Raw genomic sequence first — 57,054 nt, forward strand, 5'->3', positions numbered from 1 at the left:
CTGAAGCCGCGTCACAGAACGCCGCCTGATCGGCCCGTCACCCAATCTCCAACATAGCTCGAGGGTTAGGGTGAGGGGGATGCCCGTGTCGGACCGTCCGGCAAAAGCGCAACCCCCTCACCGGCTCTCAGCGGATGCCATAGGCATCCGCCTGCCGCCGTCAGCGCTGGCCTTCGGCCAGTGCGAGAGGCCCTTCGGGCCACCCTCTCCCCGGAGGGGAGAGGGTTAAATTGGCCAAATGCGACAACCCTGCCTTTGGGTCAAACCCCAACCCGTGCGGCGTCCTTCAGCCGGTGCAGGAAGCGCTCGGCGCGGGCGAGTTCGCTCAGCTCCACATACTCGTCCGGCTTGTGGGCCTGCTCGATGTCGCCGGGGCCGCAGACCACGGCGGGAATGTTGGCGATGCTGGTGAACAGCGCCCCCTCCGTGCCGAAGGCCACCTTGCCGTGCCCGTTCTGCTCCGCGAGGTTCTTGACCAGCGTCACCTCTTCCGACTCCGGCGGGGTGTCGAGCGCCGGGCTGTCCGACAGGGTTTCCCAGGAGAAGCCGGCGTCATGACGGACGGCGCGCATCTCCGGCTCCAGGGTCTTCGCGAAGTCCCGCAATTCCTTCAGCATCGGCGCCACGGGATGGTCGGCCAGATGCCGGATCTCGAACTCGAAGGAGGCGTCGGACGGGACGATGTTGCGGGCGGTGCCGCCCTCCATCACCCCGGTGTGCACTGTGGTGTAGGGCACGTCGTAGTCGTGATCGAACGGCCCCTGCTCGGCGAAGCGGCGGCCCATGCCGCGCAGGAAGGACACCAGCTCCGCCGCGTATTCCACCGCGTTCACCCCCTGCGGGGCGAGCGAGGAATGGCAGGCGTGGCCGTGGACGCGGCAGCGCAGCGCCACCTTGCCCTTGTGGCCGACGATCACCCGCATCCGCGTCGGCTCCCCGACGATGCACAGGCGCGGCTTGACCGCCATCCCGGCGAGCTGGGTCAGCAGGCCGGGCACGCCCAGGCAGCCCAGCTCCTCGTCGTAGGAGAAGGCGTAATGGATCGGCGTCGTCAGGTTGGCGGCCAGGAAGTCCGGCGCCATGGCCAGCGCCGCCGCGATGAAGCCCTTCATGTCCGCCGTGCCGCGCCCGAACAGCTTGCCGTCGCGCTCGGTCAGGGTGAAGGGATCGCTCGACCAGTCCTGGTCGTCCACCGGCACCACGTCGGTGTGGCCCGACAGGCAGACGCCGCCGCGGTCCATCGGGCCGATGGTGGCGTAGAGGTTGGCCTTGGTCCGCTCCTCGTTGAACACCAGCGTGCTGGACACCCCCAGCGCCGCGAGATGGTCGCGGATGTAGTGGATCAGGTCGAGGTTGGAGTTGCGGCTGGTCGTGTCGAAGGCGATCAGGTCGCGCAGCAGCTCCAGCGTGCGCGGGCTGCACGCGGAAGGGCCGGCGGGATCGGGTGCGGGCATCATGGACCTGTGGTTTCGTTCAGATGGCAGGCGGACCAGCGCCGGGGCGCGATCTCGCGCAGGGCCGGGCGTTCCGCCGAACAACGTGGCATCGCGTGCGGGCAGCGCGGGTGAAAGGCGCAGCCCGACGGCGGGTCGAGGGGCGATGGAATCTCTCCGCGGATCGGCGCGAACCGCCGCTTCTCCACGGACACGCGCGGCGCCTCGTCCAACAGCGCCTTGGCATAGGGATGATTGGGTTTGTCGAACAGCTCCGGTGTCGGGGCCAACTCCACGATCCGTCCAAGATACATGATCGCGGTGCGGTCGGAAATGTGTTCCACGACGCCCAGGTCGTGGCTGATGAAGAGATAGGTCAGCGACAGCTCTTCGCGCAGGCGCATGAACAGGTTGATGATCTGCGCCTGAATCGAAACGTCCAGCGCCGCGACGGACTCGTCGCAGACCAGGACGTCCGGCTTCACCGCCAGCGCGCGGGCGATGCCGATGCGCTGCCTCTGCCCGCCGGAGAACTGGTGCGGGTAGCGCCGCAGATAGGCGGGGTCCAGCCCGACCTGCCGCAGGAGTGCTGCCACATACGCCTCGGCCTCCCGCCGCGGGACCAGCCCATGGACCACCGGCGCCTCCCCGACGATGTCGGCCACGCGCAGGCGCGGGTTGAGCGAGGCCATGGGGTCCTGGAAGACCATCTGGATCTTCAGGTTGGCGTGGTGGCGGTCGGCCGGGGGCAGCTCCCGCAGGTCGCGGCCGCGCCAGCGCAGGGTGCCGGCGCTGGGCGGCAGGATGCCGGCGACCATGCGGCCCAGCGTGCTCTTGCCGCAGCCGGATTCACCGACCAGCCCGACCACCTCGCCCTCGGCGATGGACAAGTCGACGCCGCTGACCGCCTGCACCGCCCGGTCGTCGATGGCCGCCCCCAGCCGCCGGGCGAAACGCTCCACCACGTCCAGTTTGCGCGAGAAGCGCTTGGTCAGCCCATCCAACTCGACAATGGGAGCAGCGGTCATGCGGCGTCTCCCCGCGCTTCCGCCCCGACGGGATTCCAGCAGCGCCAGGCACGGTCCTCCCGCTCGCCGCTCAACTCCGGCATCACGGTGCAGGCCCCTGTGGTCCGGTCGCAGCGCGGGCGGAAGGCGCAGCCCTCCGGCAGGTCGAGGACGGAGGGCGTCATGCCGGGGATGGAGCGCAGCGGCACGCCGCGCCGGTTGCGGCTGGGCACCGACTCCAGCAGGCCGTGGGTGTAGGGGTGGCGCGGGTTGCCAATGATCTCGGCCACCGTCCCGGTTTCCACCACCCGGCCGGCGTACATCACCGCCACCCGGTCGGCCAGCGCCGAGACGACGGCGAGGTCGTGGGTCACCCAGATCAACGCGGTCCCCGTCTCGCGGCAGAGTTTCTGCACCTCGAAGAGGATCTGCGCCTGGATGGTGACGTCGAGCGCGGTGGTCGGCTCGTCGGCGATAATCAGGTCCGGGGAGTGCAGCAGCGCGATGGCGATGGCCACGCGCTGGCGCATCCCGCCGGAGAACTGGTGCGGGTAGGACGCCAGCCGCTCGTCGGGCGAGGCGATGCCGACGCGGGCCAGCGCCCGGCGGGAGCGCTCCCACGCCTCGGCCCGGCTGACCTTTTCATGCGCGCGCACGGCCTCGACCATCTGGGTGCCGATGCTCAGCACCGGGTTCAGGGTCATCATCGGGTCCTGGAAGATCATGGCGATGCGCCGCCCGCGGATGGCACGCAGCCGCTTCTCCCCGGCGCCCACCAGATCCTCGCCCTGGAACAGCACCCGGCCGCCGACCACCCGGCCCGGCGGATCGACGAGGCCGAGGATGGATTGCCCGGTCACCGACTTGCCGGAGCCGGACTCACCGACCAGACCGAGGATCTCACCGCGGTCGAGCCGCAGGCTGACCCCGTCCACCGCCTTCACGGTGCCGGCGCGGGTGAGGAAATGGGTCTTCAGCCCGTCCACGCGCAGCAGGGGTTCGGTCATCGCGTGCCCCTCCTCAATGGCTCAGCCGTGGGTTGAGGACGTCGCGCAGCCGGTCCCCGACCAGATTGATCGCCACGATGGTGACCAGCAATGCCAGACCGGGGAACAGGCTGACCCAGTAATCGCCCGACAGCATGTACTGGTAGCCCGACGCGATCAGCATCCCCAGCGACGGCTGGGTCACCGGCACACCGACGCCGAGGAAGCTCAGCGTCGCCTCCAGCGCGATGGCGTGGGCGACCTGCACCGTCGCCACCACGATCAGCGGCGGCAGGCAGTTGGGCAGCAGGTGGCGCATCATGATCCGCAGGTGGGGCAATGCCAGGCACTGCGCGGCCTCGATGTACTCCTTGCGCCGCTCCACCAGGGCGGAGCCGCGGATGGTGCGCGCGTAGTAGGCCCACTGCACGGCGGCCAGCGCGACGATCACCTTGTCCACCCCCTTGCCCAGCAGGGCCAGCAGGATCAGCGCGATCAGGATCGCCGGGAAGGACAGCTGGATGTCGACCAGCCGCATGACCAGCCCGTCCACCCGGTCCCCCGCATAGGCGGCGAGCAGCCCGACCGCCACCCCGACGGCGAGCGCGATCAGCGTGGCGACCACCCCGACCAGCAGGCTGGTGCGCAGGCCGAAGACGATGGCCGACAGCATGTCGCGCCCCTGGTCGTCGGTGCCCAGCCAATAGGTCCAGCCGCCGCCGCCCAGCGCCCCCGGCGCCATCATGCCGTCGAGGATGTCCAGTTGCGCGAGGTCGTAGGGGTCCTGCGGCACCACCCAGCGGGCGAGCAGGGCGGCGAGCACGATCAGGACCAGCACCGCCAGCCCGGCCAGCGCCGTGCGCGACCGCGCGTACTCCCGCGCCAGCCGCAGGAAGGGCGTCTCGACCGCCGGGGCCTTGGCCGCGACGCTGCTCATGCCCGCCCCCCGCCCAGCCGGATTCGCGGGTCGAGCAGCGAATAGACCAGATCGACGATCAGGTTGATGACGACGAACAGCAGCACCGTCACCAGCAGGTAGGCGATCACCACCGGCCGGTCGAGCTGGAGGATGCTGTCGATCAGCAGCTTGCCCATGCCCGGCCAGGCGAAGACCGTTTCGGTGACCACGGAAAAGGCGATGACGCTGCCCAACTCCAGCCCCAGGATGGTGACCACCGGGATCATGATGTTCTTCAGGATGTGCACCCCCACCACCCGCGAGGGCGCCAGCCCCTTGGCGCGGGCGAACTTCACATAGTCCTGCAAGGCGACCTCCCGCGTGCCGGCGCGGGCCAGACGGATGACCAGCGACAGCTTGAACAGGGCCAGATTGACGGCAGGCAGGATCAGATGGGCCAGCCCGTCGGCGGTCAGGAAGCTCCACGGCACGCCAAACAGGCTCGCCGTCTCGCCGCGCCCGCCGGCCGGCAGCCAGCCCAGAGTCACCGCGAAGGCCATGATGAGCATCATCCCCACCCAGAAGGTGGGCAGCGAGAAGCCGAGGATCGAGCCGGTCATGATGATCCGCCCGGCCAGGGAGTCCGGTTTCAGCCCGGCCCACAGCCCCAGCGGGATGCCCAGCACCACCGCCACCAGCATGGCGCAGAGCGCCAGTTCCAGCGTCGCCGGGAAGCGCTGGAGCACGAGGCCGAGCGCCGGCACCCCATGGACGAAGCTGGTGCCGAGGTCGCCGCCGAGCGCGCTGTCCACGAAGCGCAGGAACTGCTCGTGCATGGGCTTGTCGAGGCCCAGCCGGGCGATGGCGGCAGCGCGTTCGAACTCGTCGGCCTCGGGGCTGATGAGCACGTCGATGGGATTGCCGATGGCGAAGATGCCGGCGAAGACCAGCACCGACATCGCCACCACGACGACCGCGCTCTGCGCCAGCCGCCGGAGGATGAAGACAAGCATGGCGCTCCGCTAATATTTAACTCTCTCCCCTCTGAGGAGAGGGTAGCCCGGAGGGCCTCTCGCACTGGCCGAAGGCCAGCGCTGACGGCGGCAGGCGGATGCCTATGGCATCCGCTGAGAGCCGGTGAGGGGGATGCGCTTTTGCCGAACGCATCAATACGCGCAACCCCCTCACCCTAACCCTCTCCCCGGAGGGGAGAAGGGATGAACGCTCACTTCGCGGGGGTCACCTTCTGCGCCAGCGTGTACTGGTCGGCGCGCGGTTCGTAGCTCAGCCCCTTCTTCATCGCCCAGACCGTCACCTCGTAATGCAGCGGGATGATGATGTCGGCGTCCACCGCCCGCTTCACCGCGGCCTGGAGCAGCTTTTCCCGCTTCGCGTCGTCCACGGTCGCCAGAGCGGTGTCCAGCATGCCGTCCAGCTCCGGGTCGGAGTAGCTGGTGTAGTTGGTGGTGCCGTAGCCCTTCTCCTTGATCGGCGTGGCGATCAGCGCCTTCAGCGGCGACGACATCTCGCCCGAATCCGCACCCCAGCCGGCCAGGAAGACGCTGTATTCCTGCTTGTTGCGCTTGGAGAAGAAGACATTGGCGGTGGTCGCGTCGACCTGGGTCTGCACGCCGATGCGGGTGAACATCTGGGCGACCGCCTGGGCCACCTTGTCGTCGTTGATGTAACGATCGTTCGGCGTGCCAAGGGTGAGCTGGAAGCCCTTGGGATAGCCGGCCTCGGCCAGGAGCTGCTTGGCCTTGTTGGCGTCGGTGGCGACCGTGACCTCCGGGTTGTTACCGTAGAAGCCGGCGGGGAGGTACTGGTTCGCCGGCTCCGCCACCCCCATCATGATGCGCTTCACGATGGCATCGCGGTCCACCGCCAGCGACAGCGCCTTGCGAACCTTCAGGTCCTTCAGCGGATTCTTGCCGTCGGTGCCGGTGATGGTCGGCGGGGTGTCCTGGACGCCCAGCGCCAGATAGATCACGCGGTTCGACTGGGCCTGGGCCAGCGACACGTTGGGGGCGGACTTCAGCCGTTCGATGTCCTGAACCGGGGGCGATTCGATCATGTCCACGTCGCCCGCCAGCAGGGCGGCGACGCGCGGCCCGTCGCTGGTGATCGGGCGGAAGACCACCGTGTCCCACGCGGCCTGCGGCCCCCAGTAATCGGGGTTGCGCTCCAGCACCTGCCGGTCGCCCTTGGTGTAGGATTTGTGCTTGAACGGCCCGGTGCCGATCATCAGCGAACCGTCGTTGAAGGCCTGCGTGGTCGGCCAGGAATCGGCCTTGCAGCCCGCCTTGTCGAAGGTCACCGCCTCGCCGCCCGCCGCCTTGGCGGAGATGATGCCGAAGGTCGACAGCTCCATCGGCAGCAGCGGATAGGGCTTGCCGGTCCTGATGACGAGGGTGTGCGGGTCCGGCGTCTCGATGGCCGCGATGCCCTTGGTGTAGACGGTGAAGGAGGACGGGCTGTTGGCGACGTTCGGGATGCGGCAGACCGTGTAGACGAAATCCTGCGCGGTGAACTCCGTGCCGTCGTGGAACTTCACGCCCTTGCGCAGCGTGAATTCCCATGTGGTTTCATCGACGGCGCGCCAGCTTTCCGCCAGTTCGGGCTGGAGCCGCATCTTGGCGTCCATGCTGACCAGCGATTCGAACACATGCTTGCGGGCGCGCGTGTTGGGGCCGAGGTTGTGGTAGTGCGGATCGAGGGCGCTCGGCTCCGCCGAGGTCCCGACCGTCAGGGTGGCGGCCTGCGACGGCGTTGGAGCCGCGGCCAGCAGGGCCAGGCAGGCCGCCGCCGGCAGGAGTGGTTTGACGATTCCGGAACGCAGCACATCCGCAAGGCGCCGATCACGCCAATGCCGATCACGTAAGGCCATCCCTCGTCCCCCTGATTGTACGTTTGAAGTGTACCCGTAAAGCAGGCTCCCAGCCCTTGGGCCACGGTTCTTGCGGCCCGATTCTTGTCGTTCGGCTCACCGCGAATGGGGCGGCGGCACGTATGTGTTCAACGATCAGACCGTGAAACCATTGAACTGTCAACAGGGTCCGGTCTTCTGACCTATCCGGATTTTCCCAATGGAAAGCTTTGGCAAAAGGCGCCTGACGGGGCAGGATCGTTTCACCCGAAAATGCCAACGAAGAGAGCAAGGGGATTAGAGATGAAGACCTGCCAATCCTTCTACATCGGCGGCGCCTGGACCGAACCCGCTGCGGGCGCCACCGTGATGGAGGTGTTGAACCCGGCGACGGAGCAGGTGTCGGGCACCGTGGCGCTCGGCGGGCCGGAGGACGCGCAGCGCGCGGTGGCCGCGGCCCACGCCGCCTTCGACGGCTTTTCCCGCACCCCCCTGAACGAGCGGCTGGAGCTTCTGGCCGCCGTCTGCGCGCTCTTCGAGAAGCGAATGGACGAGGTGGCCGACGCTATCACCGAGGAGATGGGCGCCCCGCTGGCGGCGCTGTCCAAGCCGGCGCAGGCCTTCATGGGTCTGGCCCATTTCAAGACGGCCCTGGAGGCCGCCCGCGAGTATCCGTTCGAGCGGACCCGCGGCACCACCCACATCCTGCGCGAGCCGGTCGGCGTGTGCGCCATGATCACGCCGTGGAACTGGCCGATCAACCAGATCGCCTGCAAGGTCGCCCCGGCGCTCGCCACCGGCTGCACGATGGTGCTGAAGCCCAGCGAGTTCGCCCCCTATTCGGCCTGGATCTTCGCCGAGATCCTGCACGAGGCCGGGGTTCCGGCGGGCGTCTTCAACATGTTCTACGGCGACGGCGCGGTGGTCGGCCCGGTGTTGGCCTCGCACCCGCTGGTCGACATGGTGTCGCTGACCGGCTCCACCCGCGCCGGCGCGTCGGTCTCCCACAACGCCGCCGACAGCATCAAGCGCGTGTCGCTGGAGCTGGGCGGCAAGTCCGCCAACATCATCTGCGAGAGCGCCGACCTGACCAAGGCGGTGACCCACGGCGTGCGGTCGATGATGTCCAACACCGGGCAGAGCTGCAACGCGCCGTCGCGCATGTACGTCCCGGCCTCCCGCCTGGACGATGCGGAGACGATCGCCGCCCAGGTCTGCGCCCGTCTGGTGGTGGGCGACCCGCGCGGCGACCGCACCGGCGTCGGCCCCATCGCCAACCAGCGCCAGTACGAGCGGGTGCAGCGCCTGATCCAGGCCGGCATCGCGGAGGGCGCCACCCTGCTGTGCGGCGGTCCGGGCCGTCCGGACGGGCTGGAGCGCGGCTTCTACGCCAAGCCCACCGTCTTCAGCCGCGCCACCGACGGCATGACCATCATGCGCGAGGAGATCTTCGGCCCGGTCCTCACCATCCGCCCCTACGAGGATATCGAGGAGGCGATCCGCAGCGCCAACGACTCGCTCTATGGTCTGTCCGGCTATGTCTACGCCGGCACGGTGGACGAGGCGCGGGCGGTGGCGAAGCGTCTGCGCACCGGGATGGTGCATCTGAACGGCGCCTCCATCGACCTCGCGGCCCCCTTCGGCGGCTACAAGCAGTCCGGCATCGGGCGCGAGTGGGGTGAGGTCGGTTTCGAGGAGTTCCTGGAGACCAAGTCGGTCTACGGCAGCGAACCGGCGGCCTAAGGGGCCGACTGGCGCTCGATGCTCCCTCTCCCGGTTTTCGGGGGAGGGTTTCGGGAAGGGGCAAACAGGTTGGAATGAGCGGCAAAAGGCTAAAATCAGCGCTCCGGCTCCTGTGCGGCGCAGGCCGAAGCCTTTTGATCCTCGGCGCGCTGGGCGCCGGGGCGGCCTGGGCCAAGGGGCCGCTCGACCGGACGGAGCCGGGGCACATGCCGCCGGTACCCCCCGGCGGCTACGACCTGCCGCTCTCGCCTCCGGTGGTCCAGTTCCCGCTGCCGCCGCAATGGGTGATGATCCGCTCCACCCAGGACTGGCGGCACGCCGGGACCTTCGAGAAGGAGCTGAGCAAGGCCTGTGCCTCCCGCCAGTTTCGCGAGCAGATGCCCCTGCGCTACCGCGCCATCTTCAAGGGCGAGGTGCTGGGCGTCGCCTTCGGCCACGGCCTGAACCTGCACGATCCGAAAAAGCAGGCGAACCGCCGGCTGATCTATCTGTTCCGCAACGGCGACAGCACCGGCTGCACCATCGTGTCGATCACCAACGAGGACGTGCGCGTCCTGAACGACGCGCAGCCCGCCGGAGCGACGAAGCGGTAGGGCTCATTCCCCTTCCGGCCCGCCGCCGAAGACCTCCGCGAAGCTGGCGATCATGGCGGCGTCCACATCCTCCATGGTGACGAGATGGCCGAGCGCGACGATGGAGGTCACCCCATGCTCGCTGATGCCGCAGGGGACGATGCCGGCGAAGTGCGACAGGTCCGGCTCCACGTTCAGGGCGACGCCGTGGAAACTGACCCAGCGGCGCACGCGCACGCCGATCGCGGCGATCTTGTCCTCCTGGCCGGGCGCGCCGCCGTAGGGCTGCTTGTCCACCCAGATGCCGACGCGGCCCTCCCGCCGTTCGCCGCGGATGTTGAAGGCGGCCAGCGTGCGGATCAGCCATTCCTCAAGGTCGTGGACGAAGGCGCGGATGTCGGCGCCGCGGGTCTTCAGGTCCAGCATGACATAGGCCACGCGCTGTCCCGGCCCGTGATAGGTGAACTGCCCGCCGCGCCCGGCCTGATAGACGGGGAAGCGGCCCGGCTCCAGCAGGTCCTCCTCCCGCGCGCTGGTGCCGGCGGTGTAGAGGGGGGGATGTTCGAGCAGCCAGACCAGCTCCGGCGCGGTGCCGGCGCGGATGGCCTCCACGCGCGCTTCCATCTCGGCCAGAGCGTCGGGGTAGGGGACGGGCGTGTCGCTGATGCGCCACTCCACCGCCCGCGCCGGGACGGCATCGGCGGCGAAAACGGGATCGGCGGAGGGCGGAACGGGGGCGGTGAGGTCGGTCATGCCGACGTTATGAACTTTCTTTGGCAAAAACGCGAGACGCCGCTTGATCGGGCGTTGGGGATCTGCTATTCCCCCGCTCCACCCGATGAGGGGAGCACTTCCCTCCTCGGTTCTACCAGCCTTGTGCGGTCGTGGCGGAATTGGTAGACGCGCAGCGTTGAGGTCGCTGTGGCAGAAATGTCGTGGAAGTTCGAGTCTTCTCGACCGCACCATCCCCCTTGAAGCGGGGGATCAGGCAACAAACGAAAAGCCCGCCGGTCCATCGGACCACAGCGGGCTTTTTCGTTTTCAGACTTTGGCTTTCCGACTTTGGATTTCGGGCTGCCCCGATCCGGACAGCGCTTTCAGGGTCTGCCCTCTTCAGCGGAATTCCACATACTGGTCGAGCGCCACGCGGCGCATGGTCTGAACAATGTAGGGTTGCGCATTGTGCACCGTCACCAGCCCCTTCGCATCGCGGCAGCGGTTGGCCAGGACGAACAGCATGCCGATCGCCGCAGAATCCAGGAACGTCATGTAACGCAGGTCCAGCCGCACCTCGGGCCGCGCGCCGATGTCCCAGTCCGCCAGCAGATCGTGGAACTTCCGGCTGTCGTCATAGGTGAAACGCCCCGACAGCATGATCCCTTCCTGACCGTCGATGTCGGTGTAGGCGTACTCCATCGTCACATCCGTTGGCCGGTGGTGTCTGTTTTTCGCTGTCCGCGCGGGCCGAAAAGCCCCGTTGGCATTATGGGTGCACGAATTGCGCAGCCCACGCAAGCATTGCGCGAAAGGCCGGAGGCCCGGGAACGGCCCGCCGGGCTGGACAAAGCGGTGTCGCACCTATATTCGGTGGGCGCCCCGGCGTGAACCCGCAGGGGCTCTCCACCAACCCGCAAACGCCGGTGCGCCATGGTCGGCCGATCGCAGGACCATGCCGTCACGCCGCATTGCCATCGTACAGGGAGGGTGCCGCCATGCACACCGACCGCCAGGAACCGGAACGTATCCAGGACGATGTGCCGCACCCGGCCGAACGCCCCGACCCGCCCCGCGAGGACGGCGAGGAGGAGCGCGCCTATGGTGTTGAGCCGGAGTTCGTGGAGGAGATCGTCGAACGTCTGCACGCCGGACGGCGCGACGATCTGCGCGCGGAACTGGACAAGCTTCATCCCGCCGACATCGCCGACCTGATCGAGCAGCTCGGCCACGACGACCGGGAGGCGCTGGTCGGCGTCCTGCGTCCCGACTTCGACGGCGAGGTGCTGAGCTATCTCAACCCCGATCTCCGCGAAGAGATCGTCGAGCTGTTCGAGCCGAAGGAACTGGCCGCCGCCGTCGCGGAGCTGGACACCGACGACGCCGTCGACGTCATCGAGGACCTGGACGAGGACACCCGGCGCGAGGTGCTGGAGAATCTGCCGGCGGCCGACCGCGCGCTGGTCCAGGAGAACCTGACCTACGACGAATACACCGCCGGCCGCCTGATGCAGCGCGATCTGGTGGCGGTGCCCCAGTTCTGGACGGTGGGCAAGACCATCGACTATGTCCGCGCCGCCACCGACGAGTTGCCGGAGGACTTCTACGACATCTTCGTTGTCGATCCGATGCACCGGGTGGTCGGCGCGGTGCCGCTGTCGCGCCTGCTGCGCCAGAAGCGGTCGGTCCGCATCGCCGATCTGGTGACGGAGGAGGTGGACACCATCCCCGCCACCATGGACCAGGAGGAGGTGGCGAACCTGTTCCGCCAATACGCCCTGGTCTCCGCTCCCGTGGTGGACGCCGGCGGGCGGCTGATCGGCGTCATCACCGTCGACGATGTGGTCCACATCATCGACGAGGAGGCCGAGGACGACATCGGCAAGCTGGGCGGCGTCGGCGACACCTCCATCTACCGCTCGGTGCTGGAAACCTCGCGCTCGCGCATTTCCTGGCTGGGGCTGAACCTGTTCACCGCCTTCGCGGCGGCGGGCGTCATTTCGCTGTTCGAGGCGACCATCGAACAGATCGTGGCGCTGGCCGTGCTGATGCCGATCACTGCCTCGATGGGTGGCAACGCCGGGACCCAGACGCTGACCGTGGCGGTGCGCGCCCTGGCGACGCGCGAGCTGTCGTCCTCCAACGCCCCCCGCGTGGTGGGTAAGGAGGTTCTGGTCGGGCTGCTCAACGGCGCCGTCTTCGCCACGCTGGTGGGGGCCATCGCCGCGACGTGGTTCGAGCCGATGATCGGTCTGGTCATCGGCTGCGCCATGGTCATCAACCTGTTCGTCGCCGGGCTGTGCGGGGTCCTGATTCCCATCGGGCTGGACCGGCTGGGCGTCGATCCGGCGGTGGCGAGTTCGGTCTTCCTGACCACCATGACCGACGTCATCGGATTTCTGTCCTTCCTGGGGCTGGCGTCGCTTTTGTTGTTGTGACCAACGAAAAGGGGCTTGCCAAAGGCGGCCCTCTTCCGGATGATCCGGGCATTGGCTGGGGTGCCGTGCGGGATGCGCTCGCGCGGCTGAGATCACACCCATCGAACCTGTCTGGATAATGCCAGCGAAGGGAGCCGCCGCATGGTATCCGCGCCCTTATTTCATTCCGATTCCGCAAAACCCACCGTCGCCGTGATCGGCGCCGGGGTGATCGGCCTGTCCATCGCCTGGAGGCTGGCCGCCGCCGGCTGCCGGGTCGAGGTCTTCGACCGTGGTGCCGCCGGCCGGGGCGCCAGCCACGCCGCGGGCGGCATGCTCGCCGCCTGTGTGGAGACCGAACCCGGCGAAGAGAGCCTTCTTCCGCTGACCCGCGCATCGCAGGACCTGTGGCCCGCCTTCGCGGCGGAACTGGAGGCCGCCTCCGGCATGGCGGTGGACCTGCGCGGCGAAGGCACGATGGTCATCGCGCTGAACGCCGACGACGCGGCCAAGGTGCGCTTCCTGCACGAGTTCCAGACCAGGCTCGGCCTGCCGGTGGAATGGCTGAGCGGGGCGGAGGTGCGGCGGCGCGAGCCCTATCTCCAGCCGGGCGTGGCCGGCGCGCTGTTCTGCGCCGGCGACCATCAGGTGGACAACCGCAAGGTTGCCGCCGCCCTGCACACCGCCGCTTTGCGGGCCGGTGCCGCGATCCATGAATATGCCGAGGTCAGCCGCATCGAGGTCCGCGGCGGCCGCGCCGTCGGCGTCCAGGTCGGCGACCGTCTGGTCGAGGCGGACCGGGTGATTCTGGCCGCCGGGGCGTGGTCGGGCTGGATCGACGGGCTGTCTCCGGCGGTGCGTCCGCCTGTGCGCCCGGTGAAGGGCCAGATGCTTTGCCTGCGCATGGACGCCCGACTGCCGCTGCTGCGCCATGTGGTGTGGACTCCCGGCACCTATCTGATCCCGCGGCTGGACGGGCGGCTGCTGGTCGGCGCCACGACGGAGGAGCGCGGCTTCGACGACCGGCTGACCGCCGGGGCCCAGTTCGCTCTGCTGGAAGGGGCGTGGCGCGCCCTGCCGGGCATCGCCGAACTGCCCATCGAGGAAGCATGGGCCGGCTTCCGCCCCGGCACCCGCGACGACGCCCCGATCCTCGGTCTCTCGGAGGTGGAGGGATTGGTCTATGCCACCGGACATCACCGCAACGGCATCCTGCTGACCCCTATCACCGCGAATTCGGTGGCGCGGCTGGTGCTGACCGGGGAGACCGATCCGGTGATCCGTCCCTTCGCGCTCGACCGCTTCCCGCAGCCAAAGGGAGCCGCGGCATGAGCGCTTGCATCCGCGTGAACGGGCGGGAGGAGGATCTCGCCGCCCCCACTGTCGCCGCCCTGCTGGCCGGGCGGGGAATCGTCGCGGGGACGCGCGGGGTCGCCGTCGCCCTGAACGGCGCCGTCCTGCCGTCCCGCCGCTGGGACGAGACGCCCCTGTCCGCGGGCGACGCCCTGGAGATCATCCGCCCCGTGCAGGGCGGCTGACCTCACGCCCGCCGGAGAGCGGGCCGCACCATCGAGGAAAAGCCCATGAACGACACGCTCACCATAGCGGGCCGTGAGTTCCGCTCGCGCCTGTTTCTCGGCACCGCCGGCTACCCGAACCAGCAGGTGATGCTGGATGCGCTGGAGGCCAGCGACAGCGACTTGGTCACGCTGGCCATCCGGCGCATCAGCCTGGACGGCTATTCGGAAAGCCTCGTCGACGTCATCGGCGACCGCGCCGGGCTGCTGCCCAACACCGCCGGCTGCCTGACCGCCAAGGAGGCGGTGCTGACCGCGCAGCTCGCCCGCGAGGCGCTGGGCGTGGACTGGATCAAGCTGGAGGTCATCGGCGACCGCGAACTGCTCTACCCCGACGTCGAGGAACTGCTGCGCGCGACCGTGGAGCTGGTGGCCGACGGTTTCACAGTTCTGCCCTATTGCAACGACGATCCGGTGACCTGCCGCAAGCTCGCCGATCTGGGCGCGGCGGCGGTGATGCCGCTGGGGGCCTTCATCGGCTCGGGGTTGGGCATCCGCAACCCGCATGCCATCGAGACGATCTGCGCGCGCAGCCCGGTGCCGGTGGTCCTGGACGCCGGAATCGGCACGGCGTCGGACGCCGCCCTGGCGATGGAGCTGGGCTGCGCCGCCGTCCTGCTGAACACCGCCGTGTCGAAGGCGCGCGATCCGGTGCGCATGGCGGCGGCGATGCGCGATGCGGTCGCGGCGGGGCGGGCGGCCCGTCTGGCCGGGCGCATGCCGAAACGCGGCTTCGCGGAGGCGTCGAGCCCGCAGCTCGGCTTGATCGGAACGTAAGGCTGGCGCAGGGTAAGGGCCGTCCGAAAACGATCAGAGAGACCCGAGACGTGCCCAAGACCTTCGAACCGCGCGATCCGGACTGGGAGGCGCGCTGCCGCGCCGGCTTCGAACGCCAGCCGATCTGCAAGACGCTGGGGATCGAGCTGACGCGGCTGGAGCCCGGCTTCTGCGAGATGCGCCTGCCGTTCCGCGCCGATCTGACGCAGCAGCACGGCTTCTTCCACGCGGGCATGGTCAGCACGCTGGCCGACAATGCCGGCGGCTACGCCGGCTACACGCTGATGCCGGCGGGCAGCGAGGTCCTGGCGGTGGAGTTCAAGGTCAACCTGATGTCGCCGGCCAAGGGCGAGGTGATGATTGCCCGCGCCCGCGTGTTGAAGCCGGGCCGCACCCTGACCGTCACCAGCGTCGAGATTTCGATGCTCGACGGCGGGGTGGAGAAGGACTGCGCCATCATGCAGCAGACCCTGTTCTGCCAGGCCCCCGCCTGACCCGCCCCAACCCCTTCCATCCGATCCAGGAGGTTCGCATGCCGCTGTCGCGTCTTTTCGGTGCCGCATTGGTCGCGGGCGCCGTCACCCTCATCCTGGCCCAGCCGGCCTTCGCCCAGAAGAAGGAGCCGCCGGCCTGCGCCGCCGTGTCCTTCCGCGCCATCGCCCCCGGCGCACCGGACGGGGAAACCGACGCCGGCCTCTACAAGTCCCGATTCGGCAAGATCGAGGTGAAGGCCGAGGTGAAGGGCGGGCAGGCCACCAACTACTACATGGTGCTGAACGGCAAGCGCATCGACGCGTCGGCCACCCCGCCCAAGGCCGCGGATTCCTGCCTGACGTCGAAGAGCGTCAAGCTGCCCTACCAGAAGCAGGCGGCGGGGGCCTGCACCGGCAACCGCTTCCGTGTGGTGATCGACCGCTCCGGCAAGCAGCCGGTGGCCCTGTTCTTCGGTCTGCACAGCGACGATTGGGCCTACTGCAGCGGCACCACGCTGGAAAAGGGCGCCTGACGAGGGCTGTAGGAAGCGAGGCAGCGCATGACCGGCACCATCGCCCATCTGTCCGCCGCGGGGCTGTTCCTGCTGCTGACGCATTTCGGCATTTCCAGCACGCCGTTGCGCGCGGCGCTGGTCGGACGACTGGGCGAGAAGCCCTATCTCGGCCTCTATTCGCTGATCGCGGCGCTGGCCTTCTGGTGGCTGGTGGCGGCCTACAACGGGGCGCCCTATGTGCCGGTGTGGCCGCCCGCCGGCGGGCTGGCCTGGGTGCCGGTCCTGCTGGTGCCGGTGGCGCTGTTCCTGCTCGTCGCCGGCCTTTCCACCCCGAATCCGACCTCGGTCGGGCAGGAGACGCTGCTGACCGGTGACCGGGAGCCGGTCCGCGGCATCCTGCGGGTGACGCGCAACCCGTTCCTGTGGGGCGTCGGGTTGTGGGCGGTCGCCCATATGGTGCCGAACGGGGATCTCGGCTCGCTGATCCTGTTCGGCACGCTCGCCCTGCTGGCGCTGGGCGGAAGCGTCCTGATCGACGCGAAGCTGGCGCGGCGGCTGGGGGCGGATTGGGACCGCTACGCCGCGCGCACCTCCAACCTGCCTTTCGCGGCGATCCTGGCCGGGCGCCAAAGCCTCGTCTGGAAGGAGATCGGCTGGTGGCGCCCGGCGGTGGCTCTGCTGCTCTATGGCGGTCTGCTGCACCTGCACCGGATGCTGTTCGGCGTGTCGCCGCTGCCCTGGTGACGGTGCCTCTTCACCGTCAGAAGGTCATGCCGCGCACCTGATCGCGCAGCGTGTTGCGGGCGGTGTCGGCCTCCTTGCGGGCGGTGGCCAGCTCGCGGGACAGCCCGTCCAGGCGGGTTTCCTGCTCGCCCATCTTGGCGATGGTCCGCTTGAACAGGTCGCTGTCGCGCGGCAGCGTGGCGAGATTCTGGCGCAGCCGCTCCTGCTCCTTGCCGATCTCCGCCTGCTCGCGCTCCAGGTCGGCGACGCGGCGCTCCTTGTCGGCGACGGCGCCGCGCAGGGTCGCGACCTTCGCCAGGGCCTCGCGCGCCGCGGCCGGCAGCTCCGTGGAGGAGGCGTAGGCCCGCACCTGCTCCGGCGACATTTCCGAGAGGCCGAACCGTTCGATCCGCGGGCGCTCCAGCGCGACGGCCAAGGTGACCGTCTGGCCGGCGGGCACCGCCACGGGCAGGCGGTAGGCGTCGGCGGTCAGGTCGGGAGCCGCCCCACCGGTGGGCTGCACCATCTCCCAGCCGGAACGCCGCGGATGCTCGACGATGACCGTGCGATCCTCGCCCGCCGCACCGGCGATCCGGTAGGTGGTGGTCTGGCGGTCGGTCACGGTCAGTTGCAGCACCCCGTCGGCCAGGGTGGCGCGGGACAGGGTGCGGCTGGGCTGCTCGGAGCGGTCAACCGTCACCGCCTGATCCACCGCGAAGCTGAGGATGCGGCTCTCGCCCGCCGGAAGCGTGGCCAGCCGCGCGTCGCCCACATAGGCAGCGGCTCCGCCCAGCCGTTCGTAGAGCGTCAGCACGCCCGGCGGCAGGCCGGTCTCGCCCGAGTCGCCGTTGCTGAGGCGCAGCGCGGCCAGCGGGTGGCGCGGCTGGGTGTTGGGCTGGTAGAGCGACAGCCGCTCCGCCGGGATGGCGCGGGCGGTGATCGGCATCATCATCGTGCCGCCGTTCGCCAGGGTCACCGGCTGCGGGTAGCGGAACAGCACCTGCGCCGTCGCCTCCGTGCTTTCGGCGGGGGTGGTCTCCGCCGCGCGCTGGGGCATCGCTCCGGCGAAGGGCGCGCTCATGGCCGGCGCCGGAGCGGGGGCGGGCGGTGCGGCCATGGCGGTCGGGGCGCCGGACTCCGCGGCGGCGCGCGAACGGACGGCCGGTTCCATGGCCTTCGCCATCGCGTCGGCGGCCACGGCCCCCTCGTCGGGAGGAGGCAGGACGCGGCCCAGAACTTCCACCGGCACCTCCGGGCGATTCACGAAATAGGCGGAGTAGAGCGCCTGCCGGAAGGTCACCGGGTTGCCCGACGCCACCGACAGCTCCACCCCCTTCCAGTCGTCGCCGCTGAGATTCTCCAACACGGCCCAGCCCTGCAGGTCGCCGGTGCCGCCCTCGGTTCCATTCGCCGATTCGGGCAGGGTCAGGCGGTAGGTCGCCTTCCACAGCGGGGCGGCGACCACATAGGCGACGCGCACGGTCCGCTCCGCACCCGCGTCCGCCTGCGGGGCGGTGGTGCGGATGGTAAGGCGCCGCCGCTCCTTGCCCGCCGACCCGGCGACGGCGGCCAGGGCTGAGTCGAGCTGCGCCTGTACCTGCGGGTCGGCGAAGCGCAGGGAGTCGGTTTCCTCCAGAACGAGCTGGCGCAGCCCCTCCGCCGTCATCAGGCTGACTCGGTTGCGGGTGACGGTGCCGCCGCCGTTGGGAAGCTGGGTGTATTCCTCCGTCACCGAGAGCAGCCGGCCCGACACCGCGCGGGACCCGCTGGTCTGCACCTCCGCCCCCTTCATGGCGTTCAGAAGGGCGGCGGGGGAGGCGAGATCCTCCGGCGTGAAGGGCAGCTCGCGGAAGGCGGTCTCCAGCGGCTCCTGCCCCGGCAGGTCCACCGTGCCGATGCCGCCGCGGTCGTCGTAGACCACGATGCTCTTCAGGACATCGTCCACTTGGTCGCGGCGCACCTCCAGGGTCAGCGCCGCGTCGCCGGAAACGCGCGCCTCATGCTCGAAATAGCCGACGCCGCCGGTGGACAGCAGCACCCGCTTCAGCGCCAGCGCTCCCGACGTCTGCTCCGCTGCGAAGGCGGGCGCGGCCAGCAGCGGCACGGCAAGGGTGAAGAGGGCGGCTTTCGTGATCCCGGACATGCGGGTTTCTCCCGTTATGGACGATTGGGCGTTCCCGGCCCGATTGACTGGGCCCGACTGATTGGCCCGGCTTACGCTTTCATTTGGGAAAGATTTGGGCGGGCGGGAAGACGCGAACCGCGCCGACATGCCGCGGAGCCGCCGCCGGTCAGGCTTTGTGCGGGTTCGGCGCTCTGTGACATAAAGGCGCCAGGTCGGTTTTGCTGACTATAAAGAATACGAACAATAAGGGATGGAAGCGCCATGGATCTTGGCGGGAGCGGAGCCGAAGGGGTGGCCGGCGGCTGGCGGGGGGACGGCGCGCGGGCCCTCGTGACAGGCGTCGCGGCAGGGGTCGCGGACGCAGCGGAACGACGGTGGGTGTTCGTGTCCGGCACCTCCGGCTTCGATGCGGAGCGCCGGAGGATGGCTGGCGACGTGGAGGAGCAGGCACGCCAGACTTTGCGCAACATCCGCAGGATGCTGCGGCGGTCGGAAGCGGATTTGTCGGACGTGGTGCGGATGCGGGTCTATCTGGCGGATGCCGCCGACTTCCCAAAGGTTCAGCCGATCCTGGCGGAGGAATTCCACGACCGCCCGCCCCTTGGCACGACCATGGTCTGCCCGCTGGCCGATCCGCGCATGAGGATCGAGATCGAGGTCACCGCGCGCTGTTGAGCGTTTCGCGTCTCCGGTTCATGGCTCGCCGACCAGCGTGCGCGCCGATTCGATGTGGCGGCGGGCCTCGCTCAGCAGCGCGCGGTGCTGGGCCAACGCTTCGCGGATCGGCAGGCGGCTGTTGTAGACGCGCACCTCGTTCAGCAGGCGGTCGGCGCGGTCGAGATGAGCCATCCGTTCCAGGCATTGGTCGAGCACGAGCATCGTCATTCCCCTTTGGTGCGGGCTTTTGCCTTTCGCCTCGCGGCTGAGAGGAATAAACCAACCTGTGATGACCGCGTGATTTCAGGAAACCGGCTTTTTCGTTTCGATCGCACGGCAGGATGTTTCAGCCGATTCACCCATCGGTCGCGCGACGAGTGCCTGTTACGGGCTTGTAACCGATTGCGTGCACCCATGGCGGTGAGCTATGAAGAGGACGGGAGGTAACGGCCATGCACATTCTCGCGGTCGATGACGATGAGCCGGTGCGCGAACTTCTGGAGTCCTATCTGGCTTCGGAAGGCTACCGCGTGACCACCGCACCGGACACGGCCGCGGCGAAGAGGGCGTTGGAGAGCGACCCCGTCGATCTGGTGGTCTGCGACCTGCGGCTTCCCGACGGCGACGGGCTGGGGCTGGTCCGCCAGATCCGGACCGAATCGCACATCCCCGTCATCATCCTGTCGTCGAAGGACCAGGACGTGGACCGCATCGTCGGGCTGGAGCTGGGCGCCGACGATTATCTGACCAAGCCGTTCAACCCGCGCGAATTATTGGCCCGCATCAAGGCCGTGCTTCGCCGCGTCTCCGGCGAGGGGCGCCCGCCGCGCAGCCCCGACGACCTGCGCGCCGTCGTGCAGTTCGCCAATTGGGAACTGGACCTGACCGCCCAGCGCCTGCGCAGCCAGGACGGACGCGAGGTGGAACTGACCAAGGCGGAGTTCGGCCTGCTGGCCGCCTTCGTGAAGCGCCCGCAGCGCGTGCTGACCCGCGACCAGCTTCTGGACCTGACCCGCGCCGACGGGGCGGAGGTGTTCGACCGTTCCATCGACGTGCTGATCCTGCGCCTGCGCCGCAAGATCGAGGCGAATCCGAAGGAGCCGCGCATCATCAAGACCGAGCGCGGCGCCGGCTACGTTTTCGACGCCAAGGTGAAGGCGGTCTAGAGTCCCGTCCAGCCGTCGACGGCTGGACGGAACCTTCGGCGCGCGCTAGCCTTTCCGGAAAAGCAGAACCGGGAGGAACCGCCGATGGCTGACCCCATCGATTTCTATTTCGATTTCGCCTCGCCTTACGGCTATTTCGCCAGCCGCCGCATCGAGGAGCTGGCTGCGGCGCATGGCCGCACCGTCATCTGGCGCCCGATCCTGCTCGGCGCCATCTTCAAGGTGACGGGGATGAAGCCGAATCTCCAGCAGCCGTTGCGCGGCGAGTATCTGGTCCATGACGTGGGCCGGATCGCCCGGCTGACCAACGCGCCCTTCACCTACCCCGATTCGGCCCCCGCCAACAGCGTCGCCGCCTCGCGCGCCTTCTACTGGCTGACCGACGAGCATCCCGAGCAGGCCAAGCTGCTGGCCCGCACCCTCTACCACGCCCATTGGGGGGAGGGGCGCGACATCGGCCCCGCCGAAACGGTGGTGGAGATCGCCGGCACGCTCGGCCACGACCGGGCGGCGGTGGCCGCGGCCCTCCAGGACCAGACGGTCAAGGACCGCCTGCGCGCCGAGAACGACGCCGCGGTGGACCGCGGCGTCTTCGGGTCGCCCTTCGTCATTGTCGACGACGAGCCCTTCTGGGGCTGGGACCGTCTGGACATGGTGGACCGCTGGCTGAGCACGGGCGGCTGGTAAGCCCGCCGAGACGCCCGCCCACACGCCTGTTGGGGAAGGGCGGTTGAAAGTCCTGCCATCGGGACCGGCGGTGGCGCCATCATCGGCCACACCGCCCCGCGGGACCGCCGCGACCGCGACGGTCCGTTGTAAGGCGGGTCAGGGAGCGAGGAACACCGTCTCGGCCTGATGGACCACCCCGTCCGACAGACGGGTCAGGGTGAGGGTCAGCGGCGTGGAGCCGGCCGCCGCGGCACCCGCCGGGGCACGGACATGGACGCGGTGGGTCTGCACCGTGTCGGGTTCGGCGCCCAGCACCGGTGCTGCGCCATCGGAAGCCGCGCCGCCGACCGCCGTCACCGTGGCGCCGCGCGGACCCGAGACGGTCAGGCGGTAGCTCTGCGGGGCGCGGGTCATGTTGGAGATCTTGACGGTGTAGCTGTTCTGGACGGCGCCGTCGGACAGGGTGACGTAGAGCGGCGCCCGGTCGCGCAGGACGGAGACGTCCACCGTCGGCTCCAGCAGCACGCCCAGCGTCATCATCCCGCCGACCACCAGCATCACCAGCGAATAGATGATGGTGCGCGGGCGGACCAGCCGGTAGGGCTCCGGCTTGCGGGCCACCGCCTTGGCCTCCTGGGCGGCCTGGGTGTCGTAGCGGATCAGCCCGCCGGGCCGCCCGATGCGGCCCATCACGTCGTCGCAGGCGTCGATGCACAGGCCGCAGCTGATGCAGTCCATTTGCAGGCCGTCGCGGATGTCGATCCCAGTCGGGCAGACCTGGACGCAGGCCCTGCAGTCAATGCAGTCGCCGAGCCCCTCTGCGGAGCGCTCCGCCCAGCTCTGCTCCTTGCGCAGCGGTGCGCGACCGTCGCCGCGCCAGTCCTGATAGGTGACGGTGAGGCTCTCATCGTCCAGCAGGGCGGCCTGGATGCGCGGCCAGGGGCAGACATAGACGCACATCTGCTCCCGCATGAAGCCGGCCATGGCGTAAGTGGAGGCGGTCATGAACAGAATCCAGCCGGTCGCCACCGGCCCCGGCTGAAAGCGCAGCAGATCCGCGACGTAGCCCGGCGCGTCCACGAAGTAGAACAGGGCCGAGGCCCCGGTCGCCAGGGCGATCAGCAGCCAGACCGCGTGTTTGGCCGCCTTCTTGGCCAGCCAGCCGGCGTTGCGCGGACCGTTGTCCAGCCGGATGCGGGCGCCGCGGTCGCCCTCGATCCACTCCTCCACCTTCACGTAGAGGTCGGTCCACACCGTCTGCGGGCAAGTGTAGCCGCACCAGACGCGGCCGGCCAGCGCGGTCGCCAGGAACAGGCCGACCGCCGCGAGGATCATCGCGCCCGTCAGGTAGTAGATGTGCTGCGGCCAGAGTTCGAGGGCGAACAGGTAGAAACGCTGGCTGTCCAGATCGAACAGGATCGCCTGGTTCGGCAGGCCGACGCCGCGGTCCCAGCGCAGCCAGGGCAGCAGCATGAACAGCGCCAGCAGGCCCACCATCAATGCCGACTTGATGCGGCGGAACCGACCGCGCGCTGCCTTCGGGTAGATCTTCTGGTGCGGCGCGTAGAACGGAGCCGGGGCGGAAGAAGCCGGGGTGGACGGGGCCGGAGCGGAGGGCGGCGGGGGAAGGCTGGACGAGCGGGCGAGATTCTGCATGGCGTGCCTCTGCGCAAACATCCGCACCACCCGAGCGGTGGCCTGCGGCATGGCGCCGACTGTATGCCTTCAATCACCGACATCGCAAGCGTGATTGACTGCATTCAATGAAGGCTGTGTATGGAAAACCCTGATTCTTCGGGAGGCGATCCCAGCAATGCGACACTCTGAAGCAGGCTTTGATGGCCTCAGATGATGACGCCCGCGGTGGCGGGGGGCATGACCAGGGCGTCGGCCAGGATCTCCAGCGCGCGGCGGGTCTCGTCGCGGTCCAGCGGGGCGCCCAGGCAGAAGCGCAGGGCCGCGGGCACGTCCGGGGTGGTGGCGAAGGCCTCCGCGGCCACCGCCGAGATTCCCCGGCCGCGCAGATGGGCGGTGAACTCCCCGCCGGTCCAGCCGTCCGGCAGGGTGAGCCAGAGATGGAAGGCCTCGCGCTTGGTGACGATCCGCTCCGCCGGCAGGAGCGATTCGGCGAGCGACCGGCGGGCCATGGCCTCCGCCCGGATGGCATCGCGCACGGCCTCGGCGGTGCCGTCGGCGATCCACCGCCGGGCGATGGCGGCGGACAGGGGGGCGGCGATCAGCGTGGTCGCCCGCTGCGCCACCGCCACCCGGCGGGCCTGCCGGGCGTCGGGCGCCGCCACATAGGCGATGCGCAGCGCCGGGGACACGCATTTGGCAAGCCCGGCGACGTGGTAGGTCAACTCCGGCGCGAAGGCGGCCAGCGGCGGTGCCGTCGTTTCCGGCAGCGGGCCGTAGATGTCGTCCTCGATGATCGGCACGCCGTGGTCGCGCACCGCCGCCGCGACCGCCCGCCGCCGTTCCTCCGGCATGGTCGCGGTGGTCGGGTTGTGGAAGGTCGGAATGCAGTAGAGCGCTTTGGGCCGGTGCTCGGCGAGCGCGGCGCGCAGCGCGTCGGGGTCGATGCCGTCGGCGTCCATCGGCACGCCGACCACCCGCAGCCCGAGCTGCGCCGCGGCGGCGCGGAAGCCGGGATAGGTCAACGCCTCCGCGCAGACCGTGTCGCCGGGGCGGGCCAGGGCGGAGAGCAGGGCGAGCAGGGCGGCCTGCGTGCCGGGCGCCACCAGCACCCGCTCCGCCGTCAGGCCGGGCAGGCGGTGGCGCAGCCAGAGGACGGCCGCCCCCCGGTCATCCGGGCTGTCGGCCCCGTCCGGGTAGCGCAGCAGGTCCGGCAATCCCAAGGCCGCGGTGGCCGCGGCGACGCCGCGATTCATGCGGGCGGTCAGGACGGCGGAGTCCTCCGGCTGCGGCGGCTGGTTCATCGCCATGCTGACGGCCAGCGGCACCGCACTCGCGGTGGTGTGCGGCTCCGCGGCGAAGGGCGGGGGAACATGGCCCGTCTTGCGCACGAAGGTGCCTTGTCCAACGCGCGCGTCGACCAGCCCGCGGTGGCGCGCCTCCCCATAGGCGCGGCTGACGGTGGTGAAGTCGATGCCCAGCCGGTCCGCCAGAATCCGTTGCGGCGGCAGCCGGTCGCCGGGCCTCAGCCGCCCCGCCCCGATGTCCGCCGCGATGGCGTCCGCGATGGCGATGTAGACGGGGCGGCTGCGGTCCTCCAGAGAGGGCGCCCAGTCGATGGGGTGCGCGGCGGTTTGGGGGGTGGGAAGCGGCGGCATGGCGATCCTTGCAGGGAGGCGGGGCGTTCCCTTCCAGACATTAGGCCCGGCATTGTATGGATTGTCAATATGCGCGTCGGGAATGTTCCACCGGCCGCGCCAGGCCCCTCGTTCATCGCGGGGTGTTCCGCCCTGGACAACAGACTCCGCAGCCAAAGCGTGCGCAGAAAAAAGGCCACCGGGGTGGACCCCGATGGCCTTCGAGTCTAGGGAGGAAACGTCCAGGACGTCGCACCGGCCGCCGCAACGGCGGCCCACAACGCTTGAACACAAGAGGAAGCATACTAATATATTAATATGAAAGCAAGTGGGAAATCGGGACCGGCAACCCTTTTTCGACGCTGGCCCCATCCCGGCGGCGCCATCCCTACGGCACCATCCCGCGGTATTGACGGGATGAGGCGTCGGGTGATGGGTCAGCCGCTGTTGCGCAGGCCGGCGGCGACGCCGTTGATCGACATCAGGATGCCGCGCCGCACCCGCTCGTCGCTGCTGCCGGCGCGGTGGCGCCGCAGAAGCTCGACCTGGACGTGGTTCAGCGGGTCCATGTAGGGGAAGCGGTTGCGGATCGACCGCGCCAGCAGCGGGTTCTCGCCCAGCAGCTCGTCATGGCCGGCGATGGCCAGCAGATGGCGGCGGGTGCGCTGCCACTCCTCGCGGATGCGGCCGAAGATGCGCTCGCGCAGTTCGACGTCCTCCACCAGCTCCGCGTAGCGCGAGGCGATGGCGAGGTCGCTCTTGGCCAGCACCATGTCCATGTTGGACAGCAGCGACTTGAAGAAGGGCCAGGCGCGGTTCATGCGCTGGAGCAGGGCCAGCCCGTCCGGCTCCTCCTCCAGCCACGCCTCCACAGCGCTGCCGAAGCCGTACCAGCCGGGCAGCATCAGGCGGCACTGCGCCCAGGAGAAGACCCACGGAATGGCGCGCAGATCCTCGATGCGGTCCGACTTGGTGCGCGAGGCCGGGCGGCTGCCGATGTTCAGCGTGGCGATTTCCGAAATCGGCGTCGCCGTTCGGAAATACTGGGTGAAGCCCGGCGTCTCGTAGACCAGCCCGCGGTAGGCGCCGAAGGCAAGTTCCGACAGCCGCTCCATCGCCGCGTAGAAGGATTCCGCCGGCTCGACGCGGTTCTCCAGGTCGAGCAGGGTGGCCTCCAGCGTCGCGGCGGTCAGGACCTCCAGGTTGCGCTGCCCGACCTCCGGACGCCCGTACTTCGACGCGATGACCTCGCCCTGCTCGGTGATGCGGATCTGGCCGGACACTGCGCCGGTCGGCTGGGCCAGGATCGCCTGATAGCTGGGGCCGCCGCCGCGGCCGACCGAGCCGCCGCGGCCGTGGAACAGCCGCATGCGCACGCCGTGGCGGTCGAACAGCTTCGCCAGCTCGATCTCCGCCTTGTACAGCTCCCAGCCGGAGGTCAGGAAGCCGCCGTCCTTGTTGCTGTCCGAATAGCCGAGCATCACCTCCTGCTCGTCCCCGCGCGAGGTGACCAGGGCCCGGTAGGCGGGCAGGGTGAACAGCCGCTCCATGGTCGCCGGGGCCTGCCGAAGATCCTCGATGGTCTCGAACAGCGGGACGATGTTGAGGCCGAGCGCCGGGGTGCCCTCCGCCCCCGGACGCAGCAAGCCGGATTCCTTGAGTAGAAGCGCCACCTCCAACAGGTCGGACGCGCCGTCCGTCTTGGAGATGATGCTGTTCGGCAGGGCGGCGGGTCCGTAGGTCTCGCGCAGCTGGCGGGCGGCGAAGAAGATCGCCAGCTCGCCCGCCGTCTCCTCCGAATAGGCGTGGTAGGGCGAATGGAGCGGGCGCGGGCTCTGGATTTCCTCGGCCAGCAGGGCGATGCGCTCATCCTCCGACAGGGCGGCGTAGTCGGCGCAACGGCCGGCGACCGCCAGCAGCTCGGCCACCGTGCGCTGGTGCACGTCGGAGTTCTGGCGCAGGTCGATGGGCGCCAGATGGAAGCCGAAGGTCTTCACCGCGATGATCAGGCGGCGCAGCCGCCCGGCGGCCAGACGGCCCGCTCCGTGGGCCTTCAGCGAGGCGGCCAGCACCTCCAGATCGGCCAGCAGCTCGGCGCTGGTGGCGTAGGGATCGCCCTTGCCGACCGCGTTGCGCAGCGCCTCATGCTGGTCGAGCGTCCGCGAGGTCGCCGCCAGACGGGCGTAGATGCCGGTCAGGGCGCGACGGAACGGCTCGTCGGCGCGGTGCGGCGAATGGTCGGGGGAGCGCTTGGCCAGCGCCTCCAGCTCCGGCGACGTGCCGAGCAGCAGCTCGGAAAGCGGCAGCTCGCCGCCCAACTCGTGGATCTCGGTCAGATAGTGGTCGAGCGCGGCGGTCGATTGCAGGCGCATCGCCTCGCGCAGGATCGGCGCGGTGACGAAGGGGTTGCCGTCGCGGTCGCCGCCGATCCAGGAGCCGATGCGGAAATAGGGCGGCAGCGACCACTCCCGGTCGGGGAAGCGCTTGCCCAGCAGATCCTCGAAGCGGCAGAACAGCTTCGGCAGCTCGGAGAAGAAGGTGTCGGTGTAGTAGGAGATGCCGTTCTTCACCTCGTCGATCACGGCGAGGCGCTGCGGGCGCAGCATGCGGGTGCGCCACAGGGTCAGGATGGCCTCCTGCAGCGCGTCCATGTTGGCCTCCGCCTCCTCCGGCGTCAGGCGGGAACGGTCGCGGGTGTCGAGCAGGGACGCCACCTTGTGCTCCAGCGCCAGGATGCTCTTGCGCTGGACCTCGGTCGGGTGGGCGGTCAGCACCGGGCTGACCTGGGCGATGTCCAGCACGCCGGCCAGCCGGTCCGGTCCGACCCCGGCCGCCTCCAGCCGCTCCAGCGCGTAGGGCAGGGTGCCCTCGCGCGCCGGCGAGCCGGCGATGGCGTGGTCGCGGGTGCGGCGGATGTGGTGCTGGTCCTCGGCGATGTTGGCGAGGTGCAGGAAGTAGGAGAAGGCGCGCACCACCGACATCATCGTGTCGCGCGGCAGACCGTTCAGGATCTCGGCCATCTCACGGCGGGCGGAGTCGTCGTCGTCGCGGTTGAAGCGGACCGAGGCCTGGCGCACGCTCTCGATGACGCCATAGACGCCGTCGCCCTCCTGCTCGCGCACCGTGTCGCCGAGCAGGCGGCCGAGCAGGCGAATGTCCTCGCGCAGCGGGAAATCCTTGTCGTCGGTGCCGGTTTCGGCGTCGGTGACCGGAGCGGTGGGGCGAAGGGCGGCGTCGGTGGTCATCGTGGGTCGCTCCGGCTGTGCGAAGGTGGAACCGTCGAAAAAGAATATGCTTGCAACTGTAAAGCAGTTTGCTGCACCTGCTAAAGCCCTTTTTCCCTTGTGGGAGAACGGCTTCGGCACGGTTGCGGACGCCGCCGCCCCGGTGGCGCCGGTTGCGCTGCGGTGCCCGCACAGGTCTATCACTTGGCGGAAGGGCCCGCCACGGCGGCGCGCGATCCTTCCGCCATGCGGTGACGGCTGCTGTTCAGCGCGGGAGTTATACTAGTATATCAAATCCACTGGCAAGACTCGCACCGTTTCAGGGTGCGCCGAACCGTCCCGGCGGCAACCCGACGACGCCGGGCGTGCAGGCGAACAGCCCGCCGGCCAATGGTTCCTCGGCCAGCGGTTCCCCGGCCGGCGCATCCTGGGCGGCGGTGGTGATGAACAGCCGGTCCAGACCCGGCCCGCCGAAGGCGCAGGAGGTGACGTTGGACACCGGCAGCCGCACCACCCGGTCCAGCGTCCCGTCCGGCCGGAAGCGGCTGACCCGCCCGCCACTCCAGTGGGCGACCCAGAGATGCCCCTCGGCGTCGCAGGTCATGCCGTCGGGATAGCCGCCCTCCTCGCCGAAGCGGATGTGGACGCGCTTGCCCGACAGAGCGCCGTCCGCGTCCAGGGTGAAGGCGAAGATGGTCCGGCGCGGGCTATCGGCGTGGTAGAGCGTCCGCCCGTCCGGGGACAGGGCTGGGCCGTTGCTGACCGTGTAGCCCTCGTCCACCCGCTCCACGCTACCGTCCGGACCGACGCGGTAGAGCGCGCCGGAGGCTTCCTTTTCCGCATCGTCCATGCTGCCCACCCACAGCCGGCCCGCTGCGTCGGCCATGGCGTCGTTCAGCCGGTTGCCGGGACTGTCCTCCTCCAGCCGGATCAACTCGGGACCCACCGAGAGCCGGTCGCCGTCGAACGTCAAGCCGACCAGCCGTCGCGAACGCAGCCCGGCAACGAAGCCGCGGCCGTCCGCCCGCTCGACCAGCCAGCAGGCGGCCTCCTCCAGTGGCCAGTCGCGCCCCTGCCCGTCGGCGGTGGTGTAGCGCAGCAGGCGCGACCCGCGGATGTCCACGGCGAACAGGGCGTTGCGCGACGGCGACCAGACCGGTCCTTCGCCGAGCTGCGCGCCCGCCTCCCAGACACAGTGAGCGTCCATGGTCCCGGTCTCCTTCATTGGGTCTTGACTTCAACGGCTCTTGGCGGCTGTCGTCGGGGATGCCGCGGGTCTTTTCGTCACAGGTCCAGGGTCGCGTTCGCGGCAAGTCTTTTGCAGCGTTCCGGCGCGGGAAGTGGCAAAAAGAGCGCGTGGCGTTCGCCGGTCCCATGCCCATATGGGGCTTGACCGAACGATCGAACCGACGTTTGAACCAACGTTCGAACCAAAGTTTCAAGGCAGTATTTTTCCGAGGGAGGAATTCACCCATGTCTGCCCCGACCCGACTGAAGCCCGGCGTCGTGACCGGAGAGGACTACCGCGCGCTGATCGCCGCTTGCCAGGACGGCGGTTACGCTCTGCCGGCGGTCAACGTGGTCGGCACCAACGGCATCAACGCCGTTCTCGAGGCGGCGGCGAAGAACCGCTCCGACGTGATCGTGCAGCTGTCGAACGGCGGCGCCCGCTTCTACGCCGGCGAGGGCATGAAGGACGCGCTCCAGGCGCGCATCCTCGGCGCCGTGTCGGCGGCCCAGCACGTCCATCTGCTGGCCGAGCAGTACGGCGTCTGCGTCGTCCTGCACACCGACCACGCGAACAAGGGCCTGATCCCCTGGGTCGAGGGCATGATCGGCCACGGCGAGGAGCATTTCCGCCGCACCGGCCGTCCGCTGTTCAGCTCGCACATGCTCGACCTGTCGGAAGAGTCGCTGGACTTCAACCTGTCGGAATGCGCCCGCGTCCTCAAGCGCCTCGCCCCGCTGGGCATGAGCCTGGAGATCGAGCTGGGCGTGACCGGCGGCGAGGAGGACGGCATCGGTTCGGAAGACCTGGACGCCGCCAACAACGCCCACCTCTACACCCAGCCGGAGGACGTGCTGCGCGCCTATGAGGAGCTGTCGCCCATCGGGCACTTCTCGGTCGCGGCCTCCTTCGGCAACGTGCACGGCGTCTACGCGCCGGGCAACGTGAAGCTGCGCCCGGAGATCCTCGGCGCCTCGCAGTCCCTGGTGGCCGAGCGTCACGGCGGCGGCGCCAAGCCGCTGGCCCTGGTGTTCCACGGCGGCTCGGGGTCGGAGAAGGAGAAGATCGCCCAGGCGGTCGGCTTCGGCGTGTTCAAGATGAACATCGACACCGACACCCAGTTCGCCTTCGCCGAGTCCATCGGCGGCTTCGTGCTGGAGAACGAGGCGGCCTTCCGCCATCAGATCGACCCGCAGTCGGGCAAGCCGCTGAAGAAGCTGTACGACCCGCGCAAGTGGCTGCGCCTGGGCGAGCAGGGCATGGTCCGCCGCCTCGACGAGGCCTTCGCCGATCTGGGCGCCGCCGGCAAGTCGCTGGCCGGCTGATCGGTCAAGGCGTGGGGGGTGGGGGCCGGCACGGCCGCTCACCCCTACACCGACGGCACCACCCCGATCACCGGCTCCGGCGGCGTCGCAACCGTCGCCGGAGCCGGGGGCGCCGTGAAATCCACGGCCAGTTGCTCGACCGTCATCGATCCGGCACCCGCCGCCACCTCCGCGCCGAACTGGAAGCCGAGAATCCAGTCCGTCTCGCTGACGATCCCGCGGGTCTGAAGCTCGTCCAGCAGCCCGTCCAGGTCCAGCGTCCCGGCCAGCCGGTCGTCACCGTATTGCAGGACCGTGTATTCCCAGTCGATCGGGTTGCCGTCCACCCCGCCGCTGAACACCGGCTTGTTCCACAGGGTGGCGTCCCCATGCGCGTCGGTCAGCGTGGCGACCGGTTCCCCGGCGGGGGTGAAGTAGCCGCTGTGCAGCCACACCATCACCTCGTCGGTCACGCCCTCGATCCCCTTGGCCGGGTCGTCGCCGATCCACAGGCTGACGGCGACGTTGTAGAGGTTCGTGGCACCGGTCAGGCCGATCTTGTAGGTCACGTCGAAATTCGGCAGGTCGGCGATCCGCGCCGGCAGGTCCGTGCTGGTGGACGGCGCGCCGTTCCACGGGTTGACGCCGTGGGTCAGCTCCGGATAGGCGCGCACCGGGTAATTCTCGTAGGTCAGGGCGCGCCGGCTGTCGTAGGGCCAACTCCAGCTGATCACCGTTCCGTTCGGAAAGGTCGCCTCGTCGATGGCGATGGACTGTGTGAAGTCCTTGCCGTTGCGGTAACCGCCCGGATTCCAGACGTTGCTGCTGGCCGCCCAGCCGCCGACCTCCAGCCGGTCGGCGCTTCCCTTCAGCGTGGTGGTCATGATGGGTCCCCGCTCCGTTGCATTCCGTCCGGCGTCGGGGCTTCAACAGAGTCGTGCGGCGATGATCGCGGCGGTGCTCAGCGTCCGGCGGACAGCCGGCGGTCGATGTCGCGGGCGAGCCGATCCATTGGACTCCCCGGCTCGATCGTGTCACGCCACTTGTTGTGCCAGTGGAAGCAGAAGGCGCCGGGAAAGAAGCTGTCGAGGTCGTACGCGACCGGCGACGCCGTCATGAAGTCATTGAAGTGAAGCACCGGATTGTCGATCCATCCAGCGTCGAACCAGGGGCATGGCAGCACGAGGATGTCCATCGGCGTGTCGTAGACCAGGCTCGCCTGCTGGAAACCCCAGCCGCGGCCGCGGTTGCGGATGAACTCGATGTTGCCCTTCATCGCCTCCGAATACGGCGTGGGAGAGATGTAGATCGCGCCGTTGGGATAGTTCTGCCGCTCCCATCGGTAGGCCAGGATCTTGCCGGGGAACTGGTTCAGGAGCGGCGTGACGCTCCTCAGGAACAGGCAATCGAGGTCGAACCAGACGCCGCCGTATTTGTAGAGCAGGATGTACCGGACGATGTCGGAATAGAAGGAGGCGTCGATCGACCGTCCGAAATCGTTCCCCTCAAGAAAGGTGCCGCGGCACTCGTCGCGCTCGGAAAAGGTGCGTATCTCGGCGTATTTTGCGATTTCGCTCGAGTACTCGTTGTCGACGCCATTCTGCGTCCAGACGATGATCCTGTTTCCGTTGCCGCGCACATTGAACAGATAGCAGCTTTTCACCGAAATGAGGTGCTTCTCGTTCAGCGCGCCATCCCAATAAGCATGGAAGGTGAGCGGCGCGGCCGGGGGCGTCTCGTCCTTGATGAGCTTGGCGACTTCCAGCGCCAGAAGTTCATGGGAGAAATCCTCCGGTGCGAAGCTCAGCACTTCCATTGATGGACCCTTTACGACGCCGTTCTTGGGGAAAGCTCCCGCCAAACGCCGTTATGCAACAGGTCCGGCGCGGCAAGCAACCTCACCCCCGGCGGAAGGCGGGCGCCCGAGGACCGGACGCCCCCTTCAAAGCAGAGCCTTCATTTGCCCTTGCGGGTCAGCAGGAAGGCGAAGACGCCGATGGTGACGGCGAAGACGCTGACGGCGCCGGCCAGGGCGATGTAGGTGGTGGTGTCGAAGTTCATGGCGCAACCTCCATCGGTTCAAGAGACAGGACAGGATCAGGGGGCGAGGAAGACGGTCTCGTGCTGGACGGTCAGCCCGTCCGGCTGGCGGGTGACGACGAAGGCCGTGGGGGTCGAGGGCTGGCGCAGCGCCTCCTTCGGCACGCGGACCAGCACCCGGTGGGTCGCCACGCTGTCGGGATCGGCCTGGACCAGGACCGAGCCCTCCGCCGCCTCGCCCGCGCCGCCGGCGACCGACAGGACGGCGCCGGGAAGGCCGGTGAAGGACAGGCGGTAGGTCTGGGCCGCCCGCGTCATGTTCAGGACCTTGACCGTGTAGGCGTTCTGGATGTCGCCATTGGACAGGGTGACGAACAGCGGCGCGCGGTCGCGCAGGATGTTCACGTCCACCTTCGGCTTCAGCACCAGCCCGGCGGCCATCATCCCGCCGACGACCGTCAGCAGCAGCGTGTAGATGATGGTGCGCGGGCGGACCGGCTTGAACGCCGGCGTCGCGCCGTTGGCCCGCGCGATCTGGGCGTTCAGGGAATCGAAGCGGACCAGATCGCCGGGCCGTCCGATCTTCGCCATCACGTCGTTGCAAGCGTCCACGCACAGGCCGCAGCCGATGCAGGCGAGCTGCGGGCCGTTGCGGATGTCCACCCCGGTCGGGCAGACATGGACGCAGGCGCCGCAGTCGATGCAGTCGCCCAGCCCCATCGCCTTGCGCTCCTCCCAGCTTTGCGAGCGCTTGAGGTGGCCACGGCCCTCGCCGCGCCAATCCTCATAGGTGACGGTCAGGCTGTCCTCGTCCTGCATCGCCGCCTGGAAGCGCGGCCAAGGGCACATGTAGATGCACACCTGCTCGCGCGCGTGGCCGGCCAGCAGGTAGGTGGTCGCGGTGAACAGCCCGATGAACAGCAGGACGTTCGAGGTCGCCTCGAACCGCAGCATCTCCAGCGCCAGGGTCGGGGCGTCGTTGAAATAGAAGACCCAGGCCCCGCCCGTCAGCAGCGCGATCAGCAGCCACGCGGCGTGCTTGGCCGCCTTCTTCCCCAGCTTGGCCGGCGACCAGGGGGCGTGGTCGAGGCGGATGCGGTCGCCGCGATCGCCCTCGATCCGGCGCTCCACCCACAGGAACAGGTCGCTCCACACCGTCTGCGGGCAGGCGTAGCCGCACCAGACGCGGCCGGCGAGCGCGGTCGCCAGGAACAGGCCGATGGCCCCCAGGATCAGCGCGCCGGTCAGGTAATAGACCTGCTGCGGCCACAGCTCGATGAAGAAGAAATACAGGCGGCGGCCCGGCAGATCCACCAGCACCGCCTGATCCGGCGCGTTGGGCCCGCGGTCCCAGCGAATCCAGGGGGTGACGTAATAGAGGCCGAGCAGAAGGATCAGCGTCAGCCATTTCAGCCGGCGGAAGGTGCCGGCGACCGACTTCGGGTAGATCTTACTGTATGTGGCGTAGAGGCCGCTCTTGCGCGCGGGTTCCGCGGGGCGGGAGGCGGTTTGCGGTTCGGTGGTGGAAACGCTCATCATGCTCGTCCGTGGTTCGGCCCGCGGACACATGGGGCAGGGGCGGGGCAGGGGGCGGGCCGTCTCCGCAGGCTAGGGAGACGGCGCGGCGCTGCCTTTGCGAATCCGCAAACGGACGGGGGTGAGGTGGTGATTTTTGTCGGGGGAGCATCGGGATGCGGAGCTTGCCCCCACCCTAACCCTCCCCCGCTAACGCAGGGGAGGGAACTGCCGCCGCTTCGCGATAAGCTCCCTCCCCTGCAAAGCGGGGGAGGGTCGGGGGTACCGAGGGGTTAATCCTCGCCTACCCGTCCAGCGCCACCGCCTCCAGCGCGGACAGGTCGCAGACGAAGACGTTCGGCGCCCGCTCGGCCACCAAACCCGCGCGCTTGAACTCGGCGATGGTGCGGCTGGCCGTCTCCATGCCGACGCCAAGCATGGCGCCCAGATCCTCGCGGCCCGACAGCAGGACCGGCTCGTTCGGAGCATCGGCGGCGAGCTTCAGGAACAGCCGGGCCAGCCGCCGCCGGGCGCTGCCGGTCGACAGTTCGGTCAGCCACTCGTCGGCCTGATGCAGGGATTGGTACCAGCGCTCCATCAGGCGGGCGTGCAGGCGCGGCGTCTCCTTGCTCAGCCGCTCGACCACCGCGCGGGGCAGGCGGCAGGTTTCCGTCTCCTGAAGCACGACGGCGGTGTGTTCGTAGGGCTTGTCGACCAGCACCTCCAGCCCGGCCACGGCGCCCTGGCGGAGCAGCCGGACGATGCGCTGCGTGCCGTCGGGCAGGAACTGGACCAGCTTCACCAGCCCGCTGCGGATCGTGTAGAGGGAGCCGCCCTCGTCCCCCGCGCTGTAGAGCGTGGCGCCGTGCTGCAAGCGCAGCTCGTCGATGGGGATGTGGATCAGGTCGAAATCCTGGTCGTGCAGGTCGCCGAACAGGACGAGGTCCCGGATAGCGCAACTGCTGCAGCGCGCGGTGCCCAGCCGGGCGGCGTCGATTCCGTTCCGATGCACCCCTGCCTGCCTTCCGTCCGCCGGACCCGTTCCGGTTCCGCCCGAAGCTCCGGAACGAATTTTACGCGGTCCGGTCGAAAAGTTCCAACCGCGTAGATCCGCCACGGGCGGTATCCCGTATCCTGTCCTACCCCCTTTCCGACGTTGCGCGCAACGAAAGGCAATCTATATGACTAATCGCTTATGCCCTTGTTCTGAAGTGGTATTGTTTCAGTCTCCCGCCGTTGATAACCAAAGAGATGCCCGCCAAGCCAAACATTCGACATTATCTGAAATCATCGAATAGACCGGACAGCGAGCAGGGTATTAAGGAGCGACCTATTGGATTGTCTTTGTTTTTGGAGTGAACGCTGCCGTGAGGACCGGCGCCATGACCGTTGGTGATTTGGATCTCGATGCCTGCAGCCGGGAACCGATCCATCGCCCTGGCAGCATCCAGCCCCACGGCATGCTGTTGGCCGTCTCCGGAAGCGACTCCGGCGCCACCCTGATCCAGGCCAGCGCCAACGCCGCGCCGGCGCTCTCCCTGCCGCTGGAGCAGGCGTTGGGTCAGCCGTTGGAGCAGGCTCTGCACCCGCAACTCTGCGGCGCGGTCCGCTCCTTTCTCGCCGCCGGTCCGGTGCCCTCCCGCCCGGTGCCGGTCGCCGTGACCGAACTGCCCGGTGCCGGCCGTCACCAGCTTCTCGCCCATGCCATCCGTGACGCGGCGGGCAACGACGTGGTGATCCTGGAGCTGGAACGGCTGGACGGGCTGGAGACCGGCCTCATCGACCATGTCTACCCGCGCATGCGCGAGGCGCTGGAGCGGCTGGACGCGCTGAACGCGCCGGCGGACCTGCTGAGCTGCGCCGCGCAGGAGGTCCGCGCGCTGACCGGGTTCGACCGCGTGCTGATCTACCGCTTCGACGCCGACTGGCACGGCACGGTGGTGGCGGAGGACGGGAACGGGCGGCTGCCCTCCTACATGGACCTGCGCTTTCCCGCCTCCGACATCCCCACCCAGGCGCGCGAGCTGTACCGGCTGAACCGTCAGCGGCTGATCCCCGACGCCGGCTACGCCCCGGTGCCCCTGGTCGCGATGCCGCGGCTTCCCGACGGGGGGCCACTGCTGGATCTCAGCTTCTCCGTCCTGCGCAGCGTGTCGCCGGTGCATGTCCAGTACATGCGGAACATGGAAACCGCGTCTTCCATGTCGGTGTCGATCCTGCTCCACGGGGCCTTGTGGGGGCTGGTTTCCTGCCACCACCGGGAGCCGAAGGCGGTGTCCTACGCCGTGCGCTCGGCCTGCGACCTGATCGCCCAGATCCTGTCGGTCCGCATCGCCGCGGTGGAAGACCGGCGCGATGCCGAACACCGCATCGCCCTGCAGTCCATCCAGGCGCGGCTGCTGGCCGCCATGGCCCAGACCGATCCCTTCATCGCCGGCCTGACCGAGCATCCCGACGACCTGCTGCGCTTCGCCAACGCCAGCGGGGCCGCCGTCGTCTTCGAACGGCGCTGCACGCTGGTCGGCGACGCCCCGACGGAAGAGCAGGTGCGCGGCCTCGTGGACTGGCTGGCCACCCAGGGCGAGCCGGAGCAGTTCGAGACCGACAGCCTGCCCGCCCTCTACCCGGCCGCCGCGTCCTTCGAAGGCAAGGCGACGGGGCTGCTGGCCATCGCCGTGTCGAAGCTGCACGCCAGCTACGTGCTGTGGTTCCGGCCCGAGGTGGTGCGCACCGTCCGCTGGGGCGGCGACCCGCGCAAGCCGCTCGACCGCGAGGGGCAGGGGTTGAGCCCGCGCGCCTCCTTCGAGACCTGGAAGGAGACGGTGCGCCACCGCGCGCTGCCCTGGACCGCGGCGGAGCGCGATACCGCCGCGGCGCTGCGCCACGCCGTCATCGGCATCGTGCTGCGCAAGGCGGAGGAACTGGCCGCCCTGTCGCGGGAGCTGGCGCGCTCCAACAAGGAACTGGAGTCCTTCTCCTACTCCGTCTCCCACGACCTGCGCGCGCCCTTCCGCCATATCGTCGGCTATGCCGAGCTGCTGCAGGAGCTGGAATCGGACCAGTTGAGCGCCACCGGAAAGCGCTATCTGGACGTCATCGTGGACGCGGCCAACAGCGCCGGCACGCTGGTGGACAATCTGCTGCACTTCTCCCAGATGGGGCGCAGCGAGCTGGCCCCCGTCTCGGTGGACATGAACGCCCTGGTCGCGGAGGTGCGGGAGACGCTGGCGCCCGACACCGCCGGGCGGGACATCGCGTGGGACATCGCCCCGCTGCCCACGGTGCGCGGCGATCCCGTGATGATGCGGCTGGTTCTGCAGAATCTCTTGTCGAACGCCATCAAATACTCCCGCGGCCGGGAACCGGCGCGCATCGCCGTGGGTTGCGAAGACCGGCCCACCGAAACCCTCTTCTTCGTCAGGGACAACGGGGTCGGCTTCAACCAGGCTTACGAGAAGAAGCTGTTCGGGGTCTTCCAACGGCTGCACCGCAACGAGGAGTTCGAAGGCATCGGCATCGGTCTGGCCAACGTGCGCCGCGCCGTGGACCGCCATGGCGGGCGGACCTGGGCCGACGGGCGGCTCGACAAGGGGGCCATCTTCTACTTCACGCTGCCGAAGGCCGGGGCGGCGAAACCGGATCTGCGAGATCTCCCTTGAGTGATCTGAAACCATGAGTGACCTGAAACCCATCCTGCTGGTTGAGGACAACCCGCGGGACCTGGAGCTGACCCTGGCGGCGCTGGAGAAATGCCAGCTCGCCAACGACGTCATCGTCGCCCGCGACGGCGAGGAGGCGCTGCGGATGCTGACCCGCCGCGATCCCGAAACCGGAAAGCCGACCCAGCTTCCCGCCGTCGTCCTGCTCGACCTCAAGCTGCCGAAGATCGACGGGCTGGAGGTGCTGGAGCGGGTGAAGAGCGATCCGGAGACCCGGCACGTCCCCATCGTGATGCTCACCGCGTCGCGCGAGGAAAGCGATCTCGTGCGCAGTTACAGGCTGGGCGTGAACGCCTTCGTGGTGAAGCCGGTGGACTTCAAGGCCTTCTTCCAGGCGATCCGCGACCTGGGCGCCTTCTGGGCGATCCTGAACGAACCCCCGGTCGGCTGCGCCCGCCGCCCGGCGGGAACCCCGCCCGCCGGAAAAGGCGCCTGAAGGAATGCCCTCCGGAATGCCCGCCGCCATGCCCGCCGCCGTGACCATCCTGCATCTGGAAGACAGCCCGCTGGACTGCGAGCTGGCTTGCGCGCGCCTGCGCAAGGCGGGGATCTCCTGCAACGTGACCCGCGTGGACACCCGCGCGGCCTTCGAGGCGGCGCTGGCCAAGGCAGCGCTGGACGGGCGGCGCTTCGACCTGATCCTGGCCGACTTCTCCCTGCCCGATTTCGACGGGCTGGCGGCGCTGGAGATCGCCAAGGCCCGCGCCCCGGAAACCCCCTTCCTGTTCCTGTCCGGGCGCATGGGGGAGGAGACGGCGGTGTCGGCGCTGAAGCTGGGTGCCCGTGACTATGTGCTGAAGCAGCGGCTGGCCCATCTGCCCGCCGCTGTGGAGCGGGCGATCGTGGAGGCGCGCACCCTGGCCGAGCGGCGGCAGGCCGAGGAGAATCTGCACCGGCTGCGGCAGGCCATCGACGACATCCGCGACTATGCCATCGTCACGCTGGACCCGGAGGGCCGCATCACCTCGTGGAACGAGGGCAGCCGCCGCCTGTTCGGCCACACGGAGGAGGAGGCGCTCGGCCGCCCGTTGTCCCTGCTCTTCGCGCCGGAGGAACGCTGCGCGGAGAACATCCGGGGCCTGCTGGCCGGGGTGGCTGAGAAGGAGCGTTGCGAGGTCGAATGGACCCACGCGGCGCGGGACGGGCGGCGCTTCTTCGGCTCCACCGTGCTGACCGTGGCGCGCGACGCCACGGGCGCGCCGGCCGCCTATTCGGTGGTGGTGCGCGACATCACCGACCGCCGCGCCTCGGAGATCGCGCTGCGCGACAGCGAGGCCAAGTTCCGCGCCATCGCGGAGAGCATGCCGCAGCTCGTCTGGTCGGCCCCGCCGGACGGCCTCCCCGACTACTACAACCTGCATTGGTTCGCCTACACCGGCACCCGGCCGGAGGCGATGACCGGCACGGCCTGGATGGATGTGGTGCATCCGGACGACCGGGCGCGGACCGTCGCCCTGTGGGGCGCCGCGGTGCGGTCGGGCGACGCCTACGAGGTCGAGTACCGGCTGCGCGAGGCCGGGGGCCGGTACCGTTGGTTCCTCGGGCGGGCGGTGCCGCTGCGCGACGGGGATGGGCGGATCACCCGCTGGTTCGGCACCTGCACCGACATCGACGACGCGGTGAAGGCCCGCGCGGCCCAGGCCGACGCCCGCGAGGATCTGGAGCGGCAGGTGGCCGAGCGCACGGCGGAGCTGGTGGCCGCCAACCGCCGGCTGCTGGGCGAGGTGGCGGAACGGCAGCGCGCCCAGGCCGACCTCAGCGCGCTCTACGCCAAGACGCCGGTGCCGCTGCACTCCCTGGACGCCGAGGGGCGGCTGCTGAGCGTCAGCGACCGCTGGCTGGAGTTCATGGGCTATGAGAGCCGGGGCCAGGTGCTCGGCCGCAACATCGCCGAGTTCATGCCGCCGGACGTCGCGCGGGAGCACCGGGAGCACCGCTGGCCGGAGCTGCTGCGGCTCGGGGCTTTCCAGGACATGCCCTATCGGCTGGTCAAACGGCCGGGGGAGATCGCCGACGTGCTGGTCTCCGCCCGGATCGAGCGGGACGGTCGGGGGGGCTTCCTGCGCACCATGGCCGCCGTGGTCGACGTCTCCGACCGCCTGCGCGCCGAGGCGGAGCGCGAGCGGGCGGAGGAGGCCCTGCGCCACTCCCAGAAGATGGACGCGCTGGGCCAGCTCACCGGCGGCATCGCCCATGATTTCAACAACCTGCTGACGGCGATCTCCGGAAACCTGGACCTGCTGCTGTCCCGGCTGGACACCGCGGAGCGGGCGGACCTGCGCGACTACGCCACCCACGCGAAGGTCGGGGCGACCCGCGCCGCCGGGCTGACGCAGCGTCTTCTCGCCTTCGCCCGGCGGCAGCCGCTGCGCCCCGACGCGACGGAGCCGGGCGCGCTGGTCGAGGGGATGGAGGACCTGCTGCGCCGCACGGTGGGCGAGCAGGTGTCCATCGCGACCGACTGCCCGCCGGACGTCTGGCCGGCCTGGTGCGATTCCAACCAGCTGGAGATCGCGCTGCTGAATCTGGTGGTGAACGCCCGCGACGCCATGCCGGACGGCGGGCGCATCACCATCACCGCCGCCAACGCCCATCTAAAGGCGGCCGACGTGGCGGGCGACGCCTCCGGCGCGGCGCCCGGCGACTATGTGGTCCTGACCGTCGCCGACACCGGCATGGGCATGCCGCCCGACATCATCAAACGCGCCTTCGACCCCTTCTTCACCACCAAGCCGATCGGGCAGGGGACCGGACTGGGTCTGTCGCAGGTCTATGGCTTCGTCAGCCAGTCGCACGGGCTGGTTCGCATCGACAGCGAGGCCGGTCGGGGCACCGCCGTGCGCCTCTACCTGCCACGCTGCGACCGGGAGGGGAGCGCCGGCCTGCCGCCGGGGATCGCCGCGGAGCCTGCCGACGCCGCCGCGATGGACAACACTGCCGGAACCGTGCTGCTGGTGGAGGACGAGGCGCTGGTCCGCATGGTCGCGGTGCAGGCGCTGGAGGACGCCGGGCTGGAGGTCGTCGAGGCGTCGGACGGGACCGAGGCGCTGGAGCTGCTGGATGGTGGCCTGCGCGCCGATCTGGTGGTCACCGACGTCGGGCTTCCCGGCATGAACGGGCGGCAGCTCGCCGAGGCGGTGCATGAGCGGCGGCCCGAGCTGGGCGTGCTGTTCATGACCGGCTACGCCTACGACGCCACGCTTGGCACCGGCATCCTGGAACCGGGCTGCGAGGTGCTGCAGAAGCCCTTCGAGACGACGGCGTTGGTCGCCCGCGTCACCGGCATGCTGGCCCATACGCGCGGCGGCAATGGTGGTGGCGCCCTGCGCGAATCTGTCCCGGAACGTCGTTGCGACTGATGCGTTACTCTCCTCCAAGGACGAGTCCGGCCCCGCGCACGGACTCCGCGCGGGGGGAGGACGGGCGATGCTTCAGGTCTCCGAATCGCAGGTGCGCCTTGGGCTTTCGGCGCCGGACAAGACGGAGGCCATCCGCATCGCCGGTCGGGCGATGGTCGACAGCGGCCTGATCGACCCCGGCTACATCGACAGCATGCTGGGCCGCGAGGCGGTGTCCGGCACTTATCTCGGCAGCGGCATCGCCATCCCCCACGGGCTTCCCGACGCCCGCGATCTGGTGCGGCGGACCGGCGTGGTGGTCGTGCAGTTTCCGCAGGGCGTCGATTGGGGCGGCGGGGAGCCGGCGCGGCTGGTCGTCGGCATCGCCGCCAAGTCGGACGAGCACATCGCCGTGCTGCAACGGTTGACCGGCGTGCTGGGCGACCCCGCGGAGGCCGAGCGGCTGGGCACCACGAGCGACCCGCGCGCCATCATAAGCGTGCTGAACGGCGAAGCGCCCGCATCACCCGTGAGTGAGTCGGTCGCGGTTCCCATCGATGGGGACACCATAGCGGTGACCGCCCCGTCGCCCCATGGCCTGCACGCCCGCCCGGCGACGGCGCTGGTCGAGGTCGCCAAGCGCTTCCGCGCGGAGATCGCTGTCCGGCACGGCGGCACCACGGCCAACGCCAAGAGCCTGATTTCCCTGCTGCGGCTCGGCGCCTCGGGCGGCCAGCCGCTGACCGTCACCGCGTCGGGCGAGGACGCGGCGGCGGCGCTCCAGGCCATCCGCGCCGCCTTCGACGCGGGGTTGGATGAACCGGTCCCCACGGCCGCGCCCGCGGAGGAGCCGGCCCCGCGGGCGGTGCCGGCCGACCTCGATTATGACGGGCGGGTGATCGCCGGCATCTCCGCCTCCCCCGGCGTTTCCACCGGTCCGGTCTGGCAGTTCCAGCGCGAGGAACTGACGGTCGCCGAAACGGCCCCCGACCCCGAGGCCCAGCACCGCCGGCTCGATCAGGCGCTCGCCGCCGCCGCCGCCGACCTGCGCAACCTGCACGAGGCGTTCTGGAAGAAGGCCGGCGCCGCCAAGGCCGCCATCTTCAAGGCGCATCAGGAGCTTCTCGACGATCCGGAGATGGTCGTCGAGGCCCACGCCCTGATCGACCGGGGCAAGAGCGCCGGCTGGGCGTGGCGCGCGGTTTACGAGGAGCGCGCCGGCACGCTGGCCCAGCTCGCCGACCCGCTGCTGGCCGGGCGGGCCGCCGACCTCAGCGACGTCGGGCGCCGCGTGCTGCGCCTGCTCGCCGTGGTCACGGAGAGCGTGGCGGCCCTGCCGGACCACCCCGTCATCCTGCTGGCCGAGGATCTGGAACCGTCCGACACGGCAAAGCTCGACCCGGCCAAGGTGCTGGGGCTGTGCACGGCGGGGGGCGGCGCCACCTCGCACACGGCGATCATCGCGCGCTCGCTGGACATTCCCGCGGTGGTCGCCGCCGGGCCCTCGGTGCTGGATCTGGAGAACGGGCGCGCGGCGATCCTCGACGGCGATGGCGGGGTGCTGGTCGCCGACCCCAGCGCGCGCGACCGCGGCCGCGCCGCCGAGGCGAGGGTCAAGGTGGGCGAGCGGCGTGAGGCCGAGCGGCTCGACCGTTACAAGCCGGCCATCACCACGGACGGCAAGCGCGTCGAGGTCGCCGCCAACATTTCCGACCCGGCGGAGGCGGTGCAGGCCGTGGAGGCGGGCGGCGAGGGCGTCGGGCTGATGCGCACGGAGTTCCTGTTCCTTCAGCGCGACCTGCCGCCGGACGAGGAGGAGCAGTTCGCCGCCTACCAGACCATGGTGCGGGCGATGAACGGGCTGCCGATCATCCTGCGCACGCTGGACATCGGCGGCGACAAGAACGTCCCCTACCTGCGCATGCCGGCGGAGGGCAACCCCTTCCTGGGCGTGCGCGGCATCCGCCTGTGCTTCGAGCGGGAGGACCTGTTCCGCACCCAGCTCCGCGCCATGCTGCGGGCTTCGGTTGAGGGGCCGGTGCGCATCATGTACCCGATGATCGCCGTACCCGCGGAGCTGGAGCGCGCCAAGGCCATCACCGAGGCGGTGCGGCGGGAGCTGAACGTGCCGCCGGTCGAGCTCGGCATCATGATCGAGGTGCCGTCCGCCGTGATGATGGCCGACCGGCTGGCGCGGGAGGTGTCCTTCTTCTCCATCGGCACCAACGACCTGACGCAGTATGTGCTTGCGATGGACCGGCTGCACCCGGTCCTGGCCCCGCAGGCGGACGGGTTGCACCCCGCCGTTCTGCGCATGGTGGAGCGCACCGTGGACGCCGCCCGCCGCGCCGGAATCTGGGTCGGCGCCTGCGGCGGCGTGGCCGGCGATCCGGCGGGGGCGGTCCTGCTGGCCGGCCTGGGCGTCGCGGAGCTGAGCGTGGCGATCCCTGCCGTGGCCTCCGTGAAGGCGCGGCTGCGCGCCATCGCCATGGCCGACGCCGAGCGCACCGCCCGCGAGGCGCTGGACTGCGCCGACGCGGCGGAGGTAAGAGCGTTGGTCCGCCAACGTTTCGCCGACGCCGGAGGTGTATCATGAGCCCGCAGCCCACCCCACGCTCCGGCGTCGTCACCGTGACGCTGAACGCCGCCATCGACCAGACGCTCGACGTGCCGGGATTCGCCGCCGGAGCGGTCAACCGGGCGGTCGCCGAGACGCGGACTGCCGGCGGCAAGGGCATCAACGTCGCCGCCTTCCTGGCGGGCGGTGCCTTGGCGGGTGGCTCCATTCCCGTCACGGCCACCGGCTTCCTGGGCGAGGAGAACACCGCCGTGTTCGACGCGCTGTTCCGCCGCCGCGGCATCCGCGACCGCTGCCTGCGCTTGGCCGGCCGCAGCCGGGTGAACATCAAGCTGGTGGACCGGGAAGAGCGCTCCGTCACCGACATCAACCTGCCCGGCCTGCATGTCCCGGCGGAAAGCTGGCGGGGCCTGCTGACCGTGGTGGACGACCTCGCCGTGACCAACCGGACCTTCGTCCTGTCGGGCAGCGTCCCCATGGGCGTGCCGGACACCGCCTACGCCGAGATGGTCACCGCCCTGCACCGGCGCGGCGCCTTCGTGGTGGTGGACGCCAGCGGCCCGCCGCTGCGCCACGCCGTGGCCGCCCGCCCCGACATGGTGAAGCCGAACGCAGCGGAACTGGCCGAACTGCTGGGCCGCCCCCTGAAGGATCGGGCCGAGGTGGTGCGCGCCGCCCGCGAGTTGTCGGAGACGGGCATCGCGCTCGTCGTCGTGTCGCTGGGCGCCAAGGGTGCCGTCTTCGTCGAGGGCGGCCGCGCGCTGCTCGCCGTGCCGCCGCCCGTCGAGGTCGCCAGCACGGTCGGCGCCGGGGACGCCATGGTCGCCGGGGTCGTCGCCGCCCGGCTGGCCGGTGTGGGGCTTGAGGACTGCGCGCGGCGCGGCACCGCCTTCGCCGCCGGCACGCTGTCCCGTCTCGGCCCCGAACTGCCGCCGCCGGAGCGGCTCGCGGAGCTGATGCGGGCCGTGCGGGTGGAGGAATTGTAAGGCTCTTCAGCGCCGGAGGGGATTGCGATGGCAAAGCTCGTGGCTGTGACCGCCTGCCCGACGGGGATCGCCCACACCGTCATGGCGGCCGAGGCGCTGCGCCGCACCGCCGCGCTGATGGGCCATGCCATCGCGGTGGAGACCCAGGGGTCGAACGGCGTGCAGACGCCGCTCTCCGCCGCCGACATCGCGGCGGCCGACGCGGTGATCCTGGCCACCGACATCGCCGTGGACGATTCCCGCTTCGCCGGCAAGCCGATCCTGCGCACCTCCACCGCCGCCGCCATCCGCGACACCAAATCGGTGGTCGGCAACGCCCTGGCCGATGTCCCCGGCGCGCAGCCCGAAGCCGCCCCTCCGCCGCCAGCCCCGAAACCGGCTCCCACCGTGGTGCGCAGTCCCGGCCTGCTGGTCGCCATCACCGCCTGCCCGACCGGCATCGCTCACACCTTCATGGCGGCGGAGGCGCTGAAGCAGGCCGCCCAGGCCAAGGGCTACCGCATCAAGGTCGAGACGCAGGGTTCGGTCGGCGCGAAGAACGCGCTGACGGAGGAGGAGATCGCCGAGGCCGAGGCCGTCATCATCGGTGCCGACACCCACGTCGCCACCGACCGCTTCGCCGGCAAGCGGCTGCTGAAGACCTCGGTGGGGGAGGCGCTGAAACAGCCCGCCCGCGTGATCGACGAGGCACTCGCCCTGCCGGCGCCGACCGCGTCGGGAAGCGCCGCCGCGCCCGCCTACGCCGACGCGGTGTCGGGCGCCAAGGCGCGGCAGAAGGAGGCGCAGTCCGGCCCCTACAAGCATCTGCTGACCGGCGTGTCCTTCATGCTGCCCTTCGTGGTGGCCGGCGGTCTTATCATCGCCCTGTCCTTCGTCTTCGGCATCGAGGCGTTCAAGGAGCCGGGAAGCCTGCCGGCGGCGCTGATGCAGATCGGTGGGGAGGCGGCCTTCGGGCTGATGGTGCCGGTGCTGGCGGGCTACATCGCTTATTCCATCGCCGACCGGCCCGGCATCGCCCCCGGCTTCATCGGCGGGATGCTCGCCGCCAAGATCGGCGCCGGCTTCCTCGGCGGCATCGTGGCGGGCTTCCTGGCCGGCTACATCGCCCGCTGGCTGCGCGACACCATCCGGCTGCCCCAGAATCTGGAAGGGCTGAAGCCGGTGCTGATCATCCCGCTCCTGGGCACGCTGACGGTCGGTTTGCTGATGGTCTACGTCATCGGCACGCCGGTCGCCGCGATCATGAACGGGCTGACCGCCTTCCTGCAGAGCATGACCGGGGCCAACGCGGTGGCGCTGGGCGCGCTGCTCGGCGCCATGATGGCGCTGGACATGGGCGGGCCGGTCAACAAGGCGGCCTACACCTTCGCGGTCGGGCTTCTCGCCTCCAGCACCTTCACGCCGATGGCCGCGGTGATGGCGGCGGGCATGACGCCGCCGCTCGGGCTGGCGCTCGCCACCCTGGTCGTGCCCGGCCGCTTCACGCTGCAGGAGCGCGAAGCCGGCAAGGCCGCGGGCGTGCTCGGCCTCGCCTTCATCACCGAGGGGGCGATTCCCTTCGCCGCCAAGGACCCGTTGCGCGTCATCCCCGCGGCCATGGCCGGGTCGGCGGTGGCCGGCGCCCTGTCGATGTGGTTCGGCTGCGGCCTGCGGGCGCCGCACGGCGGCGTCTTCGTGCTGGCGATCCCCAACGCGGTGACTCCGCTCGGCCCTTACGTCCTGGCCATCGTCGCCGGGACCATCGTCACGACGCTCGCCCTGATGATCCTGAAGCGCCGCGTCGAGGCGGACCCCGCCGCCGCAACGGCGCTGGGCGCGGCGGCACAAACCTCGACCGGCCCCGCGCCCAGCGGGGCGGCGCGCTGACGACCTGAAACCGTCACACCCGTTGATTGCCGGCTATACCGCAAATTAGTTTTAATTTTCGCCAAAATTGAAAGAACTCGACAACTCCAAAGTGCTATCGCTAGCTTTGCGGTGTTCCGTCGCCGGCCTCTTTCACGGCCCTCGGAGGAACGGCAGCCGGCGGAGCCTGATGAGGATCTCGTATCGCATAGCGACGGTGGGTGGAATCCCGGTGGTCATCGCGGCGCTGATCGCGGTGTCCGCCTGGATATTGCTGGAACGCGCCGGCCGCTCGCGCGAGGCCGCGGTCCTGGCCGGCACCGTCTACCGCGAGATGATCGCCGCCACCGCGGCCCGCAACGACTTCATCCACTCCACCCCCGAAGGCCGCCTGCCCCATGAAGTCACCTTCCGCCGCGCCACCCATGGCGCGCGGGAGACGCTGGAGGCGCTGGGCGGCTTGGCGGACCAGGGCGCCCAGGCCGACGCGGTTGACACCGCCCGCCGCGCGTCGGACCGCCACACCGCCCGGCTGGAGGAGCTGGTGGACGCCATCGCCTTCAGCGACGCCCGCGCCCGCGGCATGGCGGAGCAGGAGGCCCGCCTGCTCGCCCTGGCCGAACAGGCGGGCCAGCGACAGCACGCCGCCAACGCGGCGCTCGTCGCCTCCCTGGCCGAGGTCGACCGGCAGTTGCTTGCCAACCGCGCCGTGATGGACGGCCTGTACGACCTGCGGGAAGCGGTGCTGCACGCCCGGCTGGCCGCGAAGGACGCGGCGGCCACCACCGATTCATCCAGTCCGCCACCCGAAGCGCAGCCGCGGCTCGATTCCTTGGCCCCGTCGCTGGACCGGGTGGAGCGCATCGCGGACCGCCTTGCCGCGTCGCTTGCCCAGGCTGGGGTCGAGGGGCAGGACGGCGCACCCGGCTCCGCCAACGACGTTTATGAGACGGCCCTCGCCGAACTGACGCGGTTGCGCGCCGAGCGGCTGGACCGCCGGACACTGCCGGAACTGGCGCCGCGCTATGACGCCGCCGCCCAACGGGTGCTGGACATCACCGGCACCGGCCATGGCGCCGTACAGGCCGAGGTGGCCGAGCTTCTGCGCCGCACCGTGTCGGCCCACGCCATGGAACAGGAAACCCAGACCGTCGCCATGACCGCCCTGTCGCTCAGCGGACGGACCCTGAGGGCGCTGGAGCGGCGCGACACGCGCGGCCTGCGCGATGTCGCGGCCGACAGCGGGCGGCTGGGCGACCGGGTGGCCCGACTTCCCATCTCCCCGCTGATCCAGGACGAGATGCTGGCCGCCATCACCGCCTGGCGCGACGGGCTGGAGCGCGCCACCGACGGGCTGGCCCGCCAGAACGGCGCCATCGCCGCGATGGACATGGACGCCGCCGCGGTGATGAACACCGCCCGCCGTCTGAACGACCTGTTCCAGGACAGCGCGGTGCGCAGCGCCGATCTGCTGCGCTCCACCCTGCTCATCGGGGCGACCATCGGCCTGCTGTTCGCCGCCGGGGCGGCGCTCCTGGTGGCCGGCGGCATCACGCGGCCCCTGCGCCGTCTCCAGAGCGCCACCCGGCGGCTGGCCCGCGACCCGCGCGACGGGCAGGTGACCGATCTGGAGCGGCGCGACGAGCTGGGCGACATGGCCCGCGCCGTCCATCACTTCGCCGCGGAGATCAACCGCCGCGAGGATGAGATGCGCCACGCCAAGGAGCAGGCGGACTCCACCCTGGCCGAACTGCGGCGGACCCAGGCCCATCTGGTGCAGGCGGAGAAGCTGGCCGCGCTGGGGCAGGTGGTGGCCGGGGTGGCGCACGAGATCAACACGCCGCTCGGCATCACGCTCACCACCTCCACCCTGATCCGCGAGAAGGTGCCGAAGATGAAGCGCCTTCTCGATTCGGGCCAGCTGCGCCGCCGCGAGCTGGAACGCTTCCTGACCGACCTGGGCGACGTGTCCGAACTGCTGGTCAACAACACCGTCCGCGCGGCCGAACTGGTCCAGCGTTTCAAGGAGCTGGCGGTGGACCCGGCGGGGGAGACGCGCCGCCGCTTCGACCTCCGCCTCTGCCTGATGCAGGCGGTCGAGGCGCTGGGCCCCTTCTGGGAACCGGCGGAACACCGGGTCGTCGTGGACTGCCCGCCGGGGCTGATGATGGACGGCTATCCGCAGGCCATCGCGCAAATCGTCTCGCATTTGTTGCTGAACGCGGTCAACCACGGCTTCGCGGCCGGGGAGGGGGCGGATGGGCAAGAGGGAGTCGGGCGGAGCGGCACCGTGACGGTCGCCGCCCGCAGGGCCGCGGCGGACGTCGTGGAACTGGTCGTCGCCGACGACGGGCGGGGCATCCCGGTGGAGCTTCGGGCGCGCATCTTCGACCCCTTCTTCACCACGCGCCGTGACCGGGGCCACGCCGGGCTCGGCCTGCACATCGTCCACAACGCGGTCAGCCAGCTCGGCGGCACCATCAGCTTGGAGGAAGAGACGGGGGCGGACGGGGCGCGCTTCGTCATCCGCCTGCCTCCCGCCACGCCGGAGAAGGAGGGCGCGTGACGCAGGCGGACGCTTGCGCGCCGCGCCGGTTCCGGTTTACTGCAAGATGGGTCCGTTCGACGATTTCCCGTTTGATGATTTCGGCGCGGGGTGTGGGGGCATGGCGACGATCGAGGAAGCCTACGCGGTCGCCATCGACCACCATCAGGCCGGGCGGCTGGACGAGGCGGCGATCATCTACCAGCGCATCCTGGACGCCGATCCGGAGCAGGCCCACGCCTCGCACCTATTGGGCATCGTCGCCGGGCAGCGGGGCCGGCATGCCGAAGCCGTCGCGCTGATCGGCGCCGCAGTGGCACGGGACGGGCTGAACACCGACTTCCTCGGGAATCTGGGCGCGGCGTTGAAGGCCGCCGGTCGGTATGATGAGGCCATCCGTCATTTCGCCCGCGCCCTGGCGCTGGAACCGGCGGCGCGCGGCGTTCCGGGCAATCTCGGCTCCGCCCTGGCCGCCGATGGCCGGATCGGCGCGGCCGTGCCCTGGCTGGGGCGCGCCGCCGCCCTCGACCCGGCGCATTTCGAGACGCTCCTGAACCTGGGCATCGCGTTGCGCGACGCGGGCCGGTTCGACGAGGCGGAAACGGCGCTGGAGACCGCCAAATCCCTGCGCCCGGACCATCCGCACCCGGTCTGCGAGCTGGCGGTGCTGAAGCTGGCGCTCGGCGATTTCGAAAGGGGGCTGGCGCTTTACGAACGGCGCTGGGACTACACCGGCCAATCCGCGGCGGTGTCCGGCAAGCCGGTGTGGCGGGGCGAGGAGATCGCCGGCAAAACCATCCTCCTCTATTACGAGCAGGGCCTGGGCGACACCCTGCAATTCGTCCGCTACGCGCCGCTGCTGGCCGACCGCGGCGCGCGGGTGCTGCTGATCGTCCAGCCGGAGCTGCGGCGCCTGCTGGCCTCGGTGCGGGGCATCGACCGTCTGGCCACCTACGACGACGCGGCGGCGCTGCCGGACTTCGACCTGTGCTGCCCGCTGATGAGCCTGCCCTTCGCCTTTGCGACGCGCATCGACGGGATTCCCGCCGGCAAACCCTACATCACGCCGCCCCCCGATCTGGCGGCGGCCTGGGTGGAGCGGCTCGGCTGGAGCCAGACCGGAGAATCCGCTGACAAGCGCCCGGTGCGCGTGGGATTCGTCTGGTCGGGCAACCCGCGGCGCCACGACCCCACCTCCCACGCGATGGATCGCCGCCGCAGCGTGCCCTTCGCGCTGATGGAACCGCTGCTGTCGGTGCCGGGGATCGAGGCCGTCAGCCTCCAGGTCGGGGACGCGGCGGAGCAGGCGCGGGCGGCCATCGCGGCGGGCCTGCTCATCGACCCCATGGCGAGCGCGACCGACTTCGCCGACACCGCGGCCATCGCGGCGCACTTGGACCTCGTCATCACCGTGGACACGTCGGTCGCCCACCTCGCGGCGGCGATCGGGCGCCCGGTGTGGATGCTGTCGCGCTCCGACGCCTGCTGGCGCTGGTTCCGCGGGCGCGACGACAGCCCCTGGTACCCGACCATGCGCCTCTACCGGCAGGACTCGCCCGGCGACTGGGGGCCGGTCATGGTCCGTGTGGGCCATGACCTTGCCGCGGCCGCAGCGCAGGATCAGAACTGCGCCGAGGCGGTCAGCAGGAAGGCCCGGCCCGGCTGATAGAGCGGGGTGACGGTGCCGAACTCCTGCCCGTAGGTGGCGCGGTCGGCGTAGGTCTCGTCGAAGAGGTTGCGGACGTCGAGGCGCAGCGCCAGGTTGGCGTGCTCCGGCAGCCGGTGTTCGACGAACAGGTTGGCCGTCTGATACCCCTTCAGCGGTTGCTGCCCGGCCTGCACCTTGTCGTAGTCGAGCACGAACTCCACATCGGCGCCAAAGGTCAGGTTCCAGGATTGCACGGTGTGGGCGCCGCCGACGGTGAAGACCTGCCCGATCGGCGTGGCGAGGTAGGTGCCGGTGTCGGAATCCGCGGGCAGCCCGTCGATCGTCACGTCGATGTCGGCGTATTTGGCGCGGATGAAGCCATTCGTCCAGGCGTAGCCGAGACCCAGCTCATACCCTTCCGACCGCACGTCGCGGGCGAGGTTGGCGCTCGCGGCGGCGAAGCGCGCGGCGCGGGCGTCGTCCAGCTTGGTGCGGAAGATCCGGCCTTCCGCGGTGAAGCCCTCGTAGCGGGCCTCCAGACCGGCCGTGCTGTTGTAGGCCGTCACCGGGCGCGGACCGGCGCCGTAGTTCCAGGCCGGGTTCATGATGTAGTTCTCGGCCAGCTGGATGCCGCCCCAGCCGCGGGACACCCCCGCCTTGGCGGTCAGGTAGCGGGGAAGCAGGTCGAACTCGCCCGAGATGTTGTGGCTGAGGCCATGGTTGGTCCATTCCCGTCCAGTCGTCCCTTCGAAGGTCTGACGGTCGCCGCGCAGGCCGAAGGACAGGCGCAGCCGCTCCATGGGCTCCAGCCGGGCCTGACCGTACAGGCCGTTGTTGCGCGCCCTCTCGGTCGCGGACATCGTCCGGTCCCTGTAATTGGCACGGTCCACGTAGAAGTCGGTGCCCGTCGTGAAGGTGCCGATCCGGAAGCCGAAGCTGTTCTCCAGCTTGCCGTTGAAGGAGCTGGTCGCCCCCTTGCCCGGATAGCTCCCCGGCACGGTGCTGCTGCCGACGGGGCGGGTGAAGATCGGCGTTTCCACGTCGGTGCGGCCGTAGGCCAACACCAGCTTGGGGTTCCACAGCTCCGTCGGCAGGGCGTCGGTGTAGGTGAAGACCATGTTCTGGCGGTCGAGCGTGTAGTCGCGCACGCGCGGCTCCCAGGCCGGGCGCCCGGCGAGGGACCCGATGTTCGCGCGGAAGGGCCGCGGCGCGTCGTCGTAGACCCGCTCGTAGCTGGCCTGGAAGCGGTGGCCGCTCTCCGTCTGCACCGCGGCCTTGCCGAGGCCGCTGACCACGTCCGTCTCGGTGCCGTCCACCTTGCGCCCGTTGCCCGCCGTGTATTTGCCTCCCTTGCCGTAGGTCACGGTGCCCAGCGCCTCCAGCCCCTGGTGGCGTCCGAAGCCGGCGAGGTTGGTGGTCAGGCCGGAGCCGTTCGTGTTGAAGGTGGTCTTGCCGAAGGCGCCGACACCGTCGCTCGCCAGGAAGTCGCTGGCGTCCTTCGTCTCATAGGCGATGGAGCCGGCGAGCGCGCCCGGCCCGGCGTCGGCGGGGGCGACGCCGGCGTCCACGCGCACCACCTTCAGCAGCGCCGGGTCGATCAGCGTGGTGCCGTTGTGGTGGAACACCTTGTTGTTCTGACGGCTGCCGTCGATGGTGACGGCCAGATTGGTTTCCTCGACACCGTTGACATAGACCTTCTGCGACATCGGCACGGCGCTGCCCACGCGGATCGTCGGCTCGCCGGAGAAGACGTCGCGAAGGTCTCTGGGATTCTTGCGATCCAGATCCTCCTTGGTGATCGTGATGTTGCCGCTTCCGCTGCCGGCGCCGGTCGAGGCGGTGACCGACACCGGCGCCAGCATCGTAACGTTGCCGGTCGGGGCCGGAACCAGCGTGGCGGTGCCCGTGCCGGTCATGCGGTAACCGACGCCCGTCCCGGAGAGCAGCGTGTCGAGCGCCTGGGCGGGCGTCATGCTGCCCGACACCGGACGGGAGCTGCGCCCGGCGGCCAGATCGGGGGAATAGCCGATCTGCCAGCCGGTCTGGCGCGCGAAGGCGTCGATCGCCGCGGCCAAGGGTTGCGTCGGCAGCGCGAAGACCATCGTCTGCATGGCGCTTGCGGCAGTTGCGGGCTGCTGGGCCAGGGACAGGGAGGGGAGGGCCAAAACGCCGCCGAGCGCGGTGGTCGCCATCAGGGCCATGACCAGATGCCGGGCGGCGGTGCCCCGCGCGCATTCCAAGAACTTGCCTGTCGAAACCGTCCGGCCTTCCATTCCTCACAACTCCCGTCTGCGCTGGTGGCGGGGGCGTGATGACCGGTGTATGGACCGCGCCCCTCTTTTCGGCAGACGCACGGGGCTGCGGCGTCTCACAAAAAAAGTCTTGGAAAAAAGATAAAGCCGATCGAAGCCGGGCTCATCGAAGCAGGATGATCCCGGCGGGCAGCTCGGTCACGCGCGCTCCCACGACGCCGGCCAGCGAGCGGATCGCACCGGTGGGGTCGTCCAGCCGGTAGTTTCCGCTGACCCGTGCGCCGGCCAGCCGGTCGCCGATCACAATGACCGGTGCGGCGTGGTAGCGCCGGAGGGTGTCGACGACCGCGGCGAAGGGCTGGTCGTGGAAGACATAGCGCCCGTCCGTCCAGGCCAGGGCGACCGCCGGATCGGGGCGGGTGGGTGCCGAGAGACCGTCCGCTGCGGCCGTTACCCGGTCACCCGGAACGAGGGCCACCGTCTGGCCGGGCGGCTCCCGCCGGGTGACCGACACCCGCCCACGCTCCAGGAAGACGGCATCCCGCCCGCCGACCGATTGAACGGAGAAGGCGGTGCCGGTCACCTTCACCTCGCTGAAACCGGCGGTGACGCGGAAGGGGCGGGCGGGGTCCCTGACCACGTCGAAATAGGCCTGCCCGCGCAGCAGCCGGACATGGCGCCGGCCCTCGGCGAAATCGAGCGCGACCGCCGAATCGGTGTCCAGAATCAGCCGGGACCGGTCGGGCAGGGCGATCTCCCGCCGTTCCCCGGTGGCGGTGCGGTGGTCGGCGGTCAAACGGAGCGTCAGCATGGGCTGGAGATGAACGCCGATGGCCAACAGCAGCGCGGCGGCGGCCAGCGAGGCACGCCACCCGCCACCCCGCCGTGACCGCCGCCTCGCCGCGGAACTGGTGACGCCTTGCCGGCTGGAGGAACGAACAGGGGGAAGGGCCGTCTGCGGCGGATGGGCGAGCGTCGCCTCCTGCAATTCGGGCATGGACCCAAGCGACGACAGACGGTCGAACGCCGCGGCATGGCGCGGGTCGCGGTTTCGCCATGCCAGATAGGCGTCATGCGTGCCCGGATCGGCGGGCGAGTCGAGAAGCACCACGAACCAGGTGAGCGCCTGATCCATGATCGGGTCCGCATGCCGATAGGCCCCGGCGTCCTGTTGGCCGTCTGCCTTGTCCTGCTCCACGCTGGCCTTCCACTCTTCCTGTGACCGTACTCATGCACAGTTGAGACGTTTCATCGCCCAACGGGTCACAATTCGCAAACCGAAGCCCACAAAAGGCAGCCTGCGGATGATGACCGTTCACGCTCGCGTCCAATCGGCCCCGTCCAACCGGCTTGACATCTGAAATTGAGAATCATTATCAATTTCAGTATTGCAAGGCCGCCGATGTCGCACCGACCGCGGTGGCGCCCCTCCGCTGCCGTGACCGACAGGGCTATCATGTCCGCAAGCCTTATTGCGATCTATCTCGATCACCGCCGCTCGTTGTTCGGGTGCGCGCTGAAGATCGTGCGCGATCTTCAGGTCGCCGAGGATCTGCTGCAGGAAAGCTACCTGCGGGCCTGCAAAGCTGTGGAGAAGGGACCCATCGACAACATCGGGGCTTTTCTCCACCGAACGGTCCACAATCTCGCGCTGGACCATCTCCGGCGTTGCCGGACCCAGGAGCGGTTCGAGGCCGGTCCGGCTGACACCGTGGAAGCGCTGGGCATCGCGTCGGAAACCCCTTCGGCGGAAGAGGGCCTTTTGCACCGTGAGCGGCTCTCGTGCTTCATGGACGCTCTGGACCGTTTGCCGGCGCGTGCCCGTCAGGTGTGGCTTCTGAACCGGATCGAAGGCCTGTCGTATCCCCAGATCGCCGCCCATCTGGGCGTGTCGCAGGGCACGGTCTTCAACGACATGAAGCTGGCGATGGGCCATTTCGTAGACGCCATGGCGCGCGCGGACCGGCCTGGACCGGCCGCAAGCCGGACCGGTGGGCGGTAGCAGGCTCGGGTTCGCCTTTTCCCGGTTCACCGGAAGGGGTGGGTCGACCCCTGACGACGGAAAGCCTTTGTACTGAGACAAGGGTTGCGCTTCAGGATCGACTCCATTCAAACCGGCGCACAAATCCCATAAGGTGTCTTATGGAAAATGCGCCAGCGAAATTCCGATACGGGAAGCTACCTATGAGGGTTTAATGAAAATACACGCCGTGAACGACTCGGATCTCGTGCAGTCGAAGAGCGAGTTCACGGTCAGCCACGATTCCAATGGTTGGAGCGCCAACGGAATCATGGTGAACGGCAACGCCGCCGCCTTGCAGGAAGCGTTCGGCACCAGGAACATGCAGGTGGGGTCCAGCCCCCTACACCGGCGATTACGTGATCACATGGTAAACCCTCCCGATGCCTGGATGGGTGGCCTGAGCAGCCGGACAGCTTTCACATAACAAAAATGTTCAATAATTCGTGGTGACTATTCATTTCCCACGACATGGCTCCCCTTCCGGAAAGCGGCGTGCTAGGGTTCGGTCCGGCCTGTTGAAGGCCCAATGACCGAGTCGACGACCGGACCGGTCAGGAACATCAGGACATCTGTGCCATGAACCACGTCGTCGCCCCCTGCTTTAAGGACCAGAGCCTCAAGGAACTGGACCGTCCGGAATCCCCTCTTCTGGAGGGCGTCGACGGCATGTGGGCGATGCTGCGCGCAGAGGCGGAGAGCGTGGTCGTCAAGGAGCCTTGGCTGCGTCCCTTCATCGACACCGCCATCCTGCTGCATCACGATTTTCCGTCGGCGCTGGGCAGCCTGCTGGCACGCAAGCTGGGCGATTCCTACATCTCCGCCGACCAACTCGCGATGCTCGTGCGCTCGGCCGTCGCCGACGCGCCCTGCATCGTGGAAGAAGCCTGCTCCGACCTCCAGGCCATCTGCACGCGTGACCCGGCGGCGGACAACTGCCTGACGCCGTTCCTCTATTACAAGGGTTTTCACGCTCTGGAATGGCACCGCATCGGCCATTGGCTGTGGCGGCGCGAGCGGCGCGACCTCGCCCATTTCCTGCAGAGCCGGGTGTCGGAAGTGTTCGCGGTGGACATCCACCCCGCGGTTCCGGTCGGGCGCGGCGTGTTCATCGACCACGGCACCGGCGTGGTGATCGGCGAGACCGCGGTGGTCGGCAACGACGTGTCGATCCTTCAGGAGGTCACGCTCGGCGGCACCGGCAAGGAGCATGGCGACCGTCACCCGAAGGTGCGCGACGGCGTCCTGCTGTCCGCCGGTGCCAAGATCCTGGGCAACATCGAGATCGGCAGCCGCGCCAAGGTCGGGGCCGGCAGCGTGGTGCTGAAAGACGTGCCGCCCTGCGCCACGGTGGTCGGCGTCCCGGCGCGGATCGTCGGCTGGTGCCGCGACACTGTGCCGGCGCTCGCCATGGACCAGACGGTGCCGGAGCCGGAGTATCACATCTGACGGACCCCCAACCGGACACTTCCGGTCCGGGACTCCTCAGGGAAAGAAGATGTCCTCGATGGTCAGCTCGAACGTTCTGGCGATGGCAAAGGCCAACGGGAGGCTGGGGTCGTAGCGCCCGTTCTCGATGGAGTTGACTGTCTGCCGGGACACTTGGAGGCGCTCCGCCAACTCGCTCTGGCTCCAGCCACGGGCCGTGCGGATGTCTTTCAGCGCGTTTCTCATCGGTAGCGCCGTTGGGCGATGAGCACCCCGACGACCCACAGCACCGCCATGAGCGGCCAAACATGAAAGGCCCGCAGTTCCGGTGCGCCCACACCTTCCGCAAAGCCCCAGGCGAAGGTCGCCAGCGCCGTGCCAGTGAAGGACAGGACGATCGCATCGAACTGGATACGGCGCTGAAGCTCATCCATCCGCCGCAACCCACGCAAAACCGCCCAGGCGACGATGACCGTGCCCAGGATCGGCAGAAGGGTGAGGGCCATTTTCGCTGCGCCATCGGGTTCGAAAACCCGGTCTGCTGCGTTGGCGCCGAGCAGAAGCATCGCGTAGAGAGCAAGAGCCCCAGACAATTCCACGCTATAGCGCTTGATGCTGAACATCCCCTACCCTTTCCGTGTTAGCCGCCTTATGGAAAGGAGACTTTCCCTGATACGCGCCGCGATTGTCAAGTTTGCTTTACAATCTGCCATGCCGGGCCGCGATTAGCCTGGGTGGTCAGGACCGGCACGGAACTCCGGCGCGGTCATCTCCTCGCGGGTGAGTGCGATGAA

The 57,054-nt window shown here is 69.4% G+C and carries 47 protein-coding genes, 1 tRNA gene and 1 riboswitch (1 of these 49 only partly in view); of the genes, 25 read left to right on the forward strand and 23 right to left on the reverse strand.

Features of this window, described 5'->3' with window-relative positions; genetic code table 11:
• Positions 1–260 precede the first annotated feature (260 nt).
• From argE to JJL56_RS24995, 6 genes are all read right to left on the reverse strand, one after another.
• Positions 261–1,457 (reverse strand): acetylornithine deacetylase, encoded by a 1,197-nt coding sequence (gene argE, locus JJL56_RS24970; RefSeq protein WP_200486719.1) that lies wholly within the window; start codon positions 1,455–1,457, stop codon positions 261–263.
• Complete coding sequence (locus JJL56_RS24975) at positions 1,454–2,461, reverse strand: ABC transporter ATP-binding protein (RefSeq protein ID WP_200486720.1); 1,008 nt, start codon at positions 2,459–2,461, stop codon at positions 1,454–1,456. Before JJL56_RS24975 ends, argE begins: the two co-directional genes overlap by 4 nt.
• Positions 2,458–3,447, reverse strand: coding sequence for an ABC transporter ATP-binding protein (locus JJL56_RS24980; RefSeq protein WP_200486721.1), 990 nt, complete (start codon positions 3,445–3,447; stop codon positions 2,458–2,460). The genes JJL56_RS24975 and JJL56_RS24980 overlap by 4 nt, the downstream gene beginning before the upstream one ends.
• 13 nt (positions 3,448–3,460) lie before the next feature.
• Complete coding sequence (locus JJL56_RS24985) at positions 3,461–4,363, reverse strand: ABC transporter permease (RefSeq protein WP_200486722.1); 903 nt, start codon at positions 4,361–4,363, stop codon at positions 3,461–3,463.
• The gene (locus JJL56_RS24990; RefSeq protein ID WP_145628233.1) at positions 4,360–5,337 is read right to left on the reverse strand and encodes an ABC transporter permease; all 978 of its coding nucleotides are present in this window, start codon (positions 5,335–5,337) and stop codon (positions 4,360–4,362) included. The genes JJL56_RS24985 and JJL56_RS24990 overlap by 4 nt, the downstream gene beginning before the upstream one ends.
• Positions 5,338–5,549: 212 nt before the next feature.
• Positions 5,550–7,166 (reverse strand): ABC transporter substrate-binding protein, encoded by a 1,617-nt coding sequence (locus JJL56_RS24995; protein WP_345772639.1) that lies wholly within the window; start codon positions 7,164–7,166, stop codon positions 5,550–5,552.
• Between the two features lie 327 nt (positions 7,167–7,493).
• Here JJL56_RS24995 and JJL56_RS25000 point away from each other — a divergent pair, with 327 nt between their 5' ends.
• Both JJL56_RS25000 and JJL56_RS25005 read left to right on the forward strand, forming a co-directional pair.
• Positions 7,494–8,933: an aldehyde dehydrogenase family protein gene (locus JJL56_RS25000; protein ID WP_200486724.1), complete on the forward strand. Its 1,440-nt coding sequence runs from the start codon at positions 7,494–7,496 to the stop codon at positions 8,931–8,933.
• A 134-nt stretch (positions 8,934–9,067) separates the two neighbouring features.
• On the forward strand, positions 9,068–9,526 hold the full coding sequence (locus JJL56_RS25005) for a hypothetical protein (protein ID WP_247891240.1): 459 nt from the start codon (positions 9,068–9,070) through the stop codon (positions 9,524–9,526).
• 3 nt (positions 9,527–9,529) lie between these two features.
• Here JJL56_RS25005 and lipB read toward each other — a convergent pair whose 3' ends face one another.
• Complete coding sequence (gene lipB, locus JJL56_RS25010) at positions 9,530–10,258, reverse strand: lipoyl(octanoyl) transferase LipB (RefSeq protein WP_211111971.1); 729 nt, start codon at positions 10,256–10,258, stop codon at positions 9,530–9,532.
• Between the two features lie 125 nt (positions 10,259–10,383).
• On the opposite strand from lipB, the gene JJL56_RS25015 reads away from it, so the two are divergent.
• Positions 10,384–10,470 (forward strand) — tRNA-Leu (locus tag JJL56_RS25015).
• Positions 10,471–10,618: 148 nt separating this feature from the next.
• Here the strand turns inward: JJL56_RS25015 and JJL56_RS25020 are convergent.
• Positions 10,619–10,921: an STAS domain-containing protein gene (locus tag JJL56_RS25020; RefSeq protein ID WP_014199893.1), complete on the reverse strand. Its 303-nt coding sequence runs from the start codon at positions 10,919–10,921 to the stop codon at positions 10,619–10,621.
• Positions 10,922–11,217: 296 nt separating this feature from the next.
• On the opposite strand from JJL56_RS25020, the gene mgtE reads away from it, so the two are divergent.
• The 7 genes from mgtE to JJL56_RS25055 all read left to right on the forward strand — a co-directional run bounded on the left by mgtE (position 11,218) and on the right by JJL56_RS25055 (position 16,722).
• Positions 11,218–12,657, forward strand: coding sequence for a magnesium transporter (gene mgtE, locus JJL56_RS25025; protein WP_145628241.1), 1,440 nt, complete (start codon positions 11,218–11,220; stop codon positions 12,655–12,657).
• 46 nt (positions 12,658–12,703) lie between these two features.
• A riboswitch (TPP riboswitch) is annotated at positions 12,704–12,807 on the forward strand.
• Positions 12,808–12,849: 42 nt separating this feature from the next.
• Positions 12,850–13,968: a glycine oxidase ThiO gene (thiO, locus tag JJL56_RS25030; protein ID WP_425599146.1), complete on the forward strand. Its 1,119-nt coding sequence runs from the start codon at positions 12,850–12,852 to the stop codon at positions 13,966–13,968.
• The gene (gene thiS / locus JJL56_RS25035; protein ID WP_145628245.1) at positions 13,965–14,174 is read left to right on the forward strand and encodes a sulfur carrier protein ThiS; all 210 of its coding nucleotides are present in this window, start codon (positions 13,965–13,967) and stop codon (positions 14,172–14,174) included. Before thiO ends, thiS begins: the two co-directional genes overlap by 4 nt.
• Positions 14,175–14,219: 45 nt before the next feature.
• Positions 14,220–14,990 carry a thiazole synthase gene (gene thiG, locus JJL56_RS25040; protein ID WP_200486726.1) on the forward strand — a complete coding sequence of 257 codons (771 nt, stop codon included), beginning with the start codon at positions 14,220–14,222 and terminating at the stop codon, positions 14,988–14,990.
• A 50-nt stretch (positions 14,991–15,040) separates the two neighbouring features.
• Entirely contained in the window at positions 15,041–15,484 is a 444-nt protein-coding gene (locus JJL56_RS25045) for a PaaI family thioesterase (RefSeq protein WP_014199887.1), read from the forward strand.
• A 38-nt stretch (positions 15,485–15,522) separates the two neighbouring features.
• Positions 15,523–15,996, forward strand: coding sequence for a hypothetical protein (locus JJL56_RS25050; protein ID WP_200486727.1), 474 nt, complete (start codon positions 15,523–15,525; stop codon positions 15,994–15,996).
• Positions 15,997–16,023: 27 nt separating this feature from the next.
• Positions 16,024–16,722 carry an NnrU family protein gene (locus tag JJL56_RS25055; protein WP_200486728.1) on the forward strand — a complete coding sequence of 233 codons (699 nt, stop codon included), beginning with the start codon at positions 16,024–16,026 and terminating at the stop codon, positions 16,720–16,722.
• A gap of 16 nt (positions 16,723–16,738) precedes the next feature.
• Here JJL56_RS25055 and JJL56_RS25060 read toward each other — a convergent pair whose 3' ends face one another.
• Positions 16,739–18,844, reverse strand: coding sequence for a DUF4139 domain-containing protein (locus JJL56_RS25060; protein ID WP_200486729.1), 2,106 nt, complete (start codon positions 18,842–18,844; stop codon positions 16,739–16,741).
• 243 nt (positions 18,845–19,087) lie between these two features.
• Here JJL56_RS25060 and JJL56_RS33750 point away from each other — a divergent pair, with 243 nt between their 5' ends.
• Positions 19,088–19,501: a Rid family hydrolase gene (locus tag JJL56_RS33750; protein WP_145628255.1), complete on the forward strand. Its 414-nt coding sequence runs from the start codon at positions 19,088–19,090 to the stop codon at positions 19,499–19,501.
• Between the two features lie 18 nt (positions 19,502–19,519).
• Here the strand turns inward: JJL56_RS33750 and JJL56_RS25070 are convergent, their stop codons facing one another.
• A complete protein-coding gene (locus tag JJL56_RS25070) occupies positions 19,520–19,705 on the reverse strand; it encodes a hypothetical protein (RefSeq protein WP_094304168.1) in 186 nt (61 codons plus the stop codon).
• A gap of 230 nt (positions 19,706–19,935) precedes the next feature.
• On the opposite strand from JJL56_RS25070, the gene JJL56_RS25075 reads away from it, so the two are divergent.
• Both JJL56_RS25075 and JJL56_RS25080 read left to right on the forward strand, forming a co-directional pair.
• Positions 19,936–20,649, forward strand: a complete 714-nt coding sequence (locus tag JJL56_RS25075) for a response regulator (RefSeq protein WP_145628257.1) — start codon at positions 19,936–19,938, stop codon at positions 20,647–20,649.
• 84 nt (positions 20,650–20,733) lie between these two features.
• The gene (locus tag JJL56_RS25080) at positions 20,734–21,336 is read left to right on the forward strand and encodes a 2-hydroxychromene-2-carboxylate isomerase (RefSeq protein WP_145628259.1); all 603 of its coding nucleotides are present in this window, start codon (positions 20,734–20,736) and stop codon (positions 21,334–21,336) included.
• Between the two features lie 138 nt (positions 21,337–21,474).
• Here the strand turns inward: JJL56_RS25080 and ccoG (JJL56_RS25085) are convergent, their stop codons facing one another.
• The 4 genes from ccoG (JJL56_RS25085) to JJL56_RS25100 all read right to left on the reverse strand — a co-directional run bounded on the left by ccoG (JJL56_RS25085) (position 21,475) and on the right by JJL56_RS25100 (position 29,021).
• On the reverse strand, positions 21,475–22,974 hold the full coding sequence (gene ccoG / locus JJL56_RS25085; RefSeq protein ID WP_200486730.1) for a cytochrome c oxidase accessory protein CcoG: 1,500 nt from the start codon (positions 22,972–22,974) through the stop codon (positions 21,475–21,477).
• A 188-nt stretch (positions 22,975–23,162) separates the two neighbouring features.
• A complete protein-coding gene (locus JJL56_RS25090) occupies positions 23,163–24,611 on the reverse strand; it encodes an aminotransferase-like domain-containing protein (RefSeq protein WP_200486731.1) in 1,449 nt (482 codons plus the stop codon).
• 416 nt (positions 24,612–25,027) lie between these two features.
• Positions 25,028–27,835 carry a phosphoenolpyruvate carboxylase gene (ppc, locus tag JJL56_RS25095; protein ID WP_200486732.1) on the reverse strand — a complete coding sequence of 936 codons (2,808 nt, stop codon included), beginning with the start codon at positions 27,833–27,835 and terminating at the stop codon, positions 25,028–25,030.
• Positions 27,836–28,133: 298 nt separating this feature from the next.
• Positions 28,134–29,021 (reverse strand): SMP-30/gluconolactonase/LRE family protein, encoded by an 888-nt coding sequence (locus JJL56_RS25100; protein WP_200486733.1) that lies wholly within the window; start codon positions 29,019–29,021, stop codon positions 28,134–28,136.
• Positions 29,022–29,287: 266 nt separating this feature from the next.
• Between JJL56_RS25100 and fbaA the strand changes: the two genes are divergently transcribed.
• Entirely contained in the window at positions 29,288–30,367 is a 1,080-nt protein-coding gene (gene fbaA / locus JJL56_RS25105) for a class II fructose-bisphosphate aldolase (RefSeq protein ID WP_035682507.1), read from the forward strand.
• A 44-nt stretch (positions 30,368–30,411) separates the two neighbouring features.
• Here the strand turns inward: fbaA and JJL56_RS25110 are convergent, their stop codons facing one another.
• The 4 genes from JJL56_RS25110 to JJL56_RS25125 all read right to left on the reverse strand — a co-directional run bounded on the left by JJL56_RS25110 (position 30,412) and on the right by JJL56_RS25125 (position 34,913).
• Positions 30,412–31,230 (reverse strand): GH12 family glycosyl hydrolase domain-containing protein, encoded by an 819-nt coding sequence (locus JJL56_RS25110; protein WP_200486734.1) that lies wholly within the window; start codon positions 31,228–31,230, stop codon positions 30,412–30,414.
• A gap of 77 nt (positions 31,231–31,307) precedes the next feature.
• A complete protein-coding gene (locus JJL56_RS25115; RefSeq protein ID WP_200486735.1) occupies positions 31,308–32,162 on the reverse strand; it encodes a glycosyltransferase in 855 nt (284 codons plus the stop codon).
• Positions 32,163–32,443: 281 nt separating this feature from the next.
• The gene (gene ccoG, locus JJL56_RS25120) at positions 32,444–33,922 is read right to left on the reverse strand and encodes a cytochrome c oxidase accessory protein CcoG (protein WP_200486778.1); all 1,479 of its coding nucleotides are present in this window, start codon (positions 33,920–33,922) and stop codon (positions 32,444–32,446) included.
• A gap of 283 nt (positions 33,923–34,205) precedes the next feature.
• Complete coding sequence (locus JJL56_RS25125; protein ID WP_200486736.1) at positions 34,206–34,913, reverse strand: cyclic nucleotide-binding domain-containing protein; 708 nt, start codon at positions 34,911–34,913, stop codon at positions 34,206–34,208.
• 370 nt (positions 34,914–35,283) lie between these two features.
• Between JJL56_RS25125 and JJL56_RS25130 the strand changes: the two genes are divergently transcribed.
• The 8 genes from JJL56_RS25130 (at position 35,284) to JJL56_RS25165 (ending at position 50,578) form a co-directional block, all read left to right on the forward strand.
• Positions 35,284–37,560 carry an ATP-binding protein gene (locus JJL56_RS25130; protein WP_200486737.1) on the forward strand — a complete coding sequence of 759 codons (2,277 nt, stop codon included), beginning with the start codon at positions 35,284–35,286 and terminating at the stop codon, positions 37,558–37,560.
• A gap of 13 nt (positions 37,561–37,573) precedes the next feature.
• Complete coding sequence (locus JJL56_RS25135; protein ID WP_145628862.1) at positions 37,574–38,056, forward strand: response regulator; 483 nt, start codon at positions 37,574–37,576, stop codon at positions 38,054–38,056.
• 16 nt (positions 38,057–38,072) lie between these two features.
• Complete coding sequence (locus tag JJL56_RS25140) at positions 38,073–40,979, forward strand: PAS domain S-box protein (RefSeq protein ID WP_200486738.1); 2,907 nt, start codon at positions 38,073–38,075, stop codon at positions 40,977–40,979.
• Between the two features lie 67 nt (positions 40,980–41,046).
• Positions 41,047–43,554: a phosphoenolpyruvate--protein phosphotransferase gene (gene ptsP, locus JJL56_RS25145; RefSeq protein ID WP_200486739.1), complete on the forward strand. Its 2,508-nt coding sequence runs from the start codon at positions 41,047–41,049 to the stop codon at positions 43,552–43,554.
• A complete protein-coding gene (pfkB, locus tag JJL56_RS25150; protein ID WP_200486740.1) occupies positions 43,551–44,522 on the forward strand; it encodes a 1-phosphofructokinase in 972 nt (323 codons plus the stop codon). Before ptsP ends, pfkB begins: the two co-directional genes overlap by 4 nt.
• Before the next feature lie 27 nt (positions 44,523–44,549).
• Positions 44,550–46,388, forward strand: coding sequence for a PTS fructose-like transporter subunit IIB (locus JJL56_RS25155; RefSeq protein ID WP_200486741.1), 1,839 nt, complete (start codon positions 44,550–44,552; stop codon positions 46,386–46,388).
• Between the two features lie 169 nt (positions 46,389–46,557).
• On the forward strand, positions 46,558–48,933 hold the full coding sequence (locus JJL56_RS25160; RefSeq protein WP_247891241.1) for a sensor histidine kinase: 2,376 nt from the start codon (positions 46,558–46,560) through the stop codon (positions 48,931–48,933).
• A 100-nt stretch (positions 48,934–49,033) separates the two neighbouring features.
• Positions 49,034–50,578, forward strand: a complete 1,545-nt coding sequence (locus JJL56_RS25165; RefSeq protein ID WP_200486742.1) for a tetratricopeptide repeat protein — start codon at positions 49,034–49,036, stop codon at positions 50,576–50,578.
• Here the strand turns inward: JJL56_RS25165 and JJL56_RS25170 are convergent.
• Together JJL56_RS25170 and JJL56_RS25175 are read right to left on the reverse strand one after the other, a co-directional pair.
• A complete protein-coding gene (locus tag JJL56_RS25170) occupies positions 50,533–52,833 on the reverse strand; it encodes a TonB-dependent receptor (RefSeq protein ID WP_200486743.1) in 2,301 nt (766 codons plus the stop codon). The two genes, JJL56_RS25165 and JJL56_RS25170, sit on opposite strands and share 46 nt — an antisense overlap.
• A gap of 142 nt (positions 52,834–52,975) precedes the next feature.
• A complete protein-coding gene (locus tag JJL56_RS25175) occupies positions 52,976–54,010 on the reverse strand; it encodes a FecR domain-containing protein (RefSeq protein ID WP_200486744.1) in 1,035 nt (344 codons plus the stop codon).
• 258 nt (positions 54,011–54,268) lie between these two features.
• Between JJL56_RS25175 and JJL56_RS25180 the strand changes: the two genes are divergently transcribed.
• The 3 genes from JJL56_RS25180 (at position 54,269) to cysE (ending at position 56,281) form a co-directional block, all read left to right on the forward strand.
• Positions 54,269–54,814 carry an RNA polymerase sigma factor gene (locus JJL56_RS25180; RefSeq protein WP_200486745.1) on the forward strand — a complete coding sequence of 182 codons (546 nt, stop codon included), beginning with the start codon at positions 54,269–54,271 and terminating at the stop codon, positions 54,812–54,814.
• Positions 54,815–55,022: 208 nt separating this feature from the next.
• The gene (locus JJL56_RS25185; protein ID WP_200486746.1) at positions 55,023–55,259 is read left to right on the forward strand and encodes a hypothetical protein; all 237 of its coding nucleotides are present in this window, start codon (positions 55,023–55,025) and stop codon (positions 55,257–55,259) included.
• Between the two features lie 152 nt (positions 55,260–55,411).
• Complete coding sequence (gene cysE / locus JJL56_RS25190; RefSeq protein ID WP_145628843.1) at positions 55,412–56,281, forward strand: serine O-acetyltransferase; 870 nt, start codon at positions 55,412–55,414, stop codon at positions 56,279–56,281.
• Positions 56,282–56,317: 36 nt separating this feature from the next.
• Here the strand turns inward: cysE and JJL56_RS25195 are convergent, their stop codons facing one another.
• The 3 genes from JJL56_RS25195 to JJL56_RS25205 all read right to left on the reverse strand — a co-directional run.
• Positions 56,318–56,506, reverse strand: a complete 189-nt coding sequence (locus JJL56_RS25195; protein ID WP_145628841.1) for a helix-turn-helix transcriptional regulator — start codon at positions 56,504–56,506, stop codon at positions 56,318–56,320.
• Positions 56,503–56,883: a hypothetical protein gene (locus JJL56_RS25200; RefSeq protein ID WP_200486747.1), complete on the reverse strand. Its 381-nt coding sequence runs from the start codon at positions 56,881–56,883 to the stop codon at positions 56,503–56,505. Before JJL56_RS25200 ends, JJL56_RS25195 begins: the two co-directional genes overlap by 4 nt.
• Positions 56,884–56,985: 102 nt before the next feature.
• Positions 56,986–57,054, reverse strand: the 3' portion of a protein-coding gene (locus tag JJL56_RS25205) for a LysR family transcriptional regulator (RefSeq protein WP_211110724.1). It continues 864 nt past the right edge of the window; 69 of the gene's 933 nt are visible here — the last part of the coding sequence; its start codon lies beyond the right edge, outside the window — the gene reads right to left on this strand; the stop codon is at positions 56,986–56,988.

Origin of the sequence: Azospirillum aestuarii, assembly GCF_016632405.1 — a bacterium.
Lineage (GTDB): Bacteria > Pseudomonadota > Alphaproteobacteria > Azospirillales > Azospirillaceae > Azospirillum > Azospirillum aestuarii.

Excerpts from the sequence above, each read along its gene's own strand:
- ppc (WP_200486732.1), bottom strand. The coding sequence starts at position 27,835 with ATGACCACCGACGCCGCCCTTCGCCCCACCGCTCCGGTCACCGACGCC.
- ccoG (WP_200486730.1), bottom strand. The coding sequence starts at position 22,974 with ATGCAGAATCTCGCCCGCTCGTCCAGCCTTCCCCCGCCGCCCTCCGCT.
- JJL56_RS25110 (WP_200486734.1), bottom strand. The coding sequence starts at position 31,230 with ATGACCACCACGCTGAAGGGAAGCGCCGACCGGCTGGAGGTCGGCGGC.
- JJL56_RS25070 (WP_094304168.1), bottom strand. The coding sequence starts at position 19,705 with ATGCTCGTGCTCGACCAATGCCTGGAACGGATGGCTCATCTCGACCGC.
- JJL56_RS25165 (WP_200486742.1), top strand. The coding sequence starts at position 49,034 with ATGGCGACGATCGAGGAAGCCTACGCGGTCGCCATCGACCACCATCAG.
- JJL56_RS25155 (WP_200486741.1), top strand. The coding sequence starts at position 44,550 with ATGGCAAAGCTCGTGGCTGTGACCGCCTGCCCGACGGGGATCGCCCAC.
- JJL56_RS25090 (WP_200486731.1), bottom strand. The coding sequence starts at position 24,611 with ATGCCGCCGCTTCCCACCCCCCAAACCGCCGCGCACCCCATCGACTGG.
- JJL56_RS25160 (WP_247891241.1), top strand. The coding sequence starts at position 46,558 with ATGAGGATCTCGTATCGCATAGCGACGGTGGGTGGAATCCCGGTGGTC.
- JJL56_RS25115 (WP_200486735.1), bottom strand. The coding sequence starts at position 32,162 with ATGGAAGTGCTGAGCTTCGCACCGGAGGATTTCTCCCATGAACTTCTG.
- JJL56_RS25055 (WP_200486728.1), top strand. The coding sequence starts at position 16,024 with ATGACCGGCACCATCGCCCATCTGTCCGCCGCGGGGCTGTTCCTGCTG.
- JJL56_RS25060 (WP_200486729.1), bottom strand. The coding sequence starts at position 18,844 with ATGTCCGGGATCACGAAAGCCGCCCTCTTCACCCTTGCCGTGCCGCTG.
- JJL56_RS24990 (WP_145628233.1), bottom strand. The coding sequence starts at position 5,337 with ATGCTTGTCTTCATCCTCCGGCGGCTGGCGCAGAGCGCGGTCGTCGTG.
- JJL56_RS33750 (WP_145628255.1), top strand. The coding sequence starts at position 19,088 with ATGGATCTTGGCGGGAGCGGAGCCGAAGGGGTGGCCGGCGGCTGGCGG.
- pfkB (WP_200486740.1), top strand. The coding sequence starts at position 43,551 with ATGAGCCCGCAGCCCACCCCACGCTCCGGCGTCGTCACCGTGACGCTG.
- JJL56_RS25135 (WP_145628862.1), top strand. The coding sequence starts at position 37,574 with ATGAGTGACCTGAAACCCATCCTGCTGGTTGAGGACAACCCGCGGGAC.
- lipB (WP_211111971.1), bottom strand. The coding sequence starts at position 10,258 with ATGACCGACCTCACCGCCCCCGTTCCGCCCTCCGCCGATCCCGTTTTC.
- JJL56_RS25170 (WP_200486743.1), bottom strand. The coding sequence starts at position 52,833 with ATGGAAGGCCGGACGGTTTCGACAGGCAAGTTCTTGGAATGCGCGCGG.
- JJL56_RS25000 (WP_200486724.1), top strand. The coding sequence starts at position 7,494 with ATGAAGACCTGCCAATCCTTCTACATCGGCGGCGCCTGGACCGAACCC.
- JJL56_RS25100 (WP_200486733.1), bottom strand. The coding sequence starts at position 29,021 with ATGGACGCTCACTGTGTCTGGGAGGCGGGCGCGCAGCTCGGCGAAGGA.
- JJL56_RS25020 (WP_014199893.1), bottom strand. The coding sequence starts at position 10,921 with ATGGAGTACGCCTACACCGACATCGACGGTCAGGAAGGGATCATGCTG.
- JJL56_RS25050 (WP_200486727.1), top strand. The coding sequence starts at position 15,523 with ATGCCGCTGTCGCGTCTTTTCGGTGCCGCATTGGTCGCGGGCGCCGTC.
- JJL56_RS25140 (WP_200486738.1), top strand. The coding sequence starts at position 38,073 with ATGCCCGCCGCCATGCCCGCCGCCGTGACCATCCTGCATCTGGAAGAC.
- mgtE (WP_145628241.1), top strand. The coding sequence starts at position 11,218 with ATGCACACCGACCGCCAGGAACCGGAACGTATCCAGGACGATGTGCCG.
- ccoG (WP_200486778.1), bottom strand. The coding sequence starts at position 33,922 with ATGAGCGTTTCCACCACCGAACCGCAAACCGCCTCCCGCCCCGCGGAA.
- JJL56_RS25200 (WP_200486747.1), bottom strand. The coding sequence starts at position 56,883 with ATGTTCAGCATCAAGCGCTATAGCGTGGAATTGTCTGGGGCTCTTGCT.
- ptsP (WP_200486739.1), top strand. The coding sequence starts at position 41,047 with ATGCTTCAGGTCTCCGAATCGCAGGTGCGCCTTGGGCTTTCGGCGCCG.
- thiG (WP_200486726.1), top strand. The coding sequence starts at position 14,220 with ATGAACGACACGCTCACCATAGCGGGCCGTGAGTTCCGCTCGCGCCTG.
- JJL56_RS24975 (WP_200486720.1), bottom strand. The coding sequence starts at position 2,461 with ATGACCGCTGCTCCCATTGTCGAGTTGGATGGGCTGACCAAGCGCTTC.
- JJL56_RS25080 (WP_145628259.1), top strand. The coding sequence starts at position 20,734 with ATGGCTGACCCCATCGATTTCTATTTCGATTTCGCCTCGCCTTACGGC.
- JJL56_RS25075 (WP_145628257.1), top strand. The coding sequence starts at position 19,936 with ATGCACATTCTCGCGGTCGATGACGATGAGCCGGTGCGCGAACTTCTG.
- JJL56_RS25180 (WP_200486745.1), top strand. The coding sequence starts at position 54,269 with ATGTCCGCAAGCCTTATTGCGATCTATCTCGATCACCGCCGCTCGTTG.
- JJL56_RS25130 (WP_200486737.1), top strand. The coding sequence starts at position 35,284 with ATGACCGTTGGTGATTTGGATCTCGATGCCTGCAGCCGGGAACCGATC.
- argE (WP_200486719.1), bottom strand. The coding sequence starts at position 1,457 with ATGATGCCCGCACCCGATCCCGCCGGCCCTTCCGCGTGCAGCCCGCGC.
- cysE (WP_145628843.1), top strand. The coding sequence starts at position 55,412 with ATGAACCACGTCGTCGCCCCCTGCTTTAAGGACCAGAGCCTCAAGGAA.
- fbaA (WP_035682507.1), top strand. The coding sequence starts at position 29,288 with ATGTCTGCCCCGACCCGACTGAAGCCCGGCGTCGTGACCGGAGAGGAC.
- JJL56_RS24980 (WP_200486721.1), bottom strand. The coding sequence starts at position 3,447 with ATGACCGAACCCCTGCTGCGCGTGGACGGGCTGAAGACCCATTTCCTC.
- JJL56_RS25195 (WP_145628841.1), bottom strand. The coding sequence starts at position 56,506 with ATGAGAAACGCGCTGAAAGACATCCGCACGGCCCGTGGCTGGAGCCAG.
- JJL56_RS24985 (WP_200486722.1), bottom strand. The coding sequence starts at position 4,363 with ATGAGCAGCGTCGCGGCCAAGGCCCCGGCGGTCGAGACGCCCTTCCTG.
- thiS (WP_145628245.1), top strand. The coding sequence starts at position 13,965 with ATGAGCGCTTGCATCCGCGTGAACGGGCGGGAGGAGGATCTCGCCGCC.